Origin of the sequence: Staphylococcus sp. GDY8P45P, assembly GCF_017892745.1 — a bacterium.
GTDB lineage: Bacteria > Bacillota > Bacilli > Staphylococcales > Staphylococcaceae > Staphylococcus > Staphylococcus cohnii.
Map to the genome: position 1 here is coordinate 297,231 of NZ_JAESLS010000009.1, position 57,671 is coordinate 354,901.

The 57,671-nt window shown below is 32.1% G+C and carries 58 protein-coding genes, 1 tRNA gene, 1 other RNA gene and 1 pseudogene (1 of these 61 only partly in view); 46 read left to right on the plus strand and 15 right to left on the minus strand.

Annotated elements, in window-relative coordinates:
* The 16 genes from secA to KA873_RS11335 form a co-directional block, all read left to right on the plus strand.
* Window positions 1-1,718, plus strand: the 3' portion of a protein-coding gene (gene secA, locus KA873_RS11260) for a preprotein translocase subunit SecA (protein WP_107383670.1). Its footprint begins 814 nt before the window's first position; 1,718 of the gene's 2,532 nt are visible here — the last part of the coding sequence; the start codon falls outside the window, past its left edge; its stop codon occupies window positions 1,716-1,718.
* Between the two features lie 232 nt (window positions 1,719-1,950).
* Window positions 1,951-3,076, plus strand: a protein-coding gene (prfB, locus tag KA873_RS11265; protein ID WP_107504631.1) for a peptide chain release factor 2 whose coding sequence is annotated in 2 segments (ribosomal slippage) — window positions 1,951-2,022 and window positions 2,024-3,076 — 1,125 coding nt in all. Because the reading frame shifts where the segments join, the coding sequence is not laid out codon by codon here.
* A gap of 409 nt (window positions 3,077-3,485) precedes the next feature.
* The gene (locus tag KA873_RS11270) at window positions 3,486-4,466 is read left to right on the plus strand and encodes a COG3942 and LysM peptidoglycan-binding domain-containing protein (RefSeq protein ID WP_107386212.1); all 981 of its coding nucleotides are present in this window, start codon (window positions 3,486-3,488) and stop codon (window positions 4,464-4,466) included.
* Window positions 4,467-4,823: 357 nt separating this feature from the next.
* Window positions 4,824-5,465 (plus strand): YfbR-like 5'-deoxynucleotidase, encoded by a 642-nt coding sequence (locus tag KA873_RS11275; RefSeq protein ID WP_019469491.1) that lies wholly within the window; start codon window positions 4,824-4,826, stop codon window positions 5,463-5,465.
* 5 nt (window positions 5,466-5,470) lie between these two features.
* Entirely contained in the window at window positions 5,471-5,701 is a 231-nt protein-coding gene (locus KA873_RS11280) for a CsbA family protein (RefSeq protein WP_019469490.1), read from the plus strand.
* 307 nt (window positions 5,702-6,008) lie between these two features.
* Window positions 6,009-7,994, plus strand: coding sequence for an excinuclease ABC subunit UvrB (gene uvrB, locus KA873_RS11285; protein ID WP_181187461.1), 1,986 nt, complete (start codon window positions 6,009-6,011; stop codon window positions 7,992-7,994).
* Between the two features lie 5 nt (window positions 7,995-7,999).
* Window positions 8,000-10,837, plus strand: coding sequence for an excinuclease ABC subunit UvrA (gene uvrA / locus KA873_RS11290; RefSeq protein WP_107383674.1), 2,838 nt, complete (start codon window positions 8,000-8,002; stop codon window positions 10,835-10,837).
* Between the two features lie 341 nt (window positions 10,838-11,178).
* On the plus strand, window positions 11,179-12,117 hold the full coding sequence (gene hprK / locus KA873_RS11295; RefSeq protein ID WP_107383675.1) for an HPr(Ser) kinase/phosphatase: 939 nt from the start codon (window positions 11,179-11,181) through the stop codon (window positions 12,115-12,117).
* Complete coding sequence (gene lgt, locus KA873_RS11300; protein ID WP_107504633.1) at window positions 12,114-12,950, plus strand: prolipoprotein diacylglyceryl transferase; 837 nt, start codon at window positions 12,114-12,116, stop codon at window positions 12,948-12,950. The genes hprK and lgt overlap by 4 nt, the downstream gene beginning before the upstream one ends.
* A gap of 9 nt (window positions 12,951-12,959) precedes the next feature.
* Window positions 12,960-13,436, plus strand: coding sequence for an acyltransferase (locus tag KA873_RS11305; RefSeq protein WP_107383677.1), 477 nt, complete (start codon window positions 12,960-12,962; stop codon window positions 13,434-13,436).
* A 23-nt stretch (window positions 13,437-13,459) separates the two neighbouring features.
* The gene (locus KA873_RS11310) at window positions 13,460-14,908 is read left to right on the plus strand and encodes a tetratricopeptide repeat protein (protein ID WP_107383678.1); all 1,449 of its coding nucleotides are present in this window, start codon (window positions 13,460-13,462) and stop codon (window positions 14,906-14,908) included.
* A gap of 65 nt (window positions 14,909-14,973) precedes the next feature.
* Window positions 14,974-15,918 (plus strand): thioredoxin-disulfide reductase, encoded by a 945-nt coding sequence (gene trxB, locus KA873_RS11315; protein ID WP_107383679.1) that lies wholly within the window; start codon window positions 14,974-14,976, stop codon window positions 15,916-15,918.
* Window positions 15,919-16,416: 498 nt separating this feature from the next.
* Window positions 16,417-17,343 carry an RNase adapter RapZ gene (rapZ, locus tag KA873_RS11320; protein ID WP_107383680.1) on the plus strand — a complete coding sequence of 309 codons (927 nt, stop codon included), beginning with the start codon at window positions 16,417-16,419 and terminating at the stop codon, window positions 17,341-17,343.
* The gene (locus KA873_RS11325; protein ID WP_107383681.1) at window positions 17,330-18,316 is read left to right on the plus strand and encodes a gluconeogenesis factor YvcK family protein; all 987 of its coding nucleotides are present in this window, start codon (window positions 17,330-17,332) and stop codon (window positions 18,314-18,316) included. Before rapZ ends, KA873_RS11325 begins: the two co-directional genes overlap by 14 nt.
* Window positions 18,317-18,368: 52 nt before the next feature.
* Complete coding sequence (gene whiA, locus KA873_RS11330; RefSeq protein WP_107383682.1) at window positions 18,369-19,313, plus strand: DNA-binding protein WhiA; 945 nt, start codon at window positions 18,369-18,371, stop codon at window positions 19,311-19,313.
* Window positions 19,314-19,654: 341 nt separating this feature from the next.
* Window positions 19,655-20,500 (plus strand): YitT family protein, encoded by an 846-nt coding sequence (locus tag KA873_RS11335; protein ID WP_107383683.1) that lies wholly within the window; start codon window positions 19,655-19,657, stop codon window positions 20,498-20,500.
* Between the two features lie 265 nt (window positions 20,501-20,765).
* Here the strand turns inward: KA873_RS11335 and KA873_RS11340 are convergent.
* Window positions 20,766-20,837: transfer RNA gene (locus KA873_RS11340), tRNA-Arg, on the minus strand.
* Window positions 20,838-20,987: 150 nt separating this feature from the next.
* Between KA873_RS11340 and clpP the strand changes: the two genes are divergently transcribed.
* Window positions 20,988-21,572, plus strand: a complete 585-nt coding sequence (gene clpP / locus KA873_RS11345; protein ID WP_107383684.1) for an ATP-dependent Clp endopeptidase proteolytic subunit ClpP — start codon at window positions 20,988-20,990, stop codon at window positions 21,570-21,572.
* 142 nt (window positions 21,573-21,714) lie between these two features.
* Here the strand turns inward: clpP and KA873_RS11350 are convergent, their stop codons facing one another.
* The 3 genes from KA873_RS11350 to KA873_RS11360 form a co-directional block, all read right to left on the minus strand.
* Complete coding sequence (locus KA873_RS11350) at window positions 21,715-21,903, minus strand: hypothetical protein (protein WP_107386156.1); 189 nt, start codon at window positions 21,901-21,903, stop codon at window positions 21,715-21,717.
* Window positions 21,904-21,920: 17 nt separating this feature from the next.
* Complete coding sequence (locus KA873_RS11355) at window positions 21,921-22,817, minus strand: TIGR01777 family oxidoreductase (protein ID WP_107386155.1); 897 nt, start codon at window positions 22,815-22,817, stop codon at window positions 21,921-21,923.
* Between the two features lie 365 nt (window positions 22,818-23,182).
* Window positions 23,183-23,371, minus strand: a complete 189-nt coding sequence (locus tag KA873_RS11360; protein ID WP_107386154.1) for a hypothetical protein — start codon at window positions 23,369-23,371, stop codon at window positions 23,183-23,185.
* A 283-nt stretch (window positions 23,372-23,654) separates the two neighbouring features.
* On the opposite strand from KA873_RS11360, the gene KA873_RS11365 reads away from it, so the two are divergent.
* Window positions 23,655-24,302 (plus strand): DUF4887 domain-containing protein, encoded by a 648-nt coding sequence (locus KA873_RS11365; protein WP_210140406.1) that lies wholly within the window; start codon window positions 23,655-23,657, stop codon window positions 24,300-24,302.
* Window positions 24,303-24,448: 146 nt separating this feature from the next.
* Here the strand turns inward: KA873_RS11365 and KA873_RS11370 are convergent, their stop codons facing one another.
* On the minus strand, window positions 24,449-24,676 hold the full coding sequence (locus tag KA873_RS11370; protein WP_107504637.1) for a hypothetical protein: 228 nt from the start codon (window positions 24,674-24,676) through the stop codon (window positions 24,449-24,451).
* Window positions 24,677-25,028: 352 nt separating this feature from the next.
* Here KA873_RS11370 and KA873_RS11375 point away from each other — a divergent pair, with 352 nt between their 5' ends.
* The 15 genes from KA873_RS11375 (at window position 25,029) to KA873_RS11445 (ending at window position 38,949) form a co-directional block, all read left to right on the plus strand.
* Window positions 25,029-26,057, plus strand: a complete 1,029-nt coding sequence (locus KA873_RS11375; RefSeq protein ID WP_107383690.1) for a sugar-binding transcriptional regulator — start codon at window positions 25,029-25,031, stop codon at window positions 26,055-26,057.
* 39 nt (window positions 26,058-26,096) lie between these two features.
* Complete coding sequence (gap, locus tag KA873_RS11380) at window positions 26,097-27,104, plus strand: type I glyceraldehyde-3-phosphate dehydrogenase (RefSeq protein ID WP_019469448.1); 1,008 nt, start codon at window positions 26,097-26,099, stop codon at window positions 27,102-27,104.
* Window positions 27,105-27,233: 129 nt separating this feature from the next.
* Window positions 27,234-28,424 carry a phosphoglycerate kinase gene (locus KA873_RS11385; RefSeq protein ID WP_107383691.1) on the plus strand — a complete coding sequence of 397 codons (1,191 nt, stop codon included), beginning with the start codon at window positions 27,234-27,236 and terminating at the stop codon, window positions 28,422-28,424.
* Between the two features lie 64 nt (window positions 28,425-28,488).
* On the plus strand, window positions 28,489-29,250 hold the full coding sequence (gene tpiA, locus KA873_RS11390; protein ID WP_107383692.1) for a triose-phosphate isomerase: 762 nt from the start codon (window positions 28,489-28,491) through the stop codon (window positions 29,248-29,250).
* Window position 29,251: 1 nt separating this feature from the next.
* Complete coding sequence (gpmI, locus tag KA873_RS11395; protein WP_119517710.1) at window positions 29,252-30,769, plus strand: 2,3-bisphosphoglycerate-independent phosphoglycerate mutase; 1,518 nt, start codon at window positions 29,252-29,254, stop codon at window positions 30,767-30,769.
* A 192-nt stretch (window positions 30,770-30,961) separates the two neighbouring features.
* Complete coding sequence (gene eno / locus KA873_RS11400; RefSeq protein WP_019469444.1) at window positions 30,962-32,266, plus strand: surface-displayed alpha-enolase; 1,305 nt, start codon at window positions 30,962-30,964, stop codon at window positions 32,264-32,266.
* 219 nt (window positions 32,267-32,485) lie between these two features.
* Entirely contained in the window at window positions 32,486-32,947 is a 462-nt protein-coding gene (locus KA873_RS11405; RefSeq protein ID WP_210140408.1) for a hypothetical protein, read from the plus strand.
* A gap of 68 nt (window positions 32,948-33,015) precedes the next feature.
* On the plus strand, window positions 33,016-33,249 hold the full coding sequence (gene secG, locus KA873_RS11410; protein WP_019469442.1) for a preprotein translocase subunit SecG: 234 nt from the start codon (window positions 33,016-33,018) through the stop codon (window positions 33,247-33,249).
* 140 nt (window positions 33,250-33,389) lie between these two features.
* Entirely contained in the window at window positions 33,390-34,130 is a 741-nt protein-coding gene (locus tag KA873_RS11415; RefSeq protein ID WP_210140413.1) for an alpha/beta hydrolase, read from the plus strand.
* Window positions 34,131-34,165: 35 nt separating this feature from the next.
* The gene (gene rnr / locus KA873_RS11420; protein ID WP_210140415.1) at window positions 34,166-36,538 is read left to right on the plus strand and encodes a ribonuclease R; all 2,373 of its coding nucleotides are present in this window, start codon (window positions 34,166-34,168) and stop codon (window positions 36,536-36,538) included.
* Window positions 36,539-36,560: 22 nt separating this feature from the next.
* On the plus strand, window positions 36,561-37,025 hold the full coding sequence (gene smpB, locus KA873_RS11425) for an SsrA-binding protein SmpB (protein ID WP_154409369.1): 465 nt from the start codon (window positions 36,561-36,563) through the stop codon (window positions 37,023-37,025).
* A gap of 99 nt (window positions 37,026-37,124) precedes the next feature.
* Window positions 37,125-37,484: a transfer-messenger RNA gene (gene ssrA, locus KA873_RS11430) on the plus strand.
* Between the two features lie 101 nt (window positions 37,485-37,585).
* Window positions 37,586-37,867, plus strand: a complete 282-nt coding sequence (locus KA873_RS11435; RefSeq protein ID WP_210140417.1) for a hypothetical protein — start codon at window positions 37,586-37,588, stop codon at window positions 37,865-37,867.
* 11 nt (window positions 37,868-37,878) lie between these two features.
* The gene (locus tag KA873_RS11440; protein WP_245337704.1) at window positions 37,879-38,181 is read left to right on the plus strand and encodes a sigma-70 family RNA polymerase sigma factor; all 303 of its coding nucleotides are present in this window, start codon (window positions 37,879-37,881) and stop codon (window positions 38,179-38,181) included.
* 459 nt (window positions 38,182-38,640) lie between these two features.
* A complete protein-coding gene (locus KA873_RS11445) occupies window positions 38,641-38,949 on the plus strand; it encodes a YolD-like family protein (RefSeq protein WP_210140419.1) in 309 nt (102 codons plus the stop codon).
* 50 nt (window positions 38,950-38,999) lie between these two features.
* Here KA873_RS11445 and KA873_RS11450 read toward each other — a convergent pair whose 3' ends face one another.
* From KA873_RS11450 to KA873_RS11460, 4 genes are all read right to left on the minus strand, one after another.
* On the minus strand, window positions 39,000-39,632 hold the full coding sequence (locus KA873_RS11450) for a hypothetical protein (RefSeq protein WP_210140420.1): 633 nt from the start codon (window positions 39,630-39,632) through the stop codon (window positions 39,000-39,002).
* Window positions 39,633-39,825: 193 nt separating this feature from the next.
* On the minus strand, window positions 39,826-40,302 hold the full coding sequence (locus KA873_RS13620; RefSeq protein ID WP_285159973.1) for an HAD family hydrolase: 477 nt from the start codon (window positions 40,300-40,302) through the stop codon (window positions 39,826-39,828).
* 24 nt (window positions 40,303-40,326) lie between these two features.
* Window positions 40,327-40,497 carry a hypothetical protein gene (locus KA873_RS13625; protein WP_245337705.1) on the minus strand — a complete coding sequence of 57 codons (171 nt, stop codon included), beginning with the start codon at window positions 40,495-40,497 and terminating at the stop codon, window positions 40,327-40,329.
* Window positions 40,498-40,610: 113 nt separating this feature from the next.
* Window positions 40,611-41,027 carry a cytidine deaminase gene (locus tag KA873_RS11460; RefSeq protein WP_210140421.1) on the minus strand — a complete coding sequence of 139 codons (417 nt, stop codon included), beginning with the start codon at window positions 41,025-41,027 and terminating at the stop codon, window positions 40,611-40,613.
* Window positions 41,028-41,392: 365 nt separating this feature from the next.
* Here KA873_RS11460 and KA873_RS11465 point away from each other — a divergent pair, with 365 nt between their 5' ends.
* The 3 genes from KA873_RS11465 (at window position 41,393) to KA873_RS11475 (ending at window position 43,039) form a co-directional block, all read left to right on the plus strand.
* A complete protein-coding gene (locus tag KA873_RS11465; RefSeq protein WP_210140422.1) occupies window positions 41,393-42,073 on the plus strand; it encodes a hypothetical protein in 681 nt (226 codons plus the stop codon).
* Window positions 42,074-42,554: 481 nt separating this feature from the next.
* Window positions 42,555-42,704: a hypothetical protein gene (locus KA873_RS13630; protein ID WP_245337706.1), complete on the plus strand. Its 150-nt coding sequence runs from the start codon at window positions 42,555-42,557 to the stop codon at window positions 42,702-42,704.
* On the plus strand, window positions 42,701-43,039 hold the full coding sequence (locus KA873_RS11475) for a sigma-70 family RNA polymerase sigma factor (RefSeq protein ID WP_210140423.1): 339 nt from the start codon (window positions 42,701-42,703) through the stop codon (window positions 43,037-43,039). Before KA873_RS13630 ends, KA873_RS11475 begins: the two co-directional genes overlap by 4 nt.
* A gap of 518 nt (window positions 43,040-43,557) precedes the next feature.
* On the opposite strand, the gene KA873_RS13635 is transcribed toward KA873_RS11475, so the two are convergent.
* On the minus strand, window positions 43,558-44,124 hold the full coding sequence (locus tag KA873_RS13635; protein WP_245337707.1) for a hypothetical protein: 567 nt from the start codon (window positions 44,122-44,124) through the stop codon (window positions 43,558-43,560).
* A 477-nt stretch (window positions 44,125-44,601) separates the two neighbouring features.
* Between KA873_RS13635 and KA873_RS11485 the strand changes: the two genes are divergently transcribed.
* The 7 genes from KA873_RS11485 to KA873_RS11515 all read left to right on the plus strand — a co-directional run bounded on the left by KA873_RS11485 (window position 44,602) and on the right by KA873_RS11515 (window position 51,911).
* Window positions 44,602-44,820, plus strand: coding sequence for a hypothetical protein (locus KA873_RS11485; RefSeq protein WP_210140429.1), 219 nt, complete (start codon window positions 44,602-44,604; stop codon window positions 44,818-44,820).
* Between the two features lie 829 nt (window positions 44,821-45,649).
* Window positions 45,650-46,054, plus strand: coding sequence for a phosphate-starvation-inducible PsiE family protein (locus KA873_RS11490; RefSeq protein ID WP_107523733.1), 405 nt, complete (start codon window positions 45,650-45,652; stop codon window positions 46,052-46,054).
* 510 nt (window positions 46,055-46,564) lie between these two features.
* Window positions 46,565-46,948 (plus strand): YxeA family protein, encoded by a 384-nt coding sequence (locus KA873_RS11495; RefSeq protein ID WP_107505350.1) that lies wholly within the window; start codon window positions 46,565-46,567, stop codon window positions 46,946-46,948.
* A 280-nt stretch (window positions 46,949-47,228) separates the two neighbouring features.
* Window positions 47,229-47,708 carry an immunodominant staphylococcal antigen IsaB family protein gene (isaB, locus tag KA873_RS11500; RefSeq protein WP_210140431.1) on the plus strand — a complete coding sequence of 160 codons (480 nt, stop codon included), beginning with the start codon at window positions 47,229-47,231 and terminating at the stop codon, window positions 47,706-47,708.
* Between the two features lie 941 nt (window positions 47,709-48,649).
* A complete protein-coding gene (locus KA873_RS11505) occupies window positions 48,650-49,021 on the plus strand; it encodes a VOC family protein (RefSeq protein ID WP_210140432.1) in 372 nt (123 codons plus the stop codon).
* A gap of 181 nt (window positions 49,022-49,202) precedes the next feature.
* On the plus strand, window positions 49,203-51,269 hold the full coding sequence (locus KA873_RS11510) for a heavy metal translocating P-type ATPase (RefSeq protein ID WP_210140433.1): 2,067 nt from the start codon (window positions 49,203-49,205) through the stop codon (window positions 51,267-51,269).
* A gap of 159 nt (window positions 51,270-51,428) precedes the next feature.
* Window positions 51,429-51,911 carry a GNAT family N-acetyltransferase gene (locus KA873_RS11515; RefSeq protein ID WP_210140435.1) on the plus strand — a complete coding sequence of 161 codons (483 nt, stop codon included), beginning with the start codon at window positions 51,429-51,431 and terminating at the stop codon, window positions 51,909-51,911.
* A gap of 342 nt (window positions 51,912-52,253) precedes the next feature.
* Here KA873_RS11515 and KA873_RS11520 read toward each other — a convergent pair whose 3' ends face one another.
* The 3 genes from KA873_RS11520 to KA873_RS11530 all read right to left on the minus strand — a co-directional run bounded on the left by KA873_RS11520 (window position 52,254) and on the right by KA873_RS11530 (window position 54,603).
* A complete protein-coding gene (locus KA873_RS11520) occupies window positions 52,254-53,684 on the minus strand; it encodes a YfcC family protein (protein WP_210140436.1) in 1,431 nt (476 codons plus the stop codon).
* A gap of 287 nt (window positions 53,685-53,971) precedes the next feature.
* A complete protein-coding gene (locus KA873_RS11525; RefSeq protein ID WP_181187807.1) occupies window positions 53,972-54,133 on the minus strand; it encodes a hypothetical protein in 162 nt (53 codons plus the stop codon).
* Window positions 54,134-54,330: 197 nt separating this feature from the next.
* Window positions 54,331-54,603, minus strand: coding sequence for a hypothetical protein (locus tag KA873_RS11530; RefSeq protein WP_107386690.1), 273 nt, complete (start codon window positions 54,601-54,603; stop codon window positions 54,331-54,333).
* 182 nt (window positions 54,604-54,785) lie between these two features.
* On the opposite strand from KA873_RS11530, the pseudogene KA873_RS11535 reads away from it, so the two are divergent.
* Window positions 54,786-55,591, plus strand: a pseudogene (locus KA873_RS11535) (alpha/beta hydrolase).
* 136 nt (window positions 55,592-55,727) lie between these two features.
* Window positions 55,728-55,910: a hypothetical protein gene (locus tag KA873_RS11540; protein WP_107505408.1), complete on the plus strand. Its 183-nt coding sequence runs from the start codon at window positions 55,728-55,730 to the stop codon at window positions 55,908-55,910.
* Between the two features lie 250 nt (window positions 55,911-56,160).
* On the opposite strand, the gene KA873_RS11545 is transcribed toward KA873_RS11540, so the two are convergent.
* Entirely contained in the window at window positions 56,161-56,361 is a 201-nt protein-coding gene (locus tag KA873_RS11545; protein WP_107385383.1) for a helix-turn-helix domain-containing protein, read from the minus strand.
* Window positions 56,362-56,592: 231 nt separating this feature from the next.
* On the opposite strand from KA873_RS11545, the gene KA873_RS11550 reads away from it, so the two are divergent.
* On the plus strand, window positions 56,593-56,979 hold the full coding sequence (locus KA873_RS11550) for a VOC family protein (protein WP_107386663.1): 387 nt from the start codon (window positions 56,593-56,595) through the stop codon (window positions 56,977-56,979).
* A gap of 366 nt (window positions 56,980-57,345) precedes the next feature.
* Here KA873_RS11550 and vraX read toward each other — a convergent pair whose 3' ends face one another.
* Window positions 57,346-57,510 (minus strand): C1q-binding complement inhibitor VraX, encoded by a 165-nt coding sequence (gene vraX / locus KA873_RS11555; RefSeq protein ID WP_164996921.1) that lies wholly within the window; start codon window positions 57,508-57,510, stop codon window positions 57,346-57,348.
* Window positions 57,511-57,671: the final 161 nt, after the last annotated feature.

The window sequence follows — 57,671 nt, forward strand, 5'->3', positions numbered from 1 at the left end:
TTGATAAAGCAGAACGCATGTTTAAAATTGATAACCTTTACGATGTGAAAAATGTTGATATTATCAGTCATATCAATACTGCGTTACGTGCACATGTTACTTTACAAAGAGATGTAGATTATATGGTGAATAACGGTGAAGTATTGATTGTTGACCAATTTACAGGACGTACAATGCCTGGACGTCGTTTTTCAGAAGGATTACACCAAGCAATTGAAGCTAAAGAAGGTGTGAAAATTCAAAACGAATCAAAAACGATGGCTTCAATTACATTCCAAAACTATTTTAGAATGTATAATAAATTATCCGGTATGACAGGTACTGCAAAAACAGAAGAAGAAGAGTTTAGAAATATTTACAATATGACAGTTACGCAAATTCCTACCAACAGACCAGTACAACGTATTGATAAACCTGATTTAATTTATATCAGTCAAAAAGGTAAATTTGATGCAGTTGTAGAAGATGTCATTCAAAAGCATAAACAAGGTCAACCAGTCTTGTTGGGGACTGTTGCTGTTGAAACAAGTGAATATATTTCTAATTTATTGAAAAAACACGGTGTACGTCATGATGTTTTAAATGCGAAAAATCACGAACGTGAAGCGGACATTATTGCAAGTGCTGGCCAGCGTGGTGCAGTGACAATTGCTACCAACATGGCCGGTCGTGGTACGGACATCAAATTAGGCGATGGTGTTGAAGAAATAGGCGGCTTAGCAGTAATTGGTACAGAACGTCATGAATCTCGTCGTATAGATGACCAATTACGTGGTCGTTCAGGTCGTCAAGGAGATAAAGGTGATAGCCGTTTCTATTTATCGCTACAAGATGAGTTAATGGTGCGCTTTGGTTCGGAACGTTTACAAAATATGATGAACCGATTGGGCATGGATGATTCAACGCCGATCGAATCTAAAATGGTTTCACGTGCTGTTGAATCAGCTCAAAAACGTGTTGAAGGTAATAACTTTGATGCTCGTAAACGTGTCCTTGAGTATGACGATGTACTGCGTAAGCAGCGTGAAATTATCTATAGTGAACGTAATGATATTATTGACAGCGACGAAAGTGGCGAATTAATCAATGCAATGCTACGCTCTACGTTAGAAAGAAGTATTCATTATTATGTAAATGAAGAAGATGACGAACCTGACTATGAGCCATTCATCAATTATGTAGAAGATGTTTTCTTAAATGAAGGCGAATTAAAAGTTGAAGATATTAATGGAAAAGATAGTGACGATATTTTTGAGGTTGTATGGTCAAAAATAGAAATAGCCTTAAAAGATCAAAAAGAGAAAATAGGTACTCAGTTTGATGAATTTGAGCGTATGATTTTACTCCGTTCCATTGACACGCATTGGACAGACCATATTGATACTATGGATCAACTACGTCAGGGTATTCATCTACGTTCATATGGTCAACAAAATCCATTACGTGACTATCAGAATGAAGGTCACCAATTATTTGATACTATGATGCAAAACATTGAAGAAGATGTGAGTAAATATATTCTCAAATCAGTAATTTCAGTAGAAGATGATGTAGAACGTGATAAAACAACTGATTTTGGTAAAGCTGAGCATGTATCAGCAGAAGATGGAAAAGAAAAAGCGAAAGCAGAGCCTTATGTCAAAGATGAACATATAGGCAGAAATGACCCATGTCCTTGTGGTAGCGGTAAGAAATATAAAAACTGTCATGGCGCTTAAACTTATCTAAATGATAAACGTGTGAGACAGGATTTATTACTTTTTGTATATCAAGCATCTTTTGCAGTTAAATTGTGGCGTTTAACTGTGAAAGATGTTTTTTTAATAATTTAAGGATAGAGGCTAGTGCTTAAGTTGAAATTGGCAGTTTATATTTTGTATCATATGTATGATAGTGTAGTAATTGATATATCAAATATATTTCATTCGTAAAAATTAGGAGAGATGCACAATGGAATTATCTGAAATTAAGCGTAATTTAGATGCTTATAATGAAAAGTTAGAACAACTTAGGGGGTCTCTTTGACTTAGAAGAAAAAGAGACAAACATACAAGAATACGAAGAAATGATGACAGATCCTTCATTTTGGGATGATCAAGATAAAGCTCAAGAAATTATAGATAAGAATAATGCTTTAAAATCGGTTGTTAATGCCTATAGAGATTTAGAAGCAAACATTGAAGATATGGAAACAACACGAGAATTATTGTTAGAAGAAGACGATACATCGATGAAAGATGATTTAGAAGCAAGTGTCGTCCATTTTCAAAACGAGCTAAACCAATTTGAGTTACAATTATTGTTAGATGGGCCTTATGATGCGAATGATGCAATTATTGAATTGCATCCTGGTGCAGGTGGTACAGAATCTCAAGATTGGACAAATATGCTGTTGAGAATGTACCAACGTTACTGTGAACAAAAAGGCTTTAAAGTTGAAATTGCAGACTATTTGCCTGGGGATGAAGCGGGCGTTAAAAGCGTAACAATGATTGTGAAAGGTCATAATGCATATGGCTATTTAAAAGCTGAGAAAGGTGTTCATCGACTTGTACGTATATCACCATTTGACTCATCTGGTCGTCGACATACATCTTTTGCTTCTTGTGATGTCATACCACAGTTTAATAACACTGAAATAGAAGTGGAGATAAATTCTGATGATATTACCGTTGATACATTTAGAGCTTCAGGTGCAGGTGGTCAACATATCAATAAAACAGAATCAGCTATTAGAATTACCCACCATCCAACGGGTATTGTGGTAAATAACCAGAATGAACGTTCACAAATCAAAAACAGAGAAGCTGCAATGAAAACATTGAAGTCTAAACTCTATCAATTAAAAATAGAAGAACAAGAACAAGAAATGGCCGAAATCCGTGGTGAACAAAAAGAAATTGGATGGGGAAGCCAAATTAGATCTTATGTATTCCATCCATATGCGATGGTTAAAGATCACAGAACAAACGAAGAAACAGGTAAAGTAGATGCAGTTATGGATGGTGATTTAGGACCGTTTATTGAAGCGTATTTACGAAATCAAATGAATCTAAATCATTCAGCAAAAGATTAATACTTAAATAGATGTTAATATTATACTAACTTTATGAGTGAGCAGGGAACCAATTTATAAATAATTGTTTTCTAGCTCACTCATATTTTTATAGAGTAATATAGTATGTAAGACGAGCTATTCAATTAAAATGATTGCTTAAATTTTATTAGTAATTTTTAATAAATAGCTTCTTATATGTAAAATACAAATTGAAATATTACAGTTGAATTTAACCGATGTGTTACTATGATTAAAATTATTGTGATAAAAGTAAGAAAGGCTTGATTAAAGGCCAATGAGGCGTTCAGTTAATAATTATCTTTTGCATTACAAAATGATAACAATGCTAAAAGTATTAAGCGGATATGCTATATTATGATTGATTAAATATCGAATAAATTTAGACAGCAAAGGATTGAAACACATAATGAAGAAAGGCTTAACTTTTTCTCTAACTTCTGCAGCACTGTTTTTTGGCGTGAATGGTCTAGCATCAGCTGATCAAGTACATACAGTGAAAGAAGATACTGATTTATCAAATATAGCGCAAGCATTTGCAACAACGACTAATACAATACAATCATTAAATCATATGGAGCTTGTACAGTCGGTTAAATCTGGACAAACGCTAGTACTCCCTGACGAAGATATTGTGGAAGTGAAAGAAGGCGATACACTACAAGGTATTGCGAATAAACATCAAATAAGTTTAAATGAACTTTATCAATTGAATCCGTATATTACAGAGACAATTCATCCTGGGCAGCTCATTGCTGTTTCTGAAAAAGGTTCATCACATTTAAATAACCAATTTCAAAGCACATACACACAAAGTAATTCAGAAAGTTACACACAAAATGACTTAGAAAATAATTCGAATAGTGATCAATTCACAATAGGTGTAACAACTGAAAACAATAATACGTTCACAAAATTAGCGAACCATTCTTTACCAGTAAAGCAGCAATCTTGGTCAAATGATAGTATTGATGAACGCGATACTACATCAAATGTTGACAGTATTCATAACAATGGTTATCAGCCGAAATACTACACAGCTCAAGAGCAGAAACACTACGCATCCGGTGGGCAGAATTATTATGATTGGGGTCAGTGCACATACTACGCTTTTGATAGACGTCAACAATTAGGTAAATCTGTAGGAACGCTTTGGGGCAATGCGAATAACTGGGCTTCAGCTGCACGTCAAAATGGTTATGTTGTTAATTCTACACCTGAAGTAGGCGCTATCTTACAAAGTAATGCTGGAAATTATGGTCATGTAGGCATAGTAGAACGTCAAAATAGTGACGGATCCATTTTGGTTTCGGAAATGAACTGGCAAGGTGTAGGACAAAAATCTTATAGAACCATTCATAATTCGGGACAATATAACTATATTCATTAAAAAGATAAAAACGTATACTTAGAAATTTCACTAGCAATTGTACAAATATATTTAAACTAATAGCCCGAGACATAAATAATGTCTCGGGCTTATTATCATAATGGGCATTGGTGTAGGCATTATATGTCAGAGGTGTCATTTTTTACGTTCAGTACTTTTTCAATAAAATTTGTTATGGGCGCATCATTTTTTGAAATGATGTAAAATGAATAAAACTTGAAAGACAAATAAATAGGTTATATTTTGAAAATAGAACGATTCGATGATATTTAACGGCATTAAAAAGACATTTTACATGTGGAATGATATTATAAAATCAAGTATAATCATTCATTAAATAAATGAGGAGGCGCTATCATGGGAGTACATCAATATTTTAAACGTTTATCAGACTTAGAAAAATTAATACGATTGCCTGGGAAATTTAAATATTTTGAGCATAATGTTGCTGCACATTCCTTTAAAGTGACTAAAATTGCTCAATATTTAGGTACAGTAGAAGAATATCACGGCAATAAAGTAGATTGGAAAAGCTTATACGAAAAAGCCTTAAACCATGATTTCGCCGAAATTTTTACAGGAGATATTAAAACGCCAGTCAAATATGCGAGTGGAGAATTAAAAAAATTATTCTCACAAGTAGAAGAAGAAATGGTAGATCATTTTATAAACGAAGAAATACCAGAACAATATCAATCCATATATCGAGAACGACTGCAAGAAGGAAAAGATGATTCACTAGAAGGTCAAATTTTATCTGTTGCTGATAAAATTGATTTGTTATATGAAACATTTGGTGAAATTCAAAAACGTAATCCTGAGCCACTATTTTTTGAAATATACGAAATGTCATTAGAAACAATTATGCAATTTGACCATTTGAATTCAGTGCAAGATTTTATAGAAAATATTATTCCTGAAATGCTTACAGAGAGATTTATACCAAAATCGGAATTACGAGAAACAACGATGTCTATTTTAAATAATAGGAACGGGTGACATGAATGATCTGGTATATACTAGCATCTTTTTTCCCCTGCATACTTGTCGTATTGTTTAGCGTACTGACAAGAAGTAAATGGGTAGGTACTATTTTAACTTTGATTTTAATAGGAACTTCAATTGAAAAAGGTTTTTTTCATGATGAATGGATTATTTTTATAGATGTTGCTTCATTATTAGCAGGTTACTTAATTATCGATCAATTAGAACTCCATAAAAAAGAAGATGATTAGGTAATAAGTGTTAAGCAACTTAATTGATACAACATGACAAAAAGTATATAATTATTTAACTTCATTTTATCAGAATAAAAATTTATTAACGCAAACAAACATGGTCATGTACTGTGTTTGTTTTTATATAGTGAAACACTAATTTACGAACAAATGTTTGTGTTGAAGGTTATAAATCTGTTAAAATATAAACTGTTAATAACATACGTATGTAAAATATAGTTATATCAACTAAAATAAGTCGCGTGTTAAATGAGATATTTAAATTACGTTCGAGCAGATAGAAATATAATAGGAGGCATGTGTCATTATGGAACACTACCCATTTAAATTACAATCGGATTTTGATCCTAAAGGGGACCAACCAGAAGCGATTCGACAAATTGTAGATGGTGTGAATGCAGGGAAGAGACATCAGACATTACTAGGAGCTACGGGTACTGGGAAGACATTTACAATGAGTAATGTGATTCAACAAGTTGGTAAGCCAACTTTAATTATCGCCCATAATAAAACGTTAGCGGGTCAATTATATAGTGAATTTAAAGAATTCTTTCCTGAGAATAGAGTCGAGTACTTCGTCAGTTACTACGATTATTATCAACCAGAGGCCTATGTACCATCAACTGACACATTTATTGAAAAAGATGCGTCAATTAATGACGAAATTGACCAATTACGTCACTCTGCGACAAGCGCATTATTTGAACGAGATGACGTCATTATCATTGCTAGTGTGAGCTGTATCTATGGTTTAGGTAATCCAGAAGAATATCGTGACTTAGTTGTCAGTGTCCGCGTAGGTATGGAAATGGACAGAAGCGAGTTACTTAAAAAATTAGTAGATGTGCAATACACAAGAAATGATATTGATTTTAGACGTGGTACATTTCGTGTTAGAGGCGATGTTGTAGAAATCTTCCCAGCTTCTCGTGAAGAAATGTGCATTCGTGTTGAATTTTTCGGGGATGAAATTGATAGAATACGTGAAGTTAATTATTTAACTGGAGAAGTGTTGAGAGAGCGCGATCACTTTGCAATTTTCCCAGCTTCCCACTTCGTTACCCGAGAAGAAAAAATGAAATCTGCCATCCAACGTATTGAAAATGAACTTGAAGAACGTTTGTCAGAGTTGCGTTCCGAGAATAAATTGCTTGAAGCTCAACGCCTAGAACAAAGAACAAATTATGATTTGGAAATGATGAGAGAGATGGGATTTTGTTCAGGTATCGAAAACTATTCTGTACATTTGACACTAAGACCTATGGGTTCAACACCTTATACATTGCTCGACTATTTTGGAGATGATTGGCTTGTGATGATTGATGAGTCACATGTGACATTACCACAAGTCAGAGGTATGTATAACGGCGACCGTGCGCGTAAGCAAGTACTTGTTGATCATGGTTTTAGGTTACCAAGTGCTTTAGACAATAGACCGTTAAAATTTGAAGAATTTGAAGAAAAAACGAAACAACTTGTATATGTGTCTGCAACACCAGGACCTTATGAATTAGAACATACAGATGAAATGGTGGAACAAATTATTCGCCCAACAGGATTATTAGATCCTAAGATAGAAGTTAGACCGACAGAAAATCAAATTGATGACTTGCTTAGTGAAATACAAGAACGTATTAATCGAAATGAACGTGTATTAGTAACAACATTGACTAAAAAGATGAGTGAAGACTTGACCACGTATTTGAAAGAAGCAGGCATTAATGTGAATTATTTACATTCAGAAATTAAAACTTTAGAACGTATTGAAATTATTCGAGATTTACGTGTGGGTACCTATGATGTGATTGTTGGTATTAACTTGTTAAGAGAGGGTATTGATATACCAGAAGTATCTCTTGTTGTCATATTAGATGCAGATAAAGAAGGCTTCTTACGCTCGCAAAGATCACTTGTCCAAACAGTAGGTCGTGCAGCGCGTAATAGTGGCGGTGAAGTTATTATGTATGGAGATAAAATTACAGATTCAATGCGTTACGCACTAGATGAAACAGAGCGTCGTAGATCGATTCAACAAGCATATAATGAAAAATATAATATTACGCCTACCACAATTAATAAAAAAATTCATGATGTTATCAGTGCTACTGTTGAAACAGATGAAACAAACGAAGCGCAACGTACGGAAGTACCTAAAAAAATGACGAAAAAAGAGCGTGAAAAAACCATTAGTAATATAGAAAAAGAAATGAAACAAGCAGCTAAAGATTTAGACTTTGAAAAAGCAACTGAACTCAGAGATATGTTGTTTGAATTAAAAGCAGAAGGGTGACGAAAATGAAGCAACCATCCATTGTAGTTAAAGGGGCACGTGCCCACAATTTAAAAGATGTTGATATTGAAATACCTAAAAATGAACTTATAGTAATGACGGGGTTATCTGGCTCAGGCAAATCTTCATTAGCTTTTGATACGATTTATGCAGAAGGGCAACGTAGATATGTAGAATCATTAAGTGCTTATGCAAGACAGTTTTTAGGACAAATGGATAAGCCAGATGTTGATACTATTGAAGGTTTGTCTCCTGCGATTTCAATAGACCAAAAAACAACGAGTAAAAATCCAAGATCTACGGTTGCCACTGTTACTGAAATATATGATTATATTCGTCTATTATATGCACGTATTGGAAAGCCATATTGCCCAAATCATGGTATAGAAATTGAATCTCAAACTGTACAACAAATGGTCGATCAAGTTTTACAACTTGAAGAACGCAGTAAGATTCAATTATTGGCACCTGTTGTTAATCATAGAAAAGGCGCGCATGAAAAGTTAATTGATGACATTAGTAAAAAAGGATACGTACGTGTGCGCGTTGATGGCGAAATTACGGATGTAAATGAAGTGCCAAATTTAGATAAAAATAAGAACCACACGATAGAAGTTGTTGTAGACCGCCTTGTAATCAAAGAAGGTATTGAAACACGTCTAGCCGATTCTATAGAAACGGCGTTACAATTAGCTGAAGGTAATTTAATCGTAGATATCATTGGTGACGATGAACTAAAATTTTCTGAAAATCATGCTTGTCCTATTTGTGGATTTTCAATCGGAGAATTAGAACCACGCATGTTTAGTTTTAACAGCCCATTTGGAGCTTGTCCAACTTGTGATGGTTTAGGACAAAAACTAATGGTAGATTTAGACTTAGTTGTTCCTGATAAGGAGAAATCATTGAATGAAGGTGCAATTGTTGCTTGGGAATCTTCAAGTTCAGACTTTTATCCAACATTATTAAATCGTGTCTGTGAAGTATATAAAATAAATATGGATAAACCATTCAAAAAATTAACAGAACGCCAAAAAGATATTATTCTTTATGGTTCCAAAGATAAAGAAATTGAATTTACATTCAAACAGCGCAACGGCCAAACAAGAAAACGTACGATGGCGTTTGAAGGTGTTATAAATAATATCAATAGACGTTATCATGATTCACCGTCAGAACTCGTAAGAGAAATGATGAGTAAATACATGACAGAACTTACTTGTGAAACATGTCATGGCAAACGTTTAAGTCGCGAAGCTTTGTCTGTGTATGTGGACGGGAAAAATATCGGTGAAGTGGTAGAACACTCTATTAAAGATGCACTGTATAACTATGAACATATCACATTATCAGAGCAAGACAGAAAAATTGCTAATCAAATTTTAAAAGAGATTAATTCTAGATTAGAATTTTTATATAATGTAGGATTAGAGTATTTAACACTAAATCGTGCTTCTGGTTCTTTGTCAGGTGGTGAGGCGCAACGTATACGTTTAGCAACTCAGATTGGTTCAAGACTATCTGGTGTATTATATGTTTTAGATGAGCCTTCTATAGGATTACATCAGCGTGATAATGATCGGTTAATTAGCACATTAAAAGAAATGCGAGATTTAGGTAACACTTTAATCGTTGTTGAACATGACGATGATACGATGCGTGCTGCAGATTATTTAGTAGATGTAGGACCAGGTGCTGGTGACCACGGCGGTGAAATTGTTGCTAGTGGTACGCCAAAACAAGTTATGGCAAATACAAAGTCTTTAACTGGTCAATATTTGAGTGGTAAGAAGAAAATTCAGGTGCCAGAATCACGTCGTGAAGTTACGGATAGAAAGATTAGTGTCAAAGGCGCACGCAGTAATAATTTGAAAGATGTTAATGTAGACTTTCCACTTTCAACGATGAACGTTGTTACGGGTGTGTCTGGTTCCGGTAAGAGTACATTAGTCAATGAAGTACTTTATAAATCATTAGCTAAAAAGATAAATAAATCTAAAGTTAAACCAGGTGATTATGATGAAATTAACGGTATAGATCAACTTGATCGTATTATCGATATTGATCAATCGCCAATTGGTAGGACACCACGTTCTAATCCGGCAACGTATACGGGTGTTTTTGATAACATACGAGATATCTTTGCTCAAACAAACGAAGCAAAAGTCAGAGGTTATTCTAAAGGTCGCTTTAGTTTTAATGTTAAAGGTGGTCGCTGTGAAGCATGTAAAGGTGACGGTATCATTAAAATAGAAATGCACTTTTTACCGGATGTCTATGTACCTTGTGAAGTTTGTGGCGGCTCGAGATATAACCGTGAAACACTAGAAGTAACATACAAAGGTAAAAACATTGCGGACGTCTTGGCTATGACTGCCGAAGAAGCAACAAACTTTTTTGAAAATGTCCCTAAAATACATCGAAAATTGAAAACTTTAGTAGATGTTGGTTTAGGTTATGTTACTTTAGGACAACCGGCTACGACATTATCTGGTGGTGAAGCACAACGTGTTAAACTTGCTTCAGAATTGCATAAACGCTCTACTGGCCGTTCAATATATATATTAGATGAGCCAACAACTGGTTTGCATGTTGATGATATTAGCCGATTATTAAAAGTGTTAAATAAATTGGTTGATAACGGTGACACAGTTGTCATCATTGAACACAATTTAGACGTTATTAAAATGGCTGATTATATTATTGATTTAGGTCCAGAAGGCGGTGACGGTGGTGGTACCATCGTTGCGACAGGTACACCAGAGGATATTGCAAAAGTGAAAGGAAGCTACACTGGACAATATTTAAAACCAGTATTAGAAAGAGATACAGTTCAAGCATAATAGTTTATTGATCAACCTCTGTAAAAATATATAAAATATTAGCTACTCCATACAAGAAGACATTTTCATGTGTCTGGAATGTATGGAGTAGTTTTTTCGATATCTAACATTTTATTCCATTCAAGCTTATCCAACCTTGCTGGATTGTAACGACGTAATCATTTAAAATAAATGAGATTACTGAACCATTTTTAGTAATTTTATTCAAAAATAATATAGGGTATGATAAAAACGATAGGATTTATTTTAGACTTCTGTACTTTTTTATATAGATTATCAGTCCTTTTTGATATGATAATGACATATGAAATTTCAGGAGAAATATTAATAGAGGTGAACCTATGTTAACAACAAAGAGTTTAATTGAACGCTTTAACCTTGAGCTTATAGCTGGGGAGTCAGGCTTAAATAAACAAATAAAAAATACAGATATATCAAGACCAGGATTAGAAATGGCTGGATATTTTTCGCACTATGCCTCTGACCGCATTCAATTGTTAGGAACAACAGAATTATCATTTTATAATCTACTACCGGATGAAGAGCGCAAAGGACGCATGAAAAAATTATGTCGACCAGAAACACCAGCAATTATTGTGACAAGAGATTTAGAGCCACCAGAAGAGCTTGTAGCATCAGCGAAAGAATTTGATACACCACTTATCACGTCAACAATTGCAACAACACAATTAATGAGTCGTTTAACGACTTTCTTAGAACATGAACTTGCACGAACAACTTCGTTGCATGGTGTTCTAGTAGATGTGTATGGTGTTGGTGTACTTATAACAGGGGACTCAGGTATCGGTAAAAGTGAAACGGCACTTGAACTAATTAAACGTGGTCACAGACTTGTCGCGGATGACAATGTAGAGATTAGAGAAATTAGTAAAGATGAACTGATTGGTAGACCCCCTAAATTAATAGAACATTTATTAGAAATTAGAGGTTTAGGTATTATAAATGTAATGACACTCTTTGGTGCAGGTTCCATTTTGACCGAAAAGCGTTTACGTTTAAATATTCATTTAGAAAATTGGCATAAAGATAAATTGTATGATCGCGTTGGTTTGAATGAAGAAACATTGCGCATTTTAGACACTGAGATTACTAAAAAGACAATACCAGTTAGACCAGGTCGTAACGTAGCAGTTATCATTGAAGTTGCAGCGATGAACTATAGACTTAATATTATGGGGATTAACACTGCAGAAGAATTCAATGATCGCTTAAATGCTGAAATTATGCGTAATGGTAGCAACAATAAGGAGAATAAATGATGATATTGAATTACATTGATCCAATTGCATTTGAGCTTGGTCCAATATCGGTTCATTGGTATGGCATTATCATCGCCGCGGGTATACTATTAGGTTATTTTATCGCTCAGGAAAGTGTTAAACGCATAGGTTTTGATAAAGATATATTGATTGATATCATCTTTTGGAGTGCAATTTTTGGTTTTATCGTAGCTAGAATTTATTTTGTTATTTTCCAATGGCCTTATTATGCACAACATCCTATAGAAATACCTATGATTTGGTATGGAGGAATCGCGATTCATGGTGGTCTGATTGGCGGTTTTATCACAGGTATCATTGTATGCAGACAAAAAAATATCAATCCATTTCAAATTGGTGATGTGATTGCACCGAGTTTGATTTTAGGACAAGGTATTGGCAGATGGGGTAACTTTATGAATCATGAAGCCCATGGTGGTCCTGTATCTAAATCATTTTTAGAAAATATGCATATACCGGACTTTATTATTAACAATATGTACATTGATGGTCAATATTATCACCCAACGTTTTTATACGAATCTATATGGGATATTCTAGGATTTGTTATATTAATTACATTGAGAAAGCATTTACGTATAGGTGATACTTTTGCACTATATCTTATCTGGTATTCTATAGGTAGATTCTTTGTAGAAGGTTTGCGTACAGATAGTTTGATGCTCACGAGTGATATACGTGTTGCGCAACTCATGTCTGTCTTACTTATTGTTGCGGGCATTGTCCTTATGATAATTAGAAGAGTGAGATATAATGCACCAAGATATAAAGATGTTGGCCCTTTAACATGGTCAAAGCAAAAGGTGAAGTGATAGAATATAATGCGTGACTTAAAAAAGCTAAAAGTTAATGGTAAAAATCCGTTGTGGCATATGTATCGCTACATAAGCCGTGTCAAAATGTTTAAACAAACAGTGATTATAGAAGTTTGCCGCTACTTACCTAATGTGAAATTAAAACATTGGATGTATCGCAATTTATTAAAAATGAATATAGGTGCACATACAGCATTTGCATTTAAAGTTGTACCTGATTTATTACATCCTGAGTATATAACGGTTGGTGAAAACTGTGTCATAGGTTATAACACAACTATTTTAACGCATGAGTTTTTAGTAGGTGAATTTCGAACAGGGCATGTTTATATTGGAAATCACACGTTAATCGGAGCTAATGTAACAATTTTGCCTGGAGTAAAAATAGGAGATTATGTGAAGGTTGGCGCAGGTACTGTTGTATCTAAGGACATCCCGAACCACACGTTAGCATATGGAAATCCAATGCAACTGAAGCAATGACTAAATACAGGAGGTGAACATGGATGGCGCAAAACAGCAATAAAATTATTTCAATGAAACTTGATAGTCCTTTTTATAAAAAATTAGCTGATCAAAAATATCAACAGCAAGATTATAAAAAGGCAGTAGAATACTATGAAAAAGTGCTTGAAATGTCACCCCAAGAATTTGATGTTTTTGAAATTAAAGTAAAATTATCAGAATGTCTAGCACATCTTGGTTATAACAATAGAGCAGAACATATTTTTTATGAAATGATTGCTAAACAAGAATCGGTAGTGGATAGTTACTATCAACTCAGCCAATTAAATATTACGCTCAATGAAGCAAACAAAGCCTTTTTATTCGGAATGAATTATGTCATTTTAGCAGATGATGACGACTACCAAGAAGAATTAGAAGAAATGTTTGAGGTTACTTATAACTCTGAAGAAAAGATTGAAGTTGAGTGCCAATTATTTGCGGTTCAGCTCATTTTTCAATATTTATTTTCACAAGGCAGACTGCCCGAGGCAAGAAACTTTGTTTTAAATCAAAATGAAGCGATTCAAGATCATCGAGTAGTTAGAAATTTATTAGCCATGTGTTATCTATACCTCAATGAATATGATACTGCTAAAGTAATGTTTGAACGTTTGCTTAATGAGGACAATACTGATGTACATGCACTTTGTCATTACACTTTATTGTTATATAACACCAATGAAAAAGAAAAGTATCAACGTTATTTGAATATTTTAAGTAAAGTCGTACCTATGAATGATGATGAATCGTTCAAGCTAGGTATTGTACTTTGTTATTTAAAGCAATATGAAGCTTCACAAAAATTGCTGCAACCACTTTATAGAAAAGGGAAATTTCTCTCTATACAAATGTATAATGCATTGAGCCACAACAATTATCATCTCAATCATATCGAAGATAGCAAATATTTTTGGTCTAAGTTACAAGAAATATCTAAGGTTGATGTAGGTTATGCGCCTTGGGTAATTGAGCAAAGTAAGGCGTATTTCAACCAACAAGTATTGCCACTATTATTGAGTGATGATAGTCATCGTAGGTTATACGGGATTTTCTTATTAAATCAATTAAAAGGTCGAGAAGTCTTATTGACACAAGACATATGGGCTGTTTTAGAAGATATGAATGATTATGAAAAATTATATTTAACTTATCTCATTCAAGGTTTACAGTTAAATAAGTTAGATTTTATTCATAGAGGCATGTTAATGTTGTATAATATTGAATATTTGAAAAATAACTCAGAATTATTTATTGTATGGATTGATAAAGCAGAGGCGATTATAGCAGAACAAGCAGATTTAACTAATGTAGATGATTATGTGGCTGCTTTTGTTTATATGTATTATCGGAGTATGGACACTAAGATTACCAAACAACAAGTATTAGAATGGTTTGATATAACGGCTTATCGTTTAAATAAAACAATAGACTATTTAGTAAGCATATAATTTTATGAAATGCAAGAAATCATATATAATGCGTATAATGAATTTATAAACAGGAGGCAATTTAAATGGCTGAACAAGTGGATTTTGATGTTGCGATTGTAGGTGCAGGGCCAGCTGGTATGACTGCTGCCGTGTATGCATCACGTGCAAACTTAAGTACTGTAATGATTGAACGTGGTATGCCAGGTGGACAAATGGCAAATACAGAAGAGGTTGAAAACTTCCCAGGTTTTGAAATGATTACTGGGCCAGATTTATCAACTAAAATGTTTGAACACGCTAAAAAGTTTGGCGCAAAATATCAATATGGTGATATCAAATCAATTGAAGACAAAGGTCAATATAAAGTTATAAATCTTGGCAACAGTGAGATTACTGCGCGAGCTGTGATTATATCTACTGGTGCTGAATATAAAAAAATTGGTGTGCCCGGTGAACAAGAATTAGGTGGCCGCGGTGTGAGTTATTGCGCAGTATGTGATGGTGCATTCTTCAAAAACAAAAAATTATTTGTTATCGGTGGTGGAGATTCTGCAGTTGAGGAAGGTACATTCCTTACAAAATTCGCTGACAGTGTAACAATCGTTCACCGTAGAGATGAACTACGTGCGCAAAAAATCTTACAAGATCGTGCATTTAAAAATGATAAAATCGACTTTATTTGGAGTCATACACTTAAAACAATCAACGAAAAAGACGGTAAAGTTGGTTCAGTTACTTTAGAATCCACAAAAGATGGTGCTGAACAAACTTTCGATGCTGACGGTGTTTTCGTATACATTGGTATGAAACCATTAACAGCACCATTTGAAAATTTAGGCATTACAAATGAAGTAGGCTATATTGTCACTAATGAAGATATGAGTACGAAAATCCCAGGTGTTTATGCTGCTGGCGACGTACGTGCAAAAGGCCTACGCCAAATCGTAACTGCAACAGGTGACGGCAGTATCGCAGCACAAAGTGCAATTTCTTATATTGAAGAATTAAAAGATACCATAGAAGCATAAGATTAAAATATATTATTTATAGAATTTAATTGAATAATAACGAGATTCAGACAGGCTAGAATGTATCAACCTTACATTAATCATGTAGGTTTAACATTCTAGCTTTTTTACATAATTGTACTTTAAATGTAAGTGTGCAGTGTTAGCTCAATGAATCACTTGTGTGAGGTATCAACCTACTATATATGTGTATTTCAGGAGCTATATAATAAATAGATCACACAGAAGCTAATTTATTATAAATTATGTTAATTGAAAAAATGAAAAAGACTCAATTGCATTTGTGGACACAAATTTATTTCATTTAAGTCAGTCTACGATAGTACTTAGGGTCAATTAAGTGATAAAACTACTACCAAAGTCGTTTTTCATGTAAAATATAATGTGATAGCATAGTGGTCATAAACTGACTAAGTTAAAATGATTGCTTGTATTGATAATAAAATTCCAGAACAATAAATGGAATGTCTAAAAATAATCTTTGGATGGTGTAAAGTAATGCAACGAGAAGAAAAAGAAGTGACTAAAAGTGAATTATTAGTTGTGACGGGTTTGTCTGGCGCAGGTAAGTCGGTTGTAATACAAAGTTTAGAAGATATCGGTTATTTTTGTGTAGATAATTTACCTCCAATACTGTTGCCGAAATTTGTAGAATTAATGGGTCAAGGAAATCCTTCGTTGCAAAAGGTAGCCATTGCCATTGATTTAAGAGGGAAAGAACTTTTCAAATCATTGATTAAAGAAATCGACCAAATCAAAAGTAACTCAGATATTATCGTTGATATGATGTTCTTAGAAGCATCCAACGAAAAGTTGATCTCACGTTATAAGGAGACGCGACGTGCACATCCATTAAATGAACAAGGACAACGCTCGTTAATTGAAGCGATTGAAGAAGAACGCAGTCTACTCGCTGAGATTCAAAGTTTAGCAAACTACACGATTGATACATCATTTATGAAACCCAAAGAGCTTCGTAAGCGAATCGGAGATTACTTTAATCAAAGTAATTATCAAACATTCAATATTAATGTAACCAGTTTTGGTTTTAAACATGGGATTCAGATGGATGCGGATTTAGTGTTTGATGTGAGATTTTTACCGAACCCGCATTATGTGGATGAACTAAGACCTTTAACTGGAGAAGATGAAGCAGTATATAATTACGTTATGAAATGGAAAACAACAAATATTTTTTATGAGAAATTGATGGATTTATTAAAATTTATGATTCCAGGATATAAAAAAGAAGGTAAATCACAACTTGTGATTGCTATTGGTTGTACCGGAGGCCAACATCGTTCTGTAGCTCTAGCTAAACGCATTGGTGCAGAGCTTAACGAAAATTTTGACTATAATGTATATGTGCATCATAGAGATGCTCAAATTGAAAGTGGCGTGAAGCAAAAAAATGAAAAGAATTAAACTTGTACTAATTGGTGGTGGTACAGGTTTATCTGTTTTAGCACGTGGTTTAAAAGACTTTCCGATAGATATTACGACCATTGTCACAGTTGCTGATGATGGAGGTAGTACTGGGAAAATCAGAAATGAAATGGATATTCCTGCACCTGGTGACATACGAAATGTAATTTCAGCACTCAGCGATTCAGAATCAACAATTGAAAGATTGTTCCAATATCGTTTTAAAGAAAATCAAGTTGAAGGTCATTCTTTAGGCAACTTGTTAATAGCTGCATTAACGAATATGAATGATGATTTTGGACATGCGGTAAAAGAATTAAGTAAAATTTTAAATATAAGAGGTCGAGTGATACCATCTACAAATTCCAGTGTACGCTTAAATGCAGTGATGGAAGACGGTGAAATTGTTTATGGCGAATCAAAAATTCCTAAAAAAAATAAAAAGATAGAACGTGTATTTTTAGAACCAGAAAATGTAGAACCCATGGAAGAAGCTGTTGAAGCGATAGAAGATGCTGACTTAATCGTTTTAGGACCAGGTTCGCTATATACAAGTGTAATTTCTAATCTATGCGTTAAAGGTATTGCGGATTCATTATTAAAATGCGATGCGCCAAAGTTATATGTATCAAATGTTATGACACAACCTGGTGAGACTAATCATTACACTGCTTTAGATCATGTTGATGCAATACATAATCACATGGGACGTCATTGTATAAACTATGCTATATGTAGTACTCAGACGTTTAACGGCGATGTTTTACGTCGTTATAAAGAAGATGGCGCAGATCCAGTTAAATGCAACATGAAAGATATGGAAGCAGAAAAGATAAAAGTTTTTACACACGAAAATCTGGTAGAAGTATCACAAGAGAATTATGTTAGACATAATACAGAGGTCTTGTCTAAAATGATTTACGAGATTGCTATGAGAGAAACAGAAACGATTGAATTTAACCGAGATAAATAAAATCGTAAAACAAACTAAGTATTAAACTTAGATAAGAAGGGACTGAAGATGTATGAGCTTTGCATCAGAAATGAAAAATGAACTTACTAGAATAGAAGTAGATGAAACAAATGCAAAAGCAGAGCTCAGTGCACTCATACGAATGAATGGTGCACTCAGTCTTTCCAATCAACAATTTGTGATAAATGTTCAAACTGAAAATGCTACGACAGCAAGACGTATATATTCCCTAATAAAAAAAGTGTTTAATGTTGAAGTAGAGCTACTTGTAAGGAAAAAAATGAAATTAAAAAAGAACAATATTTATATTTGTAGAATTAAAGCGCGTGCCAAAGAAATTTTAGATGAATTAGGTATTTTGAAAAATGGTGTTTTTACGCATGAAATAGATGAAACGATGATTCATGAAGATGAAATGAAAAGAAGTTATTTACGTGGTGCTTTTCTAGCAGGTGGATCAGTGAATAATCCTGAAACATCTTCCTATCATTTAGAAATATTTTCATTGTATGAAGATCATTCAGAAGGCATTACGAATTTAATGAATGAATATGAACTCAATGCGAAACATCTAGAACGTAAAAAAGGAAGCATCGCTTATTTAAAAGAAGCTGAAAAAATTTCTGATTTCTTGAGTTTAATCGGTGGTTATCAAGCGTTGCTTAAATTTGAAGATGTGCGTATTGTCAGAGACATGAGAAATTCTGTAAATAGATTAGTTAATTGTGAAACAGCTAATTTAAACAAAACCGTTAGTGCAGCGATGAAGCAGGTTGAAAGCATTCAATTAATAGACCAAGAAATTGGGTTAGATAACTTACCTGATCGCTTACGTGAAATAGCGAAATTACGAATAGAACATCAAGATATTTCCTTAAAAGAATTAGGCGAAATGATGTCTTCAGGTACAATTTCAAAATCTGGTGTCAATCATCGTTTAAGAAAATTAAACCAAATGGCTGACAAAATCCGAAGCGGTGAAACAATCGAACTTTAATTAGTTTTTCTTAAAAGAATATGGCATTTATTACAAATGATAAGACTAAATTTAAAAATATATTAAAATGTTATTGAAAAAAACTACGTTTTGATATTATAATATTCTAATTAGATTTATAGATGACGCCTCATTAGAGGTGTCTTTTTTAATAAGATTGTATTTTCTGAGGATCTTACGATGCCTTATTAATTCTAAATTAAGTTTTGTCACTTAAATGTGTTGTTATTGAAATTTAAGTTCAAAAATAGCTAAGTCAATTATTTAGGCATGGATTGAATGCATATAACATATGACGTGATGATAATTTAGATTAAATCGAACAGAATGGGAGTGAATAAATGTCAGCATTAATAAAAAATCATTATAAAAGTATCATCTTGTGTTTAATTGGAACGTTTATCAACGCTATAGGTGTAAATTGCTTTTTACTAGGATCGAATTTAGGTGATGGTGGTACAGTGGGTATCGCACTAGCCTTGAAGTATACTTTAGGATTTTCTCCAGCTTGGTCTTCTTTAATTATTAATACAATCGTTGTTTTTATCGGTTGGAAGTATTTAAGCAAAACAATCGCTGTTTATACTGTCATCTCAAACACGGCACTCTCATTCTTTTTAAGAGTAACTGAAAATATTAATTTAGGCATAGATGATTTTGTTATTAATTCTGTATTTGGTGGTGCAATTATAGGCATCGGTGCTGGACTAGTAATCTCTACAGGGAGTACACTTGGAGGTACATCTGTAATTGCTAAAATCATAAGTAAGTATTCAGAAATGAAAACATCACAAGGTATTTTTATTTTAGATGGTATTGTCGTCTTATCTTTCTTAATGGTGTTACCATTAAAAAATGTGTTATTTACGATTATCATGTTATTCATTACAGAAAGAGCGACTTCATTTATCATTGAAGGCTTTAATCCTAAAAAAGGTGTTACGGTCATTTCTACTAAGAATGAAATTATCAGTGACAAAATTAATTCCTTTACCGGTCGGGGCTCGACATTATTAAACGGAAAAGGCGGGTATGCTAAAACTGAAACGACAATGTTATATGTTGTTGTACCTCAGTCTCAGGTGACAAGAGTTAAAAAATTAGTCAATGAAGTAGATGAAAATGCCTTTTTAGTTATTCACGATGTGAGAGATGTTTTAGGCAGCACGTTTATCAATGTGAAATAATGGAGATATATTTAAGCGGTTAAATGTTTTAAAAGAACTATAAAATAATTTTCAAGAAACTTTAAACGCTTAAATCGCAATAGTTAAGCCATTTAAACGTTATAAATGACAGAGCTTTGTTTTTAAATCCTCTGGATAGTTGTTTTTATATTTTGCTAGGTATAGAAATATAAAAAGGACTTTCAACGACTGAAAACAAAAGTCAATGAAAGCCCGATAAATCACTATTTAATGCAATGTCTTATAACGAAGAACATTCAAATTATCCCCTCGAAGGGAATCGAACCCCTATCCTAAGAACCGGAATCTTATGTGTTATCCATTACACTACGAGGGGTAAATAACAATAATATTAGTGTACAAATCTTATAAGTGTTGGTCAACAATAATTTATACAGTTTAAGGAAATTCTAAGCGTTATTTTTTGACCATATTTGACTTTTAGGTTAAAATAAATTTATCAGTTAGAAATAAGGAGGCAATATTAATGAATTTAATACCTACAGTAATTGAAACTACAAACCGTGGGGAACGTGCTTATGATATTTACTCACGTTTATTAAAAGACCGTATTATTATGTTAGGTTCACAAATTGATGATAACGTAGCAAACTCTATCGTATCACAATTATTATTCTTACAAGCACAAGATGCTGAAAAAGATATCTATCTTTACATTAACTCACCAGGTGGTAGTGTAACTGCTGGATTTGCTATTTATGATACAATCCAACACATTAAACCAGATGTACAAACAATTTGTATCGGTATGGCAGCATCAATGGGGTCATTCTTACTTTCAGCAGGTGCAAAAGGTAAACGTTTTGCATTACCTAATGCTGAAGTAATGATTCACCAACCATTAGGCGGTGCACAAGGTCAAGCAACTGAAATTGAAATTGCCGCTAACCATATTCTAAAAACACGTGCTAAATTAAACAAAATTTTAGCTGAACGTACTGGTCAATCAATTGAACAAATTGAAAAAGATACTGACCGTGATAACTTCTTATCAGCAGAAGAAGCTAAAGAATACGGATTAATCGACGAAGTTATGGTGCCAGAATCATAATATTTCGCATAAGTAAATTATGATAAACAGATTATAAAACAAGTCACGACAATGTATGACTATTTCCAAATGTATGATGCATAAGGAAATGGTTGGCATGCGTGACTTGTTTTTTTGAATATATTGAAATTATGAGTTGTGTTTATTTAATAGATTTTGTTTTTTTATAAAATAATAAGATGGAAACGATTAAAGTTAACAAACCAATGATTAACAAAGTTATAGAAATAAAGATCATTATTGCAGGTTTTTCAAATGCTAAAATACCATTGGTAATGAGGAGCAAGCCTGCAATGAATAATAAGATATGGCTAAAACTATCTTGTTTCATTTTTAATGGTACCTTTCTTATTGAACTAAATTTTCTAATGCAAGTTTTAGGTTAGGATATTTAAATTTGAAATCTAGTGCTTGCAATTTATTAGGTAAAACTTTTTGAGTATCAAGTACAACTGTAGACATTTCTCCTAAGATAAGTCTGAGCGCAAATGATGGCACCCACGTATAATGTGGACGATGTACTTCTCTTGCAATGGTATAACCAAACATATTTTGATGTTCTGCGATAGGTGATGTGAAATTAAATACACCTCGCGCTTTATCATTATTGATGGTATAGAGTATCGCTCTTGTTAGATCTTCAATATGAATCCAAGAATACCATTGTCTACCACTACCAATTTTACCGCCGACATTTAACTCATAAGGTAATTTCATTAATGGTAATGCACCGCCTTTATTTGATAATACCATTCCAAATCTACCTATAATTACACGTGTTCCAAAGGATTCAAATTGACGTGCTAGACGTTCCCACTGATAAACTACTTCAGATAAAAAATCAAATGGTAATGTTTGATACAACTCAGTATATGTACGTGTTAAATCGGGTTTATAATAACCGACTGCGCTGGCGTTAAAGAATACAGAAGGTTTTTGCTTTCTGTTTTTGAAAAGGTCGTATAATGCCTGTGTAGATTGTAATCGACTTAGCATTATATTTTGTTTGTGTGTGGAAGTCCAGCGGTTATTTAAGCTAGCACCGGCCAAATTGATGACGATATCAATATCTGGAATTTGGCTTTCCCAATTTGGTTCTGTCCAATTAACATATGTGATTTTAGGATGTGATGTAGCGTGTCTTTGTCTTGTTAATATCGTGATTTTCGAATCACTTTGTTGAATTGCCTCGATTAGCTGAGTACCTACTAGACCAGTACCGCCCGTAATTAGATAGTGTTTCATAGTATCACCTCATAGAATTGTAGTATTGAAGCGTGCAGGCTTTTAAAGTAAAAAATCTCATGATTTAGTATGACAAAATTTATTCGAATTTTGTTCAAAAATATGTCATTTACTACATCTAAGATGTATTTAAAATAAAATCATATGTCGTTATAATAAAGGTACCTTCGATATTAATTAATCATCTCTTAATTATTTCGAGTATACCCCATAATATACTAGCGAAGGTAAAATTTTGACTCCCTTTAGTAGAGGCCTATACGATTTTCGTGTAGGTCTAATTTTTATACCTTATAATATATATTATTGAATAATAAGAAATAATTTTGATGTCGTTTTAAAAAGGGAATTTGAAGTACTACATATTATAAAATAAATAAGGCAATAATGCCAAAAGCGAGTAAAAGTAAAAAAAGAACGAGTATAAAAAGTTTATAGCGTGTTTTGATTGGAACTTTTAATTCATCATTGTCATTTTCGGTCATCATATGTCGTAAACCTTTAGGTTTTTGTTGTGATTGATCTGTTTCGTTAAATAAGTCGTAGTTTTTCAAAATCTAGTCACATCCTGTTATGATATTACTGACAATAGTAGAATAATTTAAGTGAAAGTGTTGAAACAACATTTGAAATTAGATTACTATTTAAGTTGAAGTTAAAAATAAAAGTGTTGTATATGATTATTTTACTATAGTTTGGACCACAAAGTAACAACTACATTAAAATGTGGTTAATATGGTTGTTTAATCAATGAAATAGTGTAAAATATAGTTCTAACATGAAGTTAAATGCCATTTGAAAATGATGATTTGATATAAATTGAAGTGAGGGGAGCATATGCCTAAGCATAATCAAAATAATAATTTTGATGATAAAGATAATAAAAAAATGAGTGGTTTCGCAAAACTTATCAGTGGATTGATTGTCCTACTACTTATAGGTGGATTAGTTTTTGCAATTTTTGCATTCGTAGATCATTCAAATAAAGCCAATGAACGTTTGGCAGACCAAAAACAAGAAGAAAAAGACAAAAAGAAAGAAAAAACAAAGGAACAAAAAGACAAGAAAAAAGAAAAGTCAACTGAAGAAACCCAACAAACACAACAGACACAGCAAACTCAACAAGTTCCTCAAACCCAACAAACCCAACAAACGCAACAGACCCAACAAACACAGCAGCCTAGAACACAAGAACGAAGAACTACGGAAGAAAAAGATTCACCTGAAAAAACAAAAGAAGAACGTACTACTGAAGAACGCTCGACAGAAGAGAAGACTGATGAACCATCCACAGAAGAAGAAACAACTGAAGAAAATACAAGCGAACCATCAACTGAAGAGCGCACATCTGAGCCTTCGACAGAAGAGAAGACCGAAGAACCTTCTACACAACAACGAAGTACGCAACAAAATACCCAACAACGTTCAACACAAAACAATAATTCAAATTCAGAAGAAAGTTCGCAATCCTCTGATGAAGATTAAATGGAATTAGAAAAATACATTCTTAGAACACGTGCTGTCATATGACAGTGCGTGTTTTTTGTAATAATTAATGTAACTTAAGCACTGAAATGAAATATCGTATATTATTTATAATACGAATCATATAAGACAAAGAAAAAGAAAGCTTAAAATAGCAGGCTTACTAAATATGAAATGAATGACAATAGCAGTATGATGGAAAAGCAGCCACCTAAACAACCAAAAGGTCCTAAATGACAGCCAATGTGTTTGTTGTAATTAAAGGATTGATATGGGTTTTTTTGAGAACTTTCTTTTGTTTCTTTAAAGTAATCGTCATCTTTATATCTCTTGTCTTCTGGGTCTATCACTTCTGGGTGTTTATTGTTAGACATGTATATTCCTCCTGATAAATACTATTTAAATTTATATTTATTTTAAGCATAAATAGTGATTGATTCAATGAAACGCATGTTGATGAAATAATTTTAAAACATATCATCAAAAAAATTAATGGTAAATGATTAGTGAAATATGGAATCGGGTATAGTTATTCTATAGAAGAAAGAATTATAGAAGTTTAGAATTTACTTTATTTAAGACAAAAGTATTTCTCTTGCTTTTTTAAATGTATAGTAGTATTATTGCAAATATAAGAGGTTATATTTTTTTGTCCCAGCAGGGACGAAAAAAGTCAATCTATGGTTAGAACTTGACCCTTGTATATAGAAACGGAGGAGGATAGTAGTGAAAGACTTGATAAAAATTCAACAAAAGTTAGTTCCAGAAATTGTTGAAAAGATGTATCGTCGTTTTTCAATACTCACTACTATCGCTCAGTATCAACCCGTCGGTAGACGTAGTTTAAGTGAATATATGGATTTAACTGAAAGAGTATTGCGTTCTGAAACAGATGTTTTAAAGAAACAAGCGCTTATCAAAGTTAAACCTACAGGCATGGAAATCACTGAAGCTGGTGAAACGACAGTACGCCAATTAAACAGTTATTTTAACGTTTACTCGGATGATCATCACCTTGCTCAAATTATCAAAGAAAAATATGGCATTAAAGATGTTTATGTCATTCCTGGTGATTCAGACACTGATAAAACGGTTAAAATTGAGTTATCTAAACAAGCGGGACAGCTAGTTGAAGATGTTTTATATGATCACGCAACTGTAGCAGTTACAGGTGGCTCAACGATGGCATACGTAAGCGAATCTATGCATCGCCAACCTTACGACGTATTTTTTGTACCCGCTCGAGGTGGACTTGGTGAAAATGTTGTATATCAAGCCAATACGATTGCTGCCAGTATGGCACAGCAAACAGATGGAGATTATACAACGCTTTATGTGCCAGATAATGTCAGTGAAACAACCTATAACACACTTATGTTAGAACCGTCAGTGATACACACCTTAGAGAAAATTAGAGAAGCGAATATTACAATCCACGGCATTGGTGATGCGCTGAAGATGGCGCGAAGACGTCAATCACCTAGTGAAGTTATTGAAAAACTTCAACATCACAATGCCTCGGGAGAAGCATTTGGATATTATTTCGATGAACAAGGACAAATCGTTCACAAAGTAAAAACGATTGGACTTCAATTAGAAGATCTTGTATCGAAAAAGTTTATCTTTGCCGTTGCTGGGGGTAAATCAAAAGGAGAGGCAATTAAAGCCTATCTTTCGATAGCACCTAAAAACACTGTGTTAATCACAGATGAAGGCGCGGCAAGTATTATCGCAAATAATAGTAATAAAAAGTGATTCCACTTTTTAAATATCATTTTAAAGGAGGCCATTATAATGGCAGTTAAAGTAGCAATTAATGGTTTTGGTAGAATTGGTCGTTTAGCATTTAGAAGAATTCAAGATGTAGAAGGAATCGATGTAGTAGCAGTAAACGACTTAACAGATGACGAAATGTTAGCTCATTTATTAAAATATGACACTACACAAGGTCGCTTCACAGGAGAAGTTGAAGTTGAAGAGAATGGTTTCCGCGTTAACGGACTAGAAGTTAAATCATTTTCTGAGCCAGATCCAAGTAAATTACCTTGGGGAGACTTAGATATCGATGTAGTATTAGAATGTACTGGTTTATTCACAGATAAAGAAAAAGCAGAAGCACACATCAATGCAGGCGCTAAAAAAGTATTAATTTCAGCACCAGCTAAAGGTGATTTGAAAACAATCGTATACAACACTAACCACGATACTTTAGATGGTTCAGAAGATGTTGTTTCAGGTGCTTCATGTACTACTAACTCATTAGCACCAGTTGCTAAAGTTTTAAATGATGAATTCGGTTTAATCGAAGGTTTCATGACTACAATCCATGCATACACTGGTGACCAAAGCACACAAGATGCGCCTCACAGAAAAGGTGACAAACGTCGTGCTCGTGCAGCTGCTGAAAACATTATCCCTAACTCAACAGGTGCTGCTAAAGCTATCGGCCTAGTAATTCCTGAAATTGATGGTAAATTAGACGGTGGAGCACAACGTGTACCAGTTGCAACTGGTTCATTAACTGAATTAACAGTAGTATTAGATAAAAATGTAAGTATCGAAGACGTAAATAACGCAATGAAAAATGCATCTAACGAATCATTCGGTTATACTGAAGATGAAATCGTTTCTTCTGACGTAATCGGAATGACTTACGGTTCATTATTTGATGCAACTCAAACACGTGTTATGACTGTTGGAGATCGTCAATTAGTTAAAGTAGCAGCTTGGTATGATAACGAAATGTCATACACTTCACAATTAGTACGTACATTAGAATATTTAGCAAGTCATGCTAAATAATTTGATGTTCACTTTAGTTTAACAAGTATAGCGTTGTGAAATTGAATCAATAAGCTTAGGAGTAAGCGGGGAGCTCAACGCTTCTCCGCTTATTTTACTTTATTCATCCATCTAAAGGAGGAAGATTACATGGCAAAAAAAATTGTATCTGATATAGAGTTAAAAGGTAAAACTGTACTTGTACGTGCGGATTTTAACGTACCTATGAAAGACGGGGAAATTACGGATGACAACCGTATCGTTCAAGCTTTACCAACTATAGAGTATATTATAGAGCAAGGTGGTAAAGTCGTTTTATTCTCTCACTTAGGAAAAGTTAAAGAAGAAAGTGATAAAGCAGAATTAACTTTAAAACCTGTAGCTAATGCATTAGCTGAAAAATTAAATAAAGACGTGACATTTGTTCCTGAAACACGTGGAACACAATTAGAGCAATCTATCAAAGCGTTAAATGAAGGTGATGTGCTATTAGTTGAAAATACACGTTTTGAAGATTTAGAAGGTAAAAAAGAGTCTAAAAATGATCCTGAATTAGGTGAATACTGGGCATCATTAGGTGATGTCTTCGTAAATGATGCATTTGGAACGGCACACCGTAAACATGCGTCAAACGTAGGTATTGCAGCACACCTAGAAACTGTAGCAGGTTATCTAATGGAAAAAGAAATTAGATATATCGGTGGCGTTGTAGAAAACCCAGATAAACCTGTTGTTGCAATTCTTGGTGGTGCTAAAGTTTCAGATAAAATTGGTGTAATCACTAACTTATTGAAAATTGCAGATAAAGTGCTTATTGGTGGCGGTATGTCATACACATTCTTCAAAGCTCAAGGTAAAGAGATTGGCCTATCTTTATTAGAAGAAGATAAAGTAGACTTTGCAAAAGAATTGTTAGAAAAAGCAGGAGATCAAATCGTATTACCTGTAGATTGTAAAGTTGCAAAAGAGTTTTCTAATGACGCGAAGATTACAGAAGTTTCTGTAGATGATATACCTGCAGATCAAGAAGCGATGGATGTTGGTCCGAAAACTGTGGAATTATTCAAAGAAAAATTACAAGGTGCACATACGGTAGTATGGAATGGACCTATGGGCGTATTTGAATTCAGTAATTTTGCAAAAGGTACAATTGGTGTTTGTGAAGCAATTGCTGAGATGAAAGATGCAAACACAATCATCGGTGGTGGCGACTCAGCTGCAGCTGCGATTTCATTAGGATATGCAGATGACTTTAGTCACATTTCAACTGGTGGCGGTGCATCATTGGAATATCTTGAAGGTAAAGAATTGCCAGGTGTAGTTGCGATTGCTAATAAATAATCGCTAATTTACGAGCAAAACTTGATTAAACAATAATCATAATTTACTAATAGGAGTGTATATAATGAGAAAACCAATTATTGCGGGTAACTGGAAAATGAACAAAACGGTTCAAGAGGCTAAAGATTTTATTAATGAATTACCAGCATTACCAGATACTAAAGAGGTAGAATCAGTAATTTGTGCTCCAACAATTCAATTAGATGCTTTAGTAACATCAGTTAATGAAGGTAAAGCACAAGGCTTACAAATTGGTGCACAAAATGCCTTTTATGAAGATAACGGTGCATTTACAGGTGAAACATCACCAGTGGCATTGGCTGATTTAGGTGTGAAATATGTTGTTATTGGACACTCAGAACGTCGTGAAATCTTCCATGAAACGGATGAAGATATCAACAAAAAAGCACATGCTGTATTCAATCACGGTATGACACCAATTATTTGTGTTGGTGAAACAGACGAAGAACGTGAAAGTGGCAAAGCTAATGAAGTTGTTGGCAACCAAGTTAAAAAAGCTGTAGAAGGCTTGTCAGAAGCACAATTGAAACAAGTTGTTATCGCATATGAACCAATTTGGGCAATCGGTACTGGTAAATCATCAACTGCAAAAGATGCCAATGAAATGTGTGCATTTGTAAGAGAAACAATCGCAGATTTATCTGGACAAGCAGTTGCTGATGCAACACGTATTCAATATGGCGGTAGTGTTAAACCTAACAACATAAAAGAATACATGGCAGAATCAGACATTGATGGCGCATTAGTAGGTGGCGCATCACTTAAAGTGGATGATTTTGTACAATTGTTAGAAGGTGCAAAATAATATGGCTAAACAACCAACTGCATTAATTATTTTAGATGGTTTTGCAAATAGAGAAAGTGAGCATGGTAATGCTGTAAAACTAGCTAATAAACCTAATTTTGATCGTTATTATAATCAGTATCCAACAACCCAAATCGAAGCAAGTGGCTTGGATGTTGGACTTCCTGAAGGTCAAATGGGTAATTCAGAAGTTGGACATATGAATATCGGTGCTGGACGCATTGTTTATCAAAGTTTAACGCGTATCAATAAATCTATTGAAGATGGCGATTTCTTTGAAAATGATGTATTGAATCACGCCATTCAACACGTAAAAGGTAATGACTCAGCACTTCATATTTTTGGTTTATTGTCAGATGGTGGTGTGCACAGTCATTATAAACATCTATTTGCTTTATTAGAATTAGCCAAAAAGCAAGGCGTTGACAAAGTTTATGTACACGCGTTTTTAGATGGACGTGATGTAGATCAAAAATCTGCACTTAAATATATCGAAGATACAGAAGCTAAGTTTAAAGAATTAGGCATTGGTCAATTCGCATCTGTTTCAGGTCGTTATTACGCAATGGACCGTGATAAACGCTGGGATAGAGAAGAAAAAGCTTATAACGCAATTCGTAACTTTGGTGGAGAAACATTTGAATCAGCTAAAGCTGGTGTTGAAGCAAACTATGCTAAAGACTTAACTGATGAATTTGTTGAACCATTTATCATCAAAGATCAAAATATTGGTGTAAATGATGGAGATGCAGTCATTTTCTATAACTTCCGTCCTGATAGAGCTGGTCAACTGTCTGAAATCTTTACAGATAAAGCATTTGAAGGCTTTAAAGTGGATCAAGTAAATGACTTATTCTACGCTACATTTACAAAATATAATGATAATGTTGATGCGAAAATTGTTTTTGAAAAAGTTGACTTAACTAATACAATTGGTGAAGTTGCACAAGATAATGGCTTGAAACAGTTACGTATAGCGGAAACTGAAAAATTCCCACACGTCACTTATTTTATGAGTGGTGGCCGCAATGATGAATTTGAAGGCGAACGTCGTAGATTGATTGACTCACCTAAAGTTGCAACTTATGATCTTAAACCAGAAATGAGCGCTTATGAAGTTAAAGACGCACTCATTGAAGAGTTAAATAAAGGTGATTTAGACTTAATCTTATTAAACTTTGCCAACCCTGATATGGTAGGTCACAGTGGTATGCTTGAACCTACGATTAAAGCAATTGAAGCGGTTGATGAATGCTTAGGTGAAGTCGTAGATAAAATTGTTGATATGGGTGGTCATGCCATTATTACAGCTGACCATGGTAACTCAGATATGGTATTGACTGATGATGAGCAACCGATGACAACACATACGACTAATCCTGTACCAGTGATTGTTACTAAAGAGGGTGCAACTTTACGTGAAACAGGTCGACTAGGTGATTTAGCACCTACATTGTTAGATTTGTTACAAGTAAAACAACCTGAAGACATGACTGGCGAATCACTCATCAAGCATTAATTTGATATAAATAAAATATGGACTAAAATTAGCAAAATAAAAGCGTGTCACGGTTTAAAATTTGCTTAAAAGACTGATGACACGCATAATCAAATTGAAGTAATTAAATTATTTGTATTTATAGCATTTATAGCTATAATGAAGATGAAATTTAATATTTCTAAACTACTTATTATAAAGGAGATTACAAACATGCCAATTATTACAGATGTTTACGCTCGCGAAGTCCTTGACTCACGTGGTAACCCAACAGTGGAAGTAGAAGTATTAACTGAAAGTGGTGCATTTGGACGCACACTTGTACCATCAGGTGCTTCTACTGGTGAACACGAAGCAGTAGAATTACGTGACGGAGACAAAACACGTTATTTAGGTAAAGGTGTAACGAAAGCTGTTGAAAATGTAAATGAAATTATTGCACCTGAATTAATTGAAGGTGAATTTTCAGTATTAGAACAAGTCTCAATTGATAAAATGATGATTCAATTAGATGGAACTGAAAATAAAGGTAAATTAGGTGCAAATGCTATTCTTGGTGTTTCTATTGCAGTAGCACGTGCAGCAGCTGATTTATTAGGTCAACCACTTTATAAATATTTAGGTGGCTTCAATGGTAAACAATTACCAGTTCCAATGATGAATATTGTAAATGGTGGTTCTCACTCTGATGCGCCAATCGCATTCCAAGAGTTCATGATCTTACCAGTTGGTGCAGAAACATTTAAAGAATCATTACGTTGGGGAGCAGAAATTTTCCACAACTTAAAATCAATCCTTAAAAACCGTGGTTTAGAAACAGCAGTAGGTGACGAAGGTGGTTTCGCTCCTAAATTTGAAGGTACAGAAGATGCTGTTGAAACAATATTAGAAGCGATCAAAGCAGTTGGATTAGAACCTGGTAAAGATGTGTTCTTAGGCTTTGACTGTGCTTCATCTGAATTCTTCGAAGATGGCGTTTATAATTATGCTAAATTTGAAGGTGAAAATGGTTCAAAACTTACAGCAGAACAACAAGTTGACTATTTAGAAGAATTAGTTAATAAATATCCAATCATTTCTATTGAAGATGGTATGGATGAAAATGACTGGGACGGTTGGAAAGTATTAACTGACCGCATCGGTGATCGTGTTCAATTAGTTGGTGACGATTTATTCGTTACAAATACTGTTAAATTATCAGAAGGTATCGAAAAAGGCATTGGTAACTCAATCTTAATTAAAGTTAACCAAATTGGTACATTAACTGAAACATTTGATGCTATTGAAATGGCTCAAAAAGCTGGATATACAGCAGTAGTATCACACCGTTCTGGTGAAACAGAAGATACAACTATTGCGGATATCGCAGTTGCTACAAATGCAGGCCAAATTAAAACTGGTTCATTATCTAGAACTGACCGTATTGCTAAATACAATCAATTATTACGCATCGAAGATGAATTGTTTGAAACAGGCAAATTCGATGGTATTAAATCTTTCTACAACTTAGATAAATAATATTTATCTTGAAAAAGAGTTCACGCGCTAACACGTAAGCCCAATGGGTTTGCGTGTTTTTTTATTGCAAGACACGTTAATATCATTTATGATTCAAAATTGTGTCAGACAAAGATAAGATTCAATAAATACATCGTCAACGTTATTTAATTTGTTCATCTTTGTCAGTGAAACTGATATAATTAAAAGTGTAAATTATAGAAGGAGTATTGACTGATTATGAAGGCACAACCTAAAACAAAAGAAATTAGAACAGGTCATTTTCTTGCTTACACTTCACTTATCATAGCAATATTATATGCCATCCATTTATTTGTTATTTTAGATGACAGTGTGATAAAACAAATGTTAATAAATAGTAGACAAAAGCCTTCTGAAAACGCAATTGGTGTTATAAAAAACAGTTTCCAATTTACAGGTATCATGTATGTGATTGCTAATTTAACAGGGATTATTGCGATTTGGAATAGGCACACGTATTTGTGGTGGTTTATGTTTGCAGTATTCACTTCACAAATTGTATATAATTTAGTTAATATCAGTTCGGTTTATGAGGCGATATTAGATACAAAATCAATGATAAATATCTTACCGTTAACAATTGTATTGATCATGTCACTTATTTTAGCGATTTATATGTTGGTTGTTTCAATCAAACGTAAAAGCACTTTTAATAGATAGAAGTTTGCTAAATAAGTTAAACGTGTGATATAATGCGGTTCGTATATAATGAATGGAGGACAATTTTTATGCATACATTTTTCATGATCATTTTAATTTTAGATTGTATTGCATTAGTGACTGTTGTATTACTCCAAGAAGGTAAAAGTAATGGACTATCAGGTGCGATAAGCGGTGGCGCTGAACAGTTATTTGGTAAACAAAAACAACGTGGCGTTGATTTATTCTTGCATAGATTAACAATTGTATTGTCTGTCATTTTCTTCTTGTTAATGTTAGGCATAAGTTATTTTGGTTTATAAGGTCCGACAATGTAAAAGTCGGGCTTTTTTATTTATAATAGAAGTATTCGGCTTTTAAATGCTTCAAAGTAGGGAATATATTTTGAGTACAACTGATATCATATTTATTTTAATAGCTTGGACGAAAGGATTGAATCACGATGCAAATTAGATTACCAGAACCATTCTTTTTTGAAGAAGGTAATCGCGCTGTATTACTTTTACACGGTTTTACAGGAAATTCTTCAGATGTAAGACAATTAGGTCGATTCTTACAAAAAAAGGGTTACACTTCTTATGCGCCACAATATGACGGGCATGCAGCACCACCAGAAGAGATACTTCAATCTAGTCCATTTGCATGGTATAAAGATGCGATAGATGGATATGAATTCCTTGTGGATAAAGGATATGATGAAATTGTGGTGGCTGGCTTATCACTTGGTGGTTGTTATGCATTGAAAATAAGCTTAGATAGAGATGTAAAGGGTATTATAACAATGTGTTCACCTATGCATATTAAGACTGAAGGTGCAATGTTTGATGGTGTCTTAACGTATGCACGTAATTTTAAAAAATACGAAGGCAAAGATGAAACAACAGTAGAAAGAGAAATGGATGCGTTTCATCCAACAGATACTTTAAAAGATTTACAAGGTCAAATTCAAAGTATACGTAATCAAGTAGATGAGGTTATGGATCCGCTACTGGTTATCCAAGGTGAGCAAGATCAAATGATTAATACAGATTCTGCTAACATTATATACAATGAAAGCGACTCAGATGATAAAGAGATTAAATGGTATGCGAATTCAGGACATGTCATTACAATTGATAAAGAAAAAGAACAAGTTTTTGAAGATATATACCAATTCTTAGAATCATTATATTGGTCCAAATAAATTTACAGTATTTAATAAAAGAAAGGAGGGGCATAATGAATTTAAAGCAATCCATTGAAGAAATTATTAAACAACCAGATTATGAACCCATGTCTGTATCAGATTTTCAAGATGCATTAGGTTTAAATAGTGCCGACTCATTTAGAGACTTAATCAAGGTACTTGTTGAATTAGAACAAACAGGATTAATTCAACGTACAAAGACAGACAGATACCAACGTCAGGAATCTAAAAAATCAAAGCAATCGAAATTAATACAAGGTACACTTAGCCAAAATAAAAAAGGTTTTGCATTCTTACGTCCTGAAGACAATGATATGGATGATGTCTTTATCCCACCTACGAAAATTAATCGTGCAATGGATGGAGATACCGTACTTGTCGAATTACAAAACTCTAAAGGTGAACATAAAGGTAAGCTAGAAGGTGAAGTGAAATCAATTGAAAAGCACTCTGTTACGCAAGTAGTGGGTACGTACAGTGAAGCTCGACATTTTGGTTTCGTGTTACCTGATGATAAACGCATTATGCAAGATGTCTTTATTCCCAAAGGCCATAATTTAGGTGCGATAGATGGACATAAAGTCTTAGTACAAATCACAAAATATGCGGACGGTACCGATAACCCAGAAGGACAAGTTTCTGCAATTTTAGGCCATAAAAATGATCCAGGCGTCGATATCTTGTCGATTATCTATCAACATGGTATTGAAATTGAATTCCCAGATAAAGTGTTAGAGGAAGCTGAAGCTGTTCCAGATGAAATTAAACCATCTGAAATCGAAGGACGTCGTGATTTAAGAAATGAGCTAACCATTACAATTGATGGTGCAGACGCTAAAGACTTAGATGACGCGATTAGCGTGAAAAAGTTAGATAATGGACATACGCAATTAACGGTAAGTATCGCTGATGTCAGTTATTATGTAACAGAGGGGTCAGCGTTAAATGAAGAAGCGTATGACCGTGCAACGAGTGTTTATTTAGTAGACCGTGTGATTCCAATGATACCTCATCGACTAAGTAATGGCATTTGTTCATTAAATCCACAAGTGGATAGATTAACTTTAAGTTGTCAGATGGAATTAGATGAACGTGGTCATGTGGTTAATCATGAAATCTTTGATAGTGTGATTCATTCTAATTATCGTATGACTTATGATGAAGTGAATGAAATTATTACAGATCAAAATGAAGACACGCGCAAACAATATAACGAAGTTACACCAATGCTAGATTTAGCTAAAGACTTATCAGAACGTTTAATCAATATGCGCAGACGCCGCGGTGAAATTGACTTCGATATCAGTGAAGCCAAAGTACTTGTCAATGATGAAGGTATCCCAACAGACGTAGAATTAAGAAAACGCGGTGAAGGTGAACGTCTCATCGAATCGTTTATGTTAGCAGCCAATGAAACGATAGCAGAATACTTTGATCGTTTAAATGTGCCATTTATATATCGTGTTCACGAGCAACCAAAATCAGAACGTTTACGTCAATTCTTTGATTTTATTACTAACTTTGGTTTAATGATTAAAGGTACTGGTGAAGAAGTTCACCCATCAACTTTACAAAAAATTCAACAAGAAGTAGAAGGCCAACCAGAGCAAATGGTCATTTCTACAATGATGTTACGTTCAATGCAACAAGCACGTTATGATGATGTGAACCTAGGTCACTTCGGTCTGTCAGCAGAGCACTATACACACTTCACGTCACCGATTCGTAGATATCCAGATTTAATCGTGCATAGACTCATTCGTAAATATCTTATTGATAAAACAATGGATGATAAAACACTTAATAAATGGGAAGAAGCATTACCAGAAATTGCTGATCATACATCACAAAGAGAACGAAGAGCGATCGAAGCAGAACGTGACACAGATGAACTGAAAAAAGCAGAATACATGGTTCAACATATTGGAGAAGAATATGAGGGTATCATTAGTTCTGTGGCTAATTTTGGTATGTTTATCGAATTGCCGAATACAATCGAAGGTATGGTACATGTATCAGAGATGACAGACGATTATTATCACTTCGATGAACGTCAAATGGCAATGATTGGAGAACGCCAAGCTAAAGTCTTTCGCATCGGTGATCCAGTTACAATCAAAGTTGTTAACGTAGATGTTGATGAGCGTATGATTGATTTCCAAATTGTTGGTATGCCATTACCGAAAAAAGAGCGCAGCCCAAGACCTTCACGTGGTAAGACCATTCAAGCGAAACCACGTGGTCAATCATTAGATAATTCAAATAACGATAAAAAGGGCAAGAAAAACCAACGTAAAGGTAAAAACCAACGCAATAAAAACAAGTCAGCAAGTGGTAATACCAAACACAAACCATTTTACAAAGATAAAAAAGTAAAAAATAAAGCTCGTAAGAAGAAAAAATAATTCAACAAAGAGGTGAAACTCAATGCCAAAGAAAAAATCACCAGGAACATTAGCTGAAAATCGTAAGGCTAGACATGATTTTAATATAGAAGATACGATTGAAGCGGGCATTGTGTTGAAAGGGACAGAAATTAAGTCCATTCGTCGTGGCAGTGCAAACCTTAAAGATAGCTATGCGCAAGTAAATCGTGGCGAAATGTTTTTAAATAATATGCACATTGCCCCATATGAAGAAGGAAATCGATTTAACCATGACCCGCGTCGTTCACGTAAATTACTATTACACAAACGTGAAATAGCAAAATTAGGGGAACGCACAAGAGAAATTGGTTATTCCATCATTCCTTTAAAACTCTATTTAAAACACGGTCAATGCAAAGTTTTACTTGGTGTTGCAAGAGGTAAGAAAAGACATGATAAACGTCAAGCATTGAAAGAAAAAGCAATGAAGCGCGACGTAGATAGAGCACTTAAAGCGCGTTATTAAGCGAAAATATTGCCAAAGACATTGATCTTTGGTAATATAATATGTGCTTTCTGAAAAAGATAGATGATTAAATCTGCAGAAAGTACATTATATTATTACGGGGGCGTTTTTGGATTCGACAGGGGTCCCCGAGCTAGTTAAGCGTGTCGGAGGGCTGTCTCCGCACCAACACACACAGTTAAAAATTAACTGACAAATCAAACAATAATTTCGCAGTAGCTGCCTAATAGCACTCTGCATCGCCTAACTGCATTTCCTATGTGCAGTTAACGCGATTCAACCTTAATAGGATACGCTAGGCACTGCCGTTTGAAGTCTGCCTAGAAGAGATTAATCGAACTAGCATAATGTCGGCTGTCTATCACCTAACATTATGCGAAATACCTTGATAGACTACACACGTAGAAAGATTAGTATCAGGACCTCTGGACGCGGGTTCGAATCCCGCCGTCTCCACTATAGAGTCTGCAACCCATGTGGTTGTAGGCTTTTTTCATGTATAAACATTTTGAAATTTATTGAGAGTTGTTCTAGAAAGATAACTTCGTAATTATCATAACATGGTAGATAGTTATAAGAATAAATCACGTGATATGGATGAACTTCAATATATGAACTTAGGAACGATTGTAAAAGGCACTACAACAGTTTATAACGATTGTGATATTAAAGTACAACAGATTATTAAATTGTCATGGTGGGATGATAAGAAGTACACAGATGAAGTTATAGCTGATTTGATGTGCATAAGTGAATTAACGTTAAGACATGCAAAAGAAGTTATATTAAAACGTGTTGCGAAAGCAGTAGATTATGTACGAAGTATGATAAAGGTACTGTAAAAGAATTTATATTGAATTACCACAAGATACAAGATAATAGAGTTTCATGTGATGAAGATGTCGGGATTGATGACTTCTTTAATGTTAACGATCAAGCAGAAACTCATGAGATAGATAATAATAATGTAGAAGAAAGTATATTTTATAATGAAATAGAAACTGTTATAGAAAGAGTAGCGACTGAAAAGGAACATAATTTATTTTTATTACTATGTAATGGTGTGAGTTTTGAAAAGATAGGTAATATATTCGGAGTTAAAGCACCTAGAGTTAAGCAGATGTTAAATGAGTTGTTGGATAAGATAGCGTATTAATTATCTAGGATAGGCACATAGCGGTGCTTGCCTTATTTTTCACGTTTTAATACACATTTTATAAAATTAAAATCAATTTATTTTATTATACAGTTTGGAAGTAAAATTAAATGTCTAGGGAATTTATAATTAATTGTTAGAAAATTGTGTTAAATTATACTCAAGTCAAACAATTAAGGAGTGATAAAAATGTATGCTGGTCCTTTTTCACTTACTGGTATGATAGATACAGTCAAAGCTGCTGTAAATGCAGTTTCAAACCTTGTTTCCTAATACTTGTTTGCTTACTAACCACTCACACATGTCACTGGGTGGTTATTTTTTATTTTACATACACGAACAAACGTTCTATTATGTTTATTGAGGTGATACTATGATGCCAGATAAATATAAAATGAAACGGACTATCGTAAAATACCACGTGAATATCTTAATCCACGCATACCAAAAGGACGCGGCATGGTAAAATGGCAGCCATTTAAGACTATGGCTGAACAGTATGAGAGATTAGAGCAGTATGTTGAGGACCAGAACAAAATAGATAAACCTTTATTAAGCGATGACCAACTGTATGAATTGAACGAAGCTTTAATGTTCAAAATGCTCAATGATCCCGAAGTGATTATTAGTTTTTATGAAGGTGGATATATTAAAAATATAGAAGGTTACATTCGCAAAGTAATTGACTATGAACAATTGTTATATTTATATGAAGAAACTGCTGAATTTAAAAGATATTGTGGAGATAAAATAAGCCCACCTAAATGAATAGGTGGGGTATTTTATTAATATAAATTACAGTAAGGTGACCTTAAATATTATTGACCGTATTGTTGTTCATAATATTCTATAGCTTCCATTATTTCTTCGCTATCATTACCCTCATAAGTACCATTTAAAATTTCTTGTTTTAATTGAGTTTCACCAGAGGATAACCCATTTGCGGAATTTTCTCTCCATTCCTGATTTTGTTGAATGTAATTATTTTCATTGGTAGTGTTATTTTGTTTATTTGATTGTGTGTTTTGTTGTGGTTGTGCTTGTCTAGGTGCTTCTTGTGTTTGTGTTGTATCTTGTTCAGATTGCTGCACAGGTTGCTGTTCTTGCGATTGAACAGGTTGTTGTTCCTGTGATTGAATAGGTTGTTGTTGGAAGTCTACGGGCGCTTGTTGTGTATTAGGCGTTTGTTGTTCTTGTGACTGTACATTTTCTTGAGCAGTAGGCTGTTCTTGTGTATTTTCGTTTTCTGCTACTTGCTTAGTATCTTCGTTAGATTTTTCATCGTCAGATTTATCTTCTTTAGTATCGTCAGACTTCTTATCATTTTTCTTCTTGTCGTCTTTTTCAGATGATTTAGTTTCCTTTTTATCATCCAATCGGCTTTCTTCTTTATTCCCGCATGCTGCTAAAACTAAGAAACTGGCTAATAATAAAAATAAGACTTTTTTCATTTATACATCCCCTTAAAAGTAATTAATAACTTAAGTGTACTATACTTACAAAATAAAAGTTATAACAAAAAGTTAAGGTTAAACCTGTTTATTATGAATATACTTATAATATATTTTGATAAAAAGGTTATGATCTACTTCAAATTAAATTAATGGTCATTTTTCAAAGTGGTTATTTTATAAAATGTGAGAATTACAAAAGTTTATTAGCCTTTTTTACAATATCGGTTAGTTCATACAAATTTTTAATGCTATTAGTTCCATAATGCATTTCATTTTCATTGTTTAACCTATAGATACTTTGCATCCCAGCAGACATAGATGCTTCATAATCATTTTTAAAACTATCTCCAACAAACAGACACTCACATAAGTCTACATCTAATTTTTTAGCAGCTTTTTCAAAAATAAGAGAATTAGGCTTTTTGATTTTTTCTCTTTCAGAAACTAAAATCACATCCATGTATTGTTCGATTTTTAATGATTTAATATTATGGTATTGAAATGGATATTTACCATTTGTGATAATACCTAATTTGTAATTATTTGAGCTTAGTATATCTAAAGTATCTTTTAAATTAGGATATGGTAAGCACTGTTCGCAAAAATTATTAATATAATCATCTAGTAAATCATCAACGTTTAAACCAGTAATATTAAAGTTATCGATTAATTGTGCATAAACTTTATCTTTTCAAACATAGCCATTTTGATCTAATTCAATAAATTTATTTTTGAAAGAGTTTTTATCAATATGATTTAAGTAACTAATGAATTTTTCATATTGATAATCAATAAACTTTATTAAAGAAGATTTTCTATCTAAAACTGTTCCATCTAAATCAAATAAAATTGCTTTTATCATAATACACCTCCTTAAATAATAGGTTTGAAAACAAGTCATCTATTTTCTTGAAAAATGTTGATAGTATAAAATAAAGTTAATTAAAAGGATATATAACTCATTTTATATTAAATTTATTCTGAAAATTCAATATCATAGTAAGCCTTAGTCCAATGATGTGGCTGTAATTCATATAGATTTTTGTATTGGAGTTGTTCATTATCAGTTGTTATACCGACTTTAATTTTATTTCCCCAATATAGTAATCTTTCTTGGCATGTACCACATGGGGTAAGTATTTTAAAATCACTATATTCATCATCTCTTACAACACAAATTGAATGAGTTATTATATCTTGATACTTATGTGCTTCTAATATTGCTCCAGTTTCAATACACAAGGCACTAGAAGCGTTTATAATTTCTGGTGCGACTGATGTATATGTGTTTCCATTTTTCGAATAAATTGCAGCTGCACCACCCCATCCATTTGGATAACGTTCTTTGATTAAGGATTTAGCATCTTCGAAAAGTTTTTGTTCAATATTCATAAACATACCTCCAATAAATAATTGTATAAATCAATACTACTATAGTTAAATATAAATAGGGGATGCTTTTTTAAAATATGTATTGATAATTATAGAACACCAAACGAACAACTACACGTATATTCAGTTCTCAATGCAGCACAGAGTGAATGTCAGAAGCATGTTTATAAATTCTAAATTAAATAGTTTATCTAAACTAAAAAGGTCATTACACAAATATAAATATCAATTAAAAATTAATTATTGAGTGCATTAGTTGTTAATATTATTTATGAACAATATTTATTATTATTAGATATTTTAGATGAATTTGTGTAAAATCAATTTTATATACAAGCTATATAATTAAAAAAGGGGGGCATTTTGTGAGCATAGAAGTAATGTCATTTATATCAAATTGTATAATGATTATTTTAAATTTTATTATGGTATTTCTAGCTTATAAAGGTGTTGTCATTCCCATTAGACAAGAAATTGAAAAAAGTAATAGTGAGAAGAAGAAAGAAAAAGAAAAAAGTGAAATGGCTCTTTACTCATTAGATCAAATTGTAGATTTAAGATCATATAGACTGATTGATACATTTTTTTCGCTAAATTTTTATTTAAATTTTAATAGTATTAAAGATAGTGATCAGAGGAATACAAAAGCATTGCTTGAAAATAATGTAGATCATATAACAGAAATTATTACAGTTTTTATCAACCATAACTTACTTAATAAAGTAGATGAAATTCACTGGAAATATAAACAGTTTTTTTCTTCAAATTTTAATATTTTAACTGTTGAAGATATAAAATTGTTAACAAGAAGAATGGAAATTTTACAAAGTGTTAGTGTTGCAATAGAAGATATTTATAAGGTTTTATTGCCAAATGATTTAGATAATAAAGACAAAAATAATATTAAGGATAATATAAATCAAATTGCTAATTCAACATTGAAGAAAGATGAACTGGGAAAAATAAAGTCATGTATGAGTACATTTGTTACTTTAGATAGATTCGTGGAGAATATAGGGAAGATAAATGTTCCATTGAAAACTTAAAATTAGAGTTATAGAAATAGGTAGCAACTATAGTATTAAAGATTAGTTGATTATTACAATATAATAAATACTTTGTTTGAGATAATCCGTATTTATAATTTTAATAGAAAGCGATAATACAGATAAAAGTGTACAAATTTATGTTGTTTTTTCAATTTTAACATTTTACACCCATTTAGCAAGTCAATGTAAACGTTGATTTGACAATGCTTATAGCGACTTTTAAATGTATACATAATCGCTTTAATGAACTCCCGACGTCTCCATATTAGAGCACTCAACCATTGGGGTTGAGTGCTTTTTACTTGTATAAAGATTTGAAATTTATTGAGAGTTGTTTTAGAAAGATAACTGCGTAATTATCATGGCATGGTAGATACTTATAAGAATAAACCTAGTGATATGGATGAGTACCAATATATGAATTTAGAATCGATTGTAAAAGGCATTACAGAGGTATACAACAATAGCCAAGTAAAAAGTGCAACAGATTATTAAATTGTCATGGTGGGACGATAACAACCATACAGAGAACTTTATAGTTGATGTGATGGGTATAAGTGAATTAACGTTAAGACATGCAAAAGAAGTTATATTAAAACGTGTTGCAAAAGCAGTAGGTTATGTATGAATTATGATAAAGCAACAGTGAAGGAGTTTATATTGAACTATCACAAAGCAATGAATAATAGTGATGAGCGTGACGATGATACAAGTGTGGATGACTTTTTTAGTGTGAATGATCAAGTGGAATCGCATGAAATAGATAATAGTTATATTGAAGAAAGTATATTTTATATTGAAATAGAAGCAACTATTGAAAGAGTAACGACTGAAAAAGAACACAATTTATTTTTACTACTTTGTAACTGTGTTAGCTTTGAAAAGATAGGTAATATATTTGGAGTTAAAGCACTTAGAGTTAACCAGATGTTAAATGAGTTGTTGGATAAGATAGCGTATTAATTATCGAGGGTACACAAATAGCGGTGCTTGCCCTGTTTTTTACGTCTTAATACATATTTTATAAAATTAAAATCAATTTATTTTATTATACAGTTTGGAAAAGAAATTAAGCGTTTAAGAAAAACAAATATTAAAACAAATAAATTTTGTTAATATTTGTTTATATTCAAATGACAGGGGGGGATAGTAAAAATGGAGACAGTAATAAATGCAGTAGGATCTGCAGTTAAATGGGTTGCGAATAATCCAGACACTGTAGTGAAAGTAGTAAACTTTGTTAAAGACCATATTTAAAAAAGTTTAAACTACATACTTAGTGAAACACGTCTCATCTAAATAAATAGATGGGGCGTTTATTTATTTAAATATGCTTACATTCACAGGGTCGGCGTTCACACTCAGATACTACATTTATATGAAGAAATTTGAATATGTAAGTTGAATTTAAAAGATATTGTGGAGATAAAATAAAAAAGGCATAGTTAAATGCCCATATAAAAATATGTTAAATAAAATTATCAATCATATAATTCAAGATAACTATCTGTAAATTCTTCTGATGAAATTTCTCCATTGTCTCTTTGTTGTTGCAATTCTGCAGCTTTATTCTGAATTTCATCGTACTCTTCACGAGAATATCCTTGATTTTCCATCTCTTCATAGTTTGCTTCTTCTTGGTCTTTTTGTTGTTCAGGTGTTAAACAACCACCAACTGTACAATAAGTACCATCATCTTTATATTCACCAAACATTACATCACCAGCAGGTACATTTGATTGCTCGTTATTAGCTACTTGTGATTTTTGTTGTTCTTCAGATTGTTGTGCTGTCTGTTGTTCTTGTGTATTCACTTGTTCTTGTGATTGAACAGGTTGTTCATTAATTTTATCTTGTGTTGCTACTTCTTCATTAGAGCTATCATCTGATTTGTCTTTTTTATCCTCAGATTTTTTATCATCTTTCTTTTTGTCAGCCTTTTCGGATGACTTCGTTTCCTTCTTATCTTCTGATTTATTTTCTTCATTATTTCCACATGCTGCTAATAATAAAAAACTAGCTAATAATAAAAATAAGATTTTTTTCATTTAATGCTCTCCTTTAAAAATAAATTATTAACTTAATTGTACTATACATAAAAAATAAAAGTGATAACAAAAAGTTATGATGATTATTATTTTTTGTGAAAATACTTATAGTTATATGTAAATCAAATACGATTATTGTACATCAAACGAATAACTTATATGTTTATACATTTTTTGATACATCACAGACGAATGTTAGGAACATAATTACTTAATGGCAAAGGTTTACGTTTACTCTAAGCGATTTATCATTTTGAATTATTGTATGAATGTAACGGGAAAATTTAGAAGTTAAAAACATATAAATACTAAAATACGAAAGAAAAAAGCGACTTTTAAAATAACACATAAGAATCATTAATGGTCTAAAAAATTTAGAATTTTATTCATGGTGAACATTATATAAAGTATCTAATTTGCAATGCTAAGTAATTAGTTGGATAATTAATTTATAATACTTACACAGGGTGAATATAGATGGACGAAATTTTTGTTTTTAAAATAAAAACGAACGATGGAAATATGTTTCGTGAGTATGTAGAAAATATTTGGCAAATTAGTGAAACAGTGGCATTAAAAAGGTTTGAAAAAGCGATTAAAAAGCATGAATACTTTTACTTAAAAGATAGTGGTAGATATATTAATGTGAGTAAAATTATTTCAATAGACATAGAACTTTTGAACGACAATCATTAAGTTATATATAGCAGCATAGTTTATTAAATTATCGGTGTGAAATATAAGTTGAATTATAAAAATGATTGAGAAATTTTGCAGAAACAGTAAAGTAATCATTTCATGTATTTAAGGAATTGAATATATTATGAGTAAACGAGTTTAAGTTATTTTTAAAATTTAACTTCAACTCCAATAAAAAGCTTTCATCTATGATGGTTGAGAGCTTATTTTTGTTTCAGGTGTTCGAAACGAGTTTTTCTTATATTTATGTTTATTGATTGGAAGGCAAGTGCATATGTGCTTGCTCTGTTTTTATAGTAAAAAGGGAAGCTATAATATTACATGCGAATAACTTAAGTTTCAAAATTTTTTGTGAGTATTTAATTTGAACAAGTGTCAAAGTTTATGATATCTTACGGTCTCGTAAATAGTACGGCAATAGGGACGACAGCAAGTGATTCTTAGTTAACTAACATAAATTATTTGTTTTTTTAAAATGATTTTAGTATATTCACTAAACGCAATATATTCATTGATATTTATAGTATATTGTATCTACATCATCCAAGCATCACATTGAGTGGTGGTTAATTTACAAAAACTTATTATGAATCTTGCATTGAATTTACAAATTTAATTTAAAATGAATATAAGTTAGAAGGTGATCGTACTATGAAATATAAAATAAAAAAGCTAATTAAAAAATATGCTGAAAATGGGAAAATGGAAAAGTTACTTCATAAAGTGAATGACAGTATAATGAAGAAAACTGGCAAAGATTATTCGAAATATATTAATAAAGTTATAATAAAACTAAAAAAGTAGTATTGTAGAAAGGATACTTTAATTGAATGAATTTAATGAAAAAGTAGTTGGTTATTTTACAAAGCTGTTATTTTTATTATTAAATCTTTGTATAGCATTATTAGCAATAATTTTAATAGTATTTTTATTTAAAGAAATTATCGAAATGATTAATAGCTTTTTAATAAATAAAACAGTTAAATATAATTATGTAGTAGAAAAAATGTTGGTAGCATTTATGCATATTGAGTTTATAATATTGATTATTCAATATTTCAAAAGAAATTATCATTTTTCATTACAGTTTTTTATTTATGTCGGAATAACAGCAGTTATAAGGTTTATTATAGTGGAGCACTATAATGCAATAGAGACAATGATTTTATCTTTAACAATCGTTGTGTTAATCATAGCATTATATTTATTGAAAAAAACTTCATTAGATTAATCCAATAAAGTTTGGAAGAGATCAAGATTTGATTTCTTCTCAATCACACATATCATCAAAAACGTCTAACTATGTTAGGCGTTTTTTGATGAAAATATATAGGATAGAGTTAGATGCCCGTAAAAGTATTAATTGATTGGCTTTACTTCATCTAGTATTTCATCCTGTCTTTTTTTCATTTGTTGTTCTTATCATTTATGTTGCTCATTTATCTATTTTCCATGAGTTTTTTCTTCCTTAGGTGTTCTATAAACACCATTCCCTTCATAGTCATACTCTTGTGGTTCTTGTACTTTTGTAATCTGTTGTGGCTGTTCACGATTAGGTTGTTCTGCGTTATTTTGATGTGTTTTATTTGATTTCCTTCATTTAATTATCCTTTCCAAAAATATATTTTTAACATTTTATATTCAACTGAATTTTAAGTGAAAAAAGATAACAATATTGTAAGTACACTTAATTCATTTTGATTGATAAAATAATTTTATATAACGAAAGGAATGAATATAAATGAAGAAGATATTGATTTTAATGCCAGTTGTAATACTAGCTTTAGCAATAATATTAATAGGAATGTATTTAGTATCAAATGGAAAAAAACAAGAAGGAGAAATAGCTGGTTTAATTGATCACATTAACCCCTTAGTTAAAAAGGAAAGCAGTTATGTAAAAACAAAAAAACCTGATGAATTTTTGGAATATGATAGAGTCAGTTACACACAAAAAGCTTATGATGAACAAGGCGAAAGTAGAAATCTTACTTTCACAGCCTCTCAAAGTTTAAAGCTAGATAAATATTTGAAAATAACGCATAAGGGAGCTCATGTAGCTACATATGAAGAAGTTAACAAACAGGATATACCTAAAAAAGCAATTGAAGAAATTGAAAAGTAAAAAATGATAATTTGATAACTCACTTTAAAGGGACTTTCAAACAGTTCCTTTATTTTTATTGATGAACATGAATTAGAATTCTATAGTAAGTCGTAGTTTTACTAGTTTAATCAATGAATCGTAGTCTTGTAATTTTCTAACGATTTGTGAGGTGTTGATTTTGGGAACTCGAAAATTTTAGGAATTATTATAATAAGTAAATAATTGACTTTTTGTAATGAAAGTGTAATATTACAATTGAATCAACCAAGATTCAAAATTTTTACAGGGAGTGTTTAATATGAATAAAGTGTCAAAGATAATGTTATCTTGCAGCCTCGTATTTAGTACAGCAGTAGGTGTAGCAGCAATCGATTCACATCAATCACAAACCCAAGCAGCAGAAACGCCATATTATAATTATACAGGTTATACATCAGCAAATAGTGAATTTATTTTGGATCAAGATTTTATTAATGCAATTAAATATGGTAATTTAACAATTAATGGTTATAAAATTACAAATAGTGACGCAGAAACAGCTGAGATGGTAGATATATATGATCAATCATTTCGTAAAACTGGCGAAAATAAAGCAGATGCTGTTACTTTTGATTTAGATGGTAAATCTGTTTCAAAAAATGATTTGTTAACAGTATATGGTCCTTCAGATGTAACCGACACACCAGCAGGACATATGTATGAACGTAATTATAACGGTACGTCAATTAAATTTTATGTAAACGATGGTTATGTAACCAAAGTACAAATTAATACTTAAAGTGAAATATAAAGGGAATACTAAACAATCAATCGAATTTAATAAATAATGTAGTTAATGAAAGTGTATTTTTATCACATGTATGTCATTCTTAAATTTCTTAGCAGTGTGCACTTTACAAATGTACAAGACATTAAGTGATTAATAGAAAATAGGCAATGCTATTGGTTCTTTTTATAAAACTGAATTTCTAATAAACAAACGCTCACCAATTGGTGGGCGTTTTTGTAATAAAAAATATTTTTAGTGTGACTTTAATAGGTTAAGGATATAATTATATACACAATTTTGGAAGTAAGGATTTAAGCATGTTCTTTGAGAAGGAATTAACTTTTAATTATAAATTTAGTTTTAACAATTTTTATGCGTTGTCATAAAAGGTAAGTACGTTTGTCTAAAATTCATTTGGCATATTAGTCCTTCTGAGGTCTTAAAATATAAAAATAAAAAACCAAAAATATGATGATTGATGGTGGTAAACTTATAGATATTGTTTTTAAAAATTCGTTACTGATTAAAATCAATGTTTCGAAATTAGAAGCGTTCATAATTTTATTAATTCCTGTTTCTGATGGTCTGATTAAAATTGTAATAAATGTTATTATCAAGAAAAAAACAATGGAATATTTTAGACTTTTTTTAAATCTCATAAAGCACCTCTCTTTGATATAGCGTGATATTGAAACATGTATGACAAATGTATTATTTGCTCATATTATATAATAATAATTTATATATGTCACAGTGTTATCGAATTTTATTATAAAAGCGTTGTAAAATCTAATTCTATTTTATGTTACATAGAATTATACCTATTTTGAAGCCACCTTTAAAGGTGGTTATTTATAATGAACGGTAAATTATTTTAGGATAAATCGTTTATATGTATATTGTTTTGGTTATATTTAAGAAAGTCTGAAATTGGAAAGGTGTATTGTAAAATGGAGAAATTAAATCAGGTCATGCTATATGTAGATGATCAGTCAAAAGCTGTTGATTTTTGGAAAAATATAATGGAATTTGTCGTTTTATCAGAAGAAACATTAGCAGAAGGATATAAAGCAGTAGAAATAGCACCCAATAATGAGGCCGAAACATCGATTTCTATTATGGAAAAAGCATTTATTAAAAAATATAGTCCAGAAGTTAATTTGGGTACACCATCACTTATGTTTAAAGCATCAAATTTCGATGAACTTTATGAAAAGTTAAAAGCTAAAGGCTTAACTGGACATGATATTATTGAAATGTCAGGAACTCGGGTATTTAATTTTCAAGATGGACAAGGTAACTATTTCGCCGTAAGTGAATAGCATTTATTATTTTCTTGAAATAAATAACTGCCGTCAATAGGACTGAAACCAAATCGATGAAATTCGTTTGGTTTTGGTCCTTTTTAATAATCGCAAGCATATTTATTATACCTTGTGGGGGTATATGTTATAATCATTAATGCTAAGAGAATAACGTTACACTCTATAAGGAGGATAAAACATGACAAATTCAAATAATCATGAATCACGCGATCATCATGATCATGGGATGCATGAGGAACATCATACACAGCATCATGAAGGACATGATATGCATGATCACCAGGGACATCACCATGGCAATTTTAAGCGTAAATTTTTTATATCACTGTTATTTGCTATACCAATCGTCATTTTATCACCAATGATGGGAATAAAATTACCGTTTCAATTCTCATTTAATGGTTCCGATTGGATCGTATTAGTGCTTGCCACAATATTGTTTTTCTATGGTGGTAAACCTTTTTTAACTGGTGCCAAAGATGAACTTTTATCTAAAAAGCCTGGTATGATGACGCTTGTTGCGTTAGGTATTTCTGTAGCATATATTTATAGTTTATATGCATTTTATATGAATCATTTTAGCCATGCATCTGGGCATGTTATGGATTTCTTCTGGGAATTAGCTACATTAATATTGATTATGTTGTTAGGACATTGGATTGAAATGAATACAGTTGGTAATGCAGGTAATGCTTTGAAAAAAATGGCTGAACTTTTACCTAATAAAGCGATAAGAGTGATAGATTCGGAAGAAAAAGAAGAGGTTTCTATATCTGAAATTTCAGCGAATGATATTGTGGAAGTAAAAGCTGGAGAATGCATACCGGCAGACGGAGTGATAACTCAAGGAAGTACCTCAGTAGATGAATCATTAGTAACAGGAGAATCTAAGCAAGTAGTTAAAAATGAACAAGATGAAGTTATCGGTGGTTCAATTAATGGTTCAGGCACGGTACATGTCAAAGTAACTGCTACAGGAGAGAATGGCTATTTATCACAAGTGATGGGATTAGTAAATCAAGCACAAAATGATAAGTCTGATGCGGAATTATTATCAGATAAAGTAGCGGGTTATCTATTTTATTTTGCAGTAAGTGTTGGTTTAATAGCATTTATCGTGTGGATGCTTATCCATAATAATATAGATTTTGCTTTGGAAAGATTAGTGACGGTATTGGTTATAGCTTGTCCTCATGCACTGGGATTAGCTATACCTCTAGTTACGGCGCGTTCTACTTCTATTGGCGCACATAATGGATTAATCATAAAAAATAGATCTTCTGTTGAATTAGCTCAATATATTGACTATATTATGATGGATAAAACAGGCACTTTAACAGAAGGTGATTTTTCAGTGAATCATTATGAAAGTTATACAGATCAAAGTGATAATGAAGCAATCTTATCTTTATTTGCTTCATTGGAAAGTAATTCCAATCATCCACTCGCTTTAGGTATCGTGACATTTGCTAAAAGTAAAGGTATCAAAATTAAAAATCCTCAAGAAGTTACCAATATACCAGGTGTTGGATTAGAAGGTATAATTGAAAATCAAAAATATAAAATTACAAATGTAAGCTATTTAGAAAATAACAACTTGAAATATAATATCGAAGAATTTGAAAACCTTGCGAAACAAGGTAACTCAGTTAGCTTTTTAATTAATAACGAAGAAGTAATAGGAGTTATTGCACAAGGGGATAAAATTAAAGAAAGTTCAAGAAAGATGGTTTCAGATTTATTATCAAGAAATATTACGCCAGTGATGTTAACAGGAGATAATAATGAAGTTGCAACTACAGTGGCTAAAGAATTAGGTATTAATGATGTCCATGCACAATTATTACCTGAGGATAAAGAAAAAATTATTCAAGATTATCAAAATAATGGACATAAAGTAATGATGGTTGGTGACGGTATCAATGATGCACCTAGTTTAATTAGAGCGGATATAGGTATGGCTATTGGTGCTGGTACGGACGTTGCTGTTGAATCAGGAGACGTGATTCTTGTTAAAAGTACACCATCAGATATAATTCATTTCCTTTCACTTTCTAAAAATACTATGAGAAAAATGGTTCAAAATTTATGGTGGGGAGCTGGATATAACATTGTTGCTGTACCACTCGCAGCTGGTGTTTTAGCATTTTTAGGGTTAATATTATCTCCTGCTGTCGGAGCAATTTTGATGTCTTTAAGTACGGTTATTGTTGCAATTAATGCAATGACATTAAAATTGAAGTAGAACCACAAAAATTTTGAATGAACGCGTACGAATATAATGACTTGAATAAAGTGGAAAGACACAATCTTTTAAAGGTAAAGTGTTTGTTCCACTTTTTTTTAATTAGTAAACTAGAAATGAATTATGCTAAACTAGTGCTAATTAAAAAGGGGGTATGACATGTCGTTAAAACTGGAGCCTATGACGCAAAAAACTTTTGATGAAATTTATGAAAATAGCATTCATGAATATGCGCATGAACATATAAAAAGTGGTGATTGGGAAGCAGAAGGTGCCATTGAGAGGGCACGTTCAGATTTTGAAAAACTATTGCCTTATGGATTAGCTACTGAAAATCAGGATTTATTTTCTGTTAATTATTTGGATGAAATGATTGGATATTGTTGGTTACATTTTGAGGGGATTAAAAAGAAAACTAAATGTTTTATTTATGATGTACATATTTTTGACAGTTATAGAGGTCAAGGCTTAGGTGAAAAAACGATGCTTTGTTTCGAAGATTATTGCCAAAAAAGAAATATACATCGTATTGGTTTACATGTGTTTGGTCACAACGAGAGGGCAGTATCCTTATACAATAAATTAGGGTTTCAAACTACTAATTATAGAATGGAAAAAGTGATAGGGAATGATACACATTAAAATAAAACGCTAATTTTTAAAAATTTATCAAAAGTTTTAAGTAGGGGAATTTAAAAATCGGTAATCTATGCAAATTGATAACGAAATATTTTTAGAATTAAGCAATTATTTTTAGATGTTTTAATGAATGTTGGTTGGCAATATAAATGAGGTTCAACCTCAACTTAGAATGATTCTATAGGTTTATTACCATAAAGGAAATAAGCGTCCAATGACTTATGACTTTTTATAAAAATAGAGAAGACGTCCCTTTCTATTGGACAGATATAGAAAGAGACTTTTTTTTTATGACTAAAGCTTTATGAAAGCCACTGAATTGTCTGTTTGCCAGCATTTGTATATTTATGACCAGCCAATTAATTGTGCAATTACTAATGAAATAATTGAAATAAGTCCCCACATAATAAATAAAGGGAAGAAAAACTTGATCCACTTAGTATAAGAAACGCCACCAATGGCTAATGCTGCCATGAAATAACCACTTGTAGGATAGAATACATGTGTGAAGCCATCGCCTAATTGAAAAGCTAAAACAGCTGTTTGACGAGTAATTCCTAGCATATCTGCTAATGGTGCCATGATAGGCATAGTGACAAGTGCTTGACCACTTCCTGATGAGATGATGAAGTTAATTAATACCTGAACGAGATACATTCCGATGACTGCGACAGTCGGTGTTGCACCGTCAATAACAGAACCTAAGCCATGCACGATACTGTCCATAATCTTACCGTCTTCAAGAACTACTGCGATAGAACGTGCGAGACCTACAATGATAGCTCCCATCAATACGTCTTTAAATCCGTCATTAAATGACTCGCAAATTTCACGCGTATTCAATCCAGTAATTAATCCAACAACAATTCCCATAATGATAAATAACCCGGACATTTCAACCATAAACCAACCCTGTGTAGTAACACCATAAACAAGTACAATAAAAAAGGCTAATACAACTGCAATGCCAATTTTTTGACGTTGAGTTGCAACTAGCGGTTCGTGCTTCGTAATGTCTTTATAGGTTTGTCTTTTTTCAGTGTCCTCTTGGTAAACTAAGCTAATATGTGGGTTTTGTTTTACTTTTCGTGCGTATCTCATTATAAATAATATCGTTATAATAAGCACAACTACAAAGATTATTAGTCTTAAGCCAATACCAGAAAAAACAGGAATACCAGATAATTTTTGTGCTAACCCAGTATTGATAGGGTTTAATACACCGACTGTAAAGCCTACAACAGTACCACATAGCGCAATCGCAGTAGCGGTTATAGAATCATAACCTAAAGCAATAATTAATGGAATGATAACGGGTATGTATACAAGTGAAAGTTCAGCAGTACCTATGAGAGTAGCAATAATTGCAAATACTGATGTCAGTACTGGAATGATAAAGATACTATGATTTAAAAACCTACGCGCGAGTTTATCAACTCCAATTTCAATAATGCCCGTACGTCTTAATATCATAAACATACCACCAATAATCAGTGTGAAAAATACAATTTCACCTGCTTCAATGAGACCTCTTGGAATAATGGATATAAAGTCAATGATATTCACTGGTGTAGCTTTTATGTAATGAAATGAGTCTGCATCAACCATTTCTCTACCTTCTGGTCCTTTAATTCGATCAAATTCTCCGGAAGGAATGAGGTAAGTTGAAATGGTGGCTAAGACACCAAATATAAATAATATGACATAAATATGTGGCATTTCGACCTTTTTCCTGTCTTTATTTGTTGTTTTCCCTTTATTTTTTGAAAATTTCATTGCTACACCCCTTTTAGCTAACATAAATAATGAAAATATATCATGGCTATATAAAAATTAAAATCTTAATTTTCTGAAAATTTTAATTTAAACATAATTATAACAAAATTTTTATAAAATTATTAAATAAATATGATTTTAGTTAAACAATTTAGTGTGAATTAATATAAAATAAAAAACCTAGTAATTGAACTGTGCAGCTCATTTACTAGATTTTACTAGAAACATTTTATTTATTTGATAACTAAAGACAGTAACAAGGCACTATCTTTAATTATAAGTGTTTATTACATTGCTCGATCAACATTACTACACAATATATTCAAATAGCGATGAACATTATGCGAAGTCGTATCTTTAGGTAGTGCATGAGAAAACGTATTACCTTTTGTCGTTTTAACAGTATAGATTATATCATAGTTACTAATTTTGAAATCAATAATTTTCATAAATATCCCCTTAACAATGGTCATTGTTTTAAAATTATGAAATTGCAAATGAAACTGTGAAATAGGTTGAAGTACAAAGTTGACCATTTATATAATTGTACTATACATAAATCTTTTAAGTAATAAAAAGTATAACATATTTATGAAATAAACTTAAATAATACAAATAAAAAACACATTCAAATTTAAGAATATGTTTAATCATTAAGTAAATTTATTATTTCATCGTACTTTTGTTCACTCAAGGTACCTAAAGGACTTTGATTTATTTCAAATATTAAAAAATCATCATTTGAATTGAATACACTTTTTATATTTTCACAAATCGTATTTTGATCTAAGTCACTTTTTAACAACCACAATCCTTTGTAGATGTACAAAGGTTTACCAACAAGATTTAACTTAGAAGGTAATTTTTCATACCCATAAGAAATAGCATTTAAATTATAGGATAATATATATTTCGCCATTTATATCGCCCTCCGATATAAGCATATCATTAACTAAGATTTAAAGGTTGAAAGAAGGTTGGGTTTAAACACCATTTATTAATTTATGGAATATTATAGGCGGATTAAGTTTGTTTTTATTTTGGAAGGGGATTTTAATAATATAGGTAACTTTATTTTTAATACTATGGGGTGAAATAAAAATGAATTATATAAAGTATATAACATCAAAAGATAACACGAAGCTTTATGAAAAATAAATGAAATTGAAAAGGCTAAAGCTAATATTATTATTGTCCATGGATTAGCTGAACATCTTGATCGTTATGATGAATTAGCTAATTACTTAAATAAAAATGAATTCAATGTTATTAGGTATGATCAGCGGGGACATGGTCGATCAGAAGGCAAGCAGACATTTTATAGTAATAAAGATGAGATTGTTGAAGATTTGACTGCTGTGGTTGATAAAGTTAAAGCAGACTATAAAGGGAAGATATATTTAATTGGTCATAGTATGGGCGGATATACAGTAACATTATTCGGTACACAATATCCTAATGAAGTAGACGGCATAATAACATCTGGCGCTTTAACGAGATATAATAAGAAAACGTTTGGTGAAGTAGACAATCATGTAGATAAGTATAGTTATTTTGATAACGAACTTAGTGAAGGACTATGTTCAGATCAAAATGTTGTTGAAAAATATGCATTAGATGATTTGAATGCAAAGCAAATTTCAATGGGATTAATAGTTAGTCTAATGGATGGTATAGCGTATTTAAAAGAAAATGCATCTAAATTTATTGAACATACACTTATATTACATGGTAAGGAAGATGGGTTGGTGAGTTACCAAGATTCATTACAATTATTTGATGAAATAGGTTCTGAACATAAATCAATTCATATTTATGATGGTTTACAACACGAAATATTTAATGAATCTTCTTTTAACAAGAATATTTTTAAAGAAATTGTTGATTGGTTAGATAATGAAATATAATTCACATGAATTTTTAAAGTAGATTTACAAATTTATTGTTGATTAAGTCCTCAAATATTTTAAAATGTTTGTTTCAGTAATTTGAAGGATTTATAATAAAAAAATAATTAAGACAAAATAATTGAAGGAGACAAATATGTTTATTAAAACCTTGCACATGGAATACGAAGAGAGTTTCGAAGAATTTGATACACGAGTGAACCAATTTTTACATGAAGTTGACGATAAACAGCATTGGGAACTTGTTTCAGTTACACCTTCAGTTACAAACACTGTGGAAGGCGTAGATTATTTTATTACAATTATTTATAAAAAGTAATGAATAACACGATAAAAAAAGAGCCTGAAAACTTTTTCAGGCTTAAACATAATATAGACAGTGATTAATCAGAAAATGTCTGATAATCATGATTTTAATTAATCACACACATTCTAATCATTCCGGTTATTGCAAGTCGACTAGATTATTAAAAAAATGATGTTTATCTCGTCCATATATAAATTGTGATACATGATATCAATCTAATCACTAATTATATAAATTCAATATGTGTACTAAATTCATATAATTAGTGACTAAATGTTTTTTGAGGGACGTTGAAATAATCAGCTAAAATTTTAGTGTCATTTTCTGATGGTTCTCTATATCCATGTTCCCAATCCCATATTTGACATATTCTATAACTTTTCTCGTAGTCTTTGTTTAAATTAATTGCTAATTTAGACAAGCTTAAATGCTCTTTTTCACGTAGCTCAGTTAAAATTTCCAAAATCTAAAACCTCCATCATTTAAATGTATAATACGTATATTAATTATTTTAGTACAGATAAACTGTATGTTCAAATAACTAAATATTTATTTAGAATTAATTGAAATGTTATTTCCAACAATTTTAATATTTTGAATAAAATATAAATCATTTGTTGATTGTATAAAGTGTCAGGATATAAGGATAGGGTATTAAAATATTAAAAATATTTATAATAAGGAGGAAAATAAATTGAAAATAATTGCTATGAGTATTTTTGTAGATGATCAAGAAAAGGCAAAACAATTTTATACAGAAAAGCTCGGTTTTGAACTTGTACATGACATGGAGATTGGTGGCGGGTTTAAATGGTTAACTGTAAAAGAAAACAATTCTAACAATCCGGTAGAAATCGTTCTTGAGCCTAATGAGAATCCTATAGCAAAAGCATATCAAGATGATTTGTTTAATGCAGGTATTCCCGTAACGATGTTTGGCGTTTCTAATTTAGAACAAACACACCAATCACTGTCAGATTTAGATGTGAAATTTCATACAGCACCAAAAGAGGTTGAAGGAATTAAATTAGCAATCATTGAAGACACTTGTGGTAATTTAATTCAATTAATTGAGCAATAAGTATATATTTTTCTAAGCACTAGATTTAATTTATCGTCAATTTTTATGATATAAGTTAAATTTGGTGCTTGTTACTTATTATATTAAAGCACTTTATAAAATATAATTTCTGTATTCATCACCGATGAAAATGAATAATCATTTTTTGTAGCCCTCTGAATTAAACGCTGGTTAACAAATTTTTGGATATGTTTATGAAGTATATTTTATTGGAGGGAACTTTACAGAAAGTTATGAGTTTGCAAAATGCATTCTTATACGAATTACAATCCAATAACGATGTAAACTAAGTAGTAAAGTAACGATGATCAATACGATATAACCCCTTTATCCGCCGTATTAATCATCGTTCAAAAACATGAGTATTTATTTTTTCATTTTATCAATATCTTCCGCAACAATTGTTAATAATTCTTCAGTTTCTGCGTCGGTTAGCTCATCAGAACCTTTAATTCTAATGACAGAACCCTTATCCGTTTTAACATGGTAAATCGGTTCTTCGTCTTTATAAACTTTTCGTAATACTTTCATCTCATCACCCTTTTTTCTATAAAACAATTCACGATAATATAAAATAATGTCTAAATAGAAACATTACTTTCATAAGACGAATAAGTTCTTATTTTATAACTGAAATGATTAATACTTTAACTATAGGATAACTTTTTATTAAATTCATTTCCACTGGTATG

Bases quoted from the DNA above. Each gene is read 5' to 3' on its own strand.
- KA873_RS11525 (WP_181187807.1), bottom strand. From the start codon at position 54,133: ATGAAAATTATTGATTTCAAAATTAGTAACTATGATATAATCTATACT.
- secG (WP_019469442.1), top strand. From the start codon at position 33,016: ATGCATACATTTTTCATGATCATTTTAATTTTAGATTGTATTGCATTA.
- KA873_RS11520 (WP_210140436.1), bottom strand. From the start codon at position 53,684: ATGAAATTTTCAAAAAATAAAGGGAAAACAACAAATAAAGACAGGAAA.
- KA873_RS11325 (WP_107383681.1), top strand. From the start codon at position 17,330: ATGAAAAGAATTAAACTTGTACTAATTGGTGGTGGTACAGGTTTATCT.
- gap (WP_019469448.1), top strand. From the start codon at position 26,097: ATGGCAGTTAAAGTAGCAATTAATGGTTTTGGTAGAATTGGTCGTTTA.
- uvrA (WP_107383674.1), top strand. From the start codon at position 8,000: ATGAAGCAACCATCCATTGTAGTTAAAGGGGCACGTGCCCACAATTTA.
- KA873_RS11280 (WP_019469490.1), top strand. From the start codon at position 5,471: ATGATCTGGTATATACTAGCATCTTTTTTCCCCTGCATACTTGTCGTA.
- KA873_RS11505 (WP_210140432.1), top strand. From the start codon at position 48,650: ATGGAGAAATTAAATCAGGTCATGCTATATGTAGATGATCAGTCAAAA.
- clpP (WP_107383684.1), top strand. From the start codon at position 20,988: ATGAATTTAATACCTACAGTAATTGAAACTACAAACCGTGGGGAACGT.
- tpiA (WP_107383692.1), top strand. From the start codon at position 28,489: ATGAGAAAACCAATTATTGCGGGTAACTGGAAAATGAACAAAACGGTT.
- KA873_RS11415 (WP_210140413.1), top strand. From the start codon at position 33,390: ATGCAAATTAGATTACCAGAACCATTCTTTTTTGAAGAAGGTAATCGC.
- KA873_RS11485 (WP_210140429.1), top strand. From the start codon at position 44,602: ATGGACGAAATTTTTGTTTTTAAAATAAAAACGAACGATGGAAATATG.
- KA873_RS13625 (WP_245337705.1), bottom strand. From the start codon at position 40,497: ATGATAAAAGCAATTTTATTTGATTTAGATGGAACAGTTTTAGATAGA.
- KA873_RS11355 (WP_107386155.1), bottom strand. From the start codon at position 22,817: ATGAAACACTATCTAATTACGGGCGGTACTGGTCTAGTAGGTACTCAG.
- KA873_RS11275 (WP_019469491.1), top strand. From the start codon at position 4,824: ATGGGAGTACATCAATATTTTAAACGTTTATCAGACTTAGAAAAATTA.
- KA873_RS11475 (WP_210140423.1), top strand. From the start codon at position 42,701: ATGAATTATGATAAAGCAACAGTGAAGGAGTTTATATTGAACTATCAC.
- rapZ (WP_107383680.1), top strand. From the start codon at position 16,417: ATGCAACGAGAAGAAAAAGAAGTGACTAAAAGTGAATTATTAGTTGTG.
- isaB (WP_210140431.1), top strand. From the start codon at position 47,229: ATGAATAAAGTGTCAAAGATAATGTTATCTTGCAGCCTCGTATTTAGT.
- KA873_RS11540 (WP_107505408.1), top strand. From the start codon at position 55,728: ATGTTTATTAAAACCTTGCACATGGAATACGAAGAGAGTTTCGAAGAA.
- KA873_RS11370 (WP_107504637.1), bottom strand. From the start codon at position 24,676: ATGTCTAACAATAAACACCCAGAAGTGATAGACCCAGAAGACAAGAGA.
- smpB (WP_154409369.1), top strand. From the start codon at position 36,561: ATGCCAAAGAAAAAATCACCAGGAACATTAGCTGAAAATCGTAAGGCT.
- KA873_RS11450 (WP_210140420.1), bottom strand. From the start codon at position 39,632: ATGAAAAAAGTCTTATTTTTATTATTAGCCAGTTTCTTAGTTTTAGCA.
- KA873_RS11310 (WP_107383678.1), top strand. From the start codon at position 13,460: ATGGCGCAAAACAGCAATAAAATTATTTCAATGAAACTTGATAGTCCT.
- KA873_RS11350 (WP_107386156.1), bottom strand. From the start codon at position 21,903: ATGAAACAAGATAGTTTTAGCCATATCTTATTATTCATTGCAGGCTTG.
- rnr (WP_210140415.1), top strand. From the start codon at position 34,166: ATGAATTTAAAGCAATCCATTGAAGAAATTATTAAACAACCAGATTAT.
- KA873_RS11530 (WP_107386690.1), bottom strand. From the start codon at position 54,603: ATGGCGAAATATATATTATCCTATAATTTAAATGCTATTTCTTATGGG.
- KA873_RS11510 (WP_210140433.1), top strand. From the start codon at position 49,203: ATGACAAATTCAAATAATCATGAATCACGCGATCATCATGATCATGGG.
- KA873_RS11305 (WP_107383677.1), top strand. From the start codon at position 12,960: ATGCGTGACTTAAAAAAGCTAAAAGTTAATGGTAAAAATCCGTTGTGG.
- KA873_RS11445 (WP_210140419.1), top strand. From the start codon at position 38,641: ATGGTAAAATGGCAGCCATTTAAGACTATGGCTGAACAGTATGAGAGA.
- KA873_RS11405 (WP_210140408.1), top strand. From the start codon at position 32,486: ATGAAGGCACAACCTAAAACAAAAGAAATTAGAACAGGTCATTTTCTT.
- whiA (WP_107383682.1), top strand. From the start codon at position 18,369: ATGAGCTTTGCATCAGAAATGAAAAATGAACTTACTAGAATAGAAGTA.
- trxB (WP_107383679.1), top strand. From the start codon at position 14,974: ATGGCTGAACAAGTGGATTTTGATGTTGCGATTGTAGGTGCAGGGCCA.
- KA873_RS11365 (WP_210140406.1), top strand. From the start codon at position 23,655: ATGCCTAAGCATAATCAAAATAATAATTTTGATGATAAAGATAATAAA.
- eno (WP_019469444.1), top strand. From the start codon at position 30,962: ATGCCAATTATTACAGATGTTTACGCTCGCGAAGTCCTTGACTCACGT.
- KA873_RS11435 (WP_210140417.1), top strand. From the start codon at position 37,586: ATGGTAGATAGTTATAAGAATAAATCACGTGATATGGATGAACTTCAA.
- KA873_RS11385 (WP_107383691.1), top strand. From the start codon at position 27,234: ATGGCAAAAAAAATTGTATCTGATATAGAGTTAAAAGGTAAAACTGTA.
- KA873_RS11495 (WP_107505350.1), top strand. From the start codon at position 46,565: ATGAAGAAGATATTGATTTTAATGCCAGTTGTAATACTAGCTTTAGCA.
- KA873_RS11515 (WP_210140435.1), top strand. From the start codon at position 51,429: ATGTCGTTAAAACTGGAGCCTATGACGCAAAAAACTTTTGATGAAATT.
- KA873_RS11335 (WP_107383683.1), top strand. From the start codon at position 19,655: ATGTCAGCATTAATAAAAAATCATTATAAAAGTATCATCTTGTGTTTA.
- hprK (WP_107383675.1), top strand. From the start codon at position 11,179: ATGTTAACAACAAAGAGTTTAATTGAACGCTTTAACCTTGAGCTTATA.
- KA873_RS13635 (WP_245337707.1), bottom strand. From the start codon at position 44,124: ATGAAAAAAATCTTATTTTTATTATTAGCTAGTTTTTTATTATTAGCA.
- KA873_RS11270 (WP_107386212.1), top strand. From the start codon at position 3,486: ATGAAGAAAGGCTTAACTTTTTCTCTAACTTCTGCAGCACTGTTTTTT.
- KA873_RS11460 (WP_210140421.1), bottom strand. From the start codon at position 41,027: ATGAATATTGAACAAAAACTTTTCGAAGATGCTAAATCCTTAATCAAA.
- vraX (WP_164996921.1), bottom strand. From the start codon at position 57,510: ATGAAAGTATTACGAAAAGTTTATAAAGACGAAGAACCGATTTACCAT.
- gpmI (WP_119517710.1), top strand. From the start codon at position 29,252: ATGGCTAAACAACCAACTGCATTAATTATTTTAGATGGTTTTGCAAAT.
- lgt (WP_107504633.1), top strand. From the start codon at position 12,114: ATGATGATATTGAATTACATTGATCCAATTGCATTTGAGCTTGGTCCA.